This window comes from Streptomyces sp. GESEQ-4 (assembly GCF_017948455.1).
In the GTDB taxonomy this organism is placed as follows: Bacteria; Actinomycetota; Actinomycetes; order Streptomycetales; family Streptomycetaceae; genus Streptomyces.
This window is the reverse complement of sequence record NZ_JAFFSU010000009.1, coordinates 1-55,534: the sequence shown is the minus strand read 5'-3', so window position 1 is coordinate 55,534 and position 55,534 is coordinate 1. Positions and strand designations below refer to the sequence as shown.

The 55,534-nt window shown below is 70.4% G+C and carries 58 protein-coding genes (1 of these 58 cut by a window edge); 32 read left to right on the top strand and 26 right to left on the bottom strand.

The window, feature by feature from the left end; genetic code table 11:
- The 3 genes from KCH48_RS19035 to KCH48_RS19025 form a co-directional block, all read left to right on the top strand.
- Positions 1 to 507 carry the 3' portion of a class II aldolase/adducin family protein gene (locus KCH48_RS19035; RefSeq protein ID WP_210575606.1) on the top strand. 225 nt of this gene lie to the left of the window's left edge, so only the last 507 of its 732 coding nucleotides appear in the window; its start codon lies beyond the left edge, outside the window; its stop codon occupies positions 505 to 507.
- 82 nt (positions 508 to 589) lie between these two features.
- The gene (locus tag KCH48_RS19030) at positions 590 to 1,717 is read left to right on the top strand and encodes an alpha/beta hydrolase (RefSeq protein WP_210575605.1); all 1,128 of its coding nucleotides are present in this window, start codon (positions 590 to 592) and stop codon (positions 1,715 to 1,717) included.
- A 179-nt stretch (positions 1,718 to 1,896) separates the two neighbouring features.
- A complete protein-coding gene (locus KCH48_RS19025; RefSeq protein WP_210575603.1) occupies positions 1,897 to 3,288 on the top strand; it encodes a hypothetical protein in 1,392 nt (463 codons plus the stop codon).
- 94 nt (positions 3,289 to 3,382) lie between these two features.
- Here the strand turns inward: KCH48_RS19025 and KCH48_RS19020 are convergent, their stop codons facing one another.
- The gene (locus KCH48_RS19020; protein ID WP_210575602.1) at positions 3,383 to 3,796 is read right to left on the bottom strand and encodes a VOC family protein; all 414 of its coding nucleotides are present in this window, start codon (positions 3,794 to 3,796) and stop codon (positions 3,383 to 3,385) included.
- A 290-nt stretch (positions 3,797 to 4,086) separates the two neighbouring features.
- Between KCH48_RS19020 and KCH48_RS19015 the strand changes: the two genes are divergently transcribed.
- From KCH48_RS19015 to KCH48_RS19005, 3 genes are all read left to right on the top strand, one after another.
- On the top strand, positions 4,087 to 5,685 hold the full coding sequence (locus KCH48_RS19015; RefSeq protein ID WP_210575601.1) for an ABC-F family ATP-binding cassette domain-containing protein: 1,599 nt from the start codon (positions 4,087 to 4,089) through the stop codon (positions 5,683 to 5,685).
- A gap of 346 nt (positions 5,686 to 6,031) precedes the next feature.
- On the top strand, positions 6,032 to 6,253 hold the full coding sequence (locus KCH48_RS19010) for a helix-turn-helix domain-containing protein (protein ID WP_004002281.1): 222 nt from the start codon (positions 6,032 to 6,034) through the stop codon (positions 6,251 to 6,253).
- Positions 6,254 to 6,390: 137 nt separating this feature from the next.
- On the top strand, positions 6,391 to 7,203 hold the full coding sequence (locus KCH48_RS19005; RefSeq protein WP_210575600.1) for an enoyl-CoA hydratase/isomerase family protein: 813 nt from the start codon (positions 6,391 to 6,393) through the stop codon (positions 7,201 to 7,203).
- Between the two features lie 4 nt (positions 7,204 to 7,207).
- On the opposite strand, the gene KCH48_RS19000 is transcribed toward KCH48_RS19005, so the two are convergent.
- Complete coding sequence (locus KCH48_RS19000; protein ID WP_210575599.1) at positions 7,208 to 7,921, bottom strand: nucleopolyhedrovirus P10 family protein; 714 nt, start codon at positions 7,919 to 7,921, stop codon at positions 7,208 to 7,210.
- 87 nt (positions 7,922 to 8,008) lie between these two features.
- Between KCH48_RS19000 and KCH48_RS18995 the strand changes: the two genes are divergently transcribed.
- Genes KCH48_RS18995 through amaP form a run of 5 tightly spaced genes read left to right on the top strand, consistent with a single transcriptional unit; the run spans position 8,009 to position 10,333 of the window.
- Positions 8,009 to 8,494 (top strand): Asp23/Gls24 family envelope stress response protein, encoded by a 486-nt coding sequence (locus KCH48_RS18995; protein ID WP_210575597.1) that lies wholly within the window; start codon positions 8,009 to 8,011, stop codon positions 8,492 to 8,494.
- Positions 8,495 to 8,527: 33 nt separating this feature from the next.
- A complete protein-coding gene (locus tag KCH48_RS18990) occupies positions 8,528 to 8,713 on the top strand; it encodes a hypothetical protein (protein ID WP_210575595.1) in 186 nt (61 codons plus the stop codon).
- 5 nt (positions 8,714 to 8,718) lie between these two features.
- A complete protein-coding gene (locus tag KCH48_RS18985; protein ID WP_210575593.1) occupies positions 8,719 to 9,093 on the top strand; it encodes an Asp23/Gls24 family envelope stress response protein in 375 nt (124 codons plus the stop codon).
- Positions 9,090 to 9,749: a DUF6286 domain-containing protein gene (locus KCH48_RS18980; protein WP_210575592.1), complete on the top strand. Its 660-nt coding sequence runs from the start codon at positions 9,090 to 9,092 to the stop codon at positions 9,747 to 9,749. Before KCH48_RS18985 ends, KCH48_RS18980 begins: the two co-directional genes overlap by 4 nt.
- A gap of 5 nt (positions 9,750 to 9,754) precedes the next feature.
- Positions 9,755 to 10,333, top strand: a complete 579-nt coding sequence (gene amaP / locus KCH48_RS18975; RefSeq protein WP_210575590.1) for an alkaline shock response membrane anchor protein AmaP — start codon at positions 9,755 to 9,757, stop codon at positions 10,331 to 10,333.
- Positions 10,334 to 10,414: 81 nt separating this feature from the next.
- On the opposite strand, the gene KCH48_RS18970 is transcribed toward amaP, so the two are convergent.
- From KCH48_RS18970 to KCH48_RS18950, 5 genes are all read right to left on the bottom strand, one after another.
- Complete coding sequence (locus tag KCH48_RS18970) at positions 10,415 to 11,170, bottom strand: SDR family oxidoreductase (RefSeq protein WP_210575588.1); 756 nt, start codon at positions 11,168 to 11,170, stop codon at positions 10,415 to 10,417.
- Between the two features lie 5 nt (positions 11,171 to 11,175).
- The gene (locus KCH48_RS18965; protein WP_210575586.1) at positions 11,176 to 12,963 is read right to left on the bottom strand and encodes a glycoside hydrolase family 15 protein; all 1,788 of its coding nucleotides are present in this window, start codon (positions 12,961 to 12,963) and stop codon (positions 11,176 to 11,178) included.
- Positions 12,964 to 13,054: 91 nt separating this feature from the next.
- Positions 13,055 to 13,852 carry an SURF1 family protein gene (locus tag KCH48_RS18960; RefSeq protein WP_210575584.1) on the bottom strand — a complete coding sequence of 266 codons (798 nt, stop codon included), beginning with the start codon at positions 13,850 to 13,852 and terminating at the stop codon, positions 13,055 to 13,057.
- A gap of 80 nt (positions 13,853 to 13,932) precedes the next feature.
- Positions 13,933 to 14,166 carry a hypothetical protein gene (locus KCH48_RS18955; RefSeq protein WP_210575583.1) on the bottom strand — a complete coding sequence of 78 codons (234 nt, stop codon included), beginning with the start codon at positions 14,164 to 14,166 and terminating at the stop codon, positions 13,933 to 13,935.
- 79 nt (positions 14,167 to 14,245) lie between these two features.
- Positions 14,246 to 15,229 carry a DEDDh family exonuclease gene (locus KCH48_RS18950; protein WP_210575582.1) on the bottom strand — a complete coding sequence of 328 codons (984 nt, stop codon included), beginning with the start codon at positions 15,227 to 15,229 and terminating at the stop codon, positions 14,246 to 14,248.
- Positions 15,230 to 15,417: 188 nt separating this feature from the next.
- On the opposite strand from KCH48_RS18950, the gene KCH48_RS18945 reads away from it, so the two are divergent.
- Entirely contained in the window at positions 15,418 to 16,287 is an 870-nt protein-coding gene (locus tag KCH48_RS18945; protein WP_210575581.1) for a sterol desaturase family protein, read from the top strand.
- Positions 16,284 to 16,952, top strand: a complete 669-nt coding sequence (locus tag KCH48_RS18940; RefSeq protein WP_210575580.1) for a lysoplasmalogenase — start codon at positions 16,284 to 16,286, stop codon at positions 16,950 to 16,952. Before KCH48_RS18945 ends, KCH48_RS18940 begins: the two co-directional genes overlap by 4 nt.
- Positions 16,953 to 16,991: 39 nt before the next feature.
- Here the strand turns inward: KCH48_RS18940 and KCH48_RS18935 are convergent, their stop codons facing one another.
- The 4 genes from KCH48_RS18935 to KCH48_RS18920 form a co-directional block, all read right to left on the bottom strand.
- On the bottom strand, positions 16,992 to 17,990 hold the full coding sequence (locus tag KCH48_RS18935; RefSeq protein WP_210575579.1) for a CopD family protein: 999 nt from the start codon (positions 17,988 to 17,990) through the stop codon (positions 16,992 to 16,994).
- Between the two features lie 280 nt (positions 17,991 to 18,270).
- Positions 18,271 to 19,728: a CoA transferase gene (locus tag KCH48_RS18930; RefSeq protein WP_210575577.1), complete on the bottom strand. Its 1,458-nt coding sequence runs from the start codon at positions 19,726 to 19,728 to the stop codon at positions 18,271 to 18,273.
- A gap of 91 nt (positions 19,729 to 19,819) precedes the next feature.
- The gene (locus KCH48_RS18925) at positions 19,820 to 21,337 is read right to left on the bottom strand and encodes a S8 family serine peptidase (protein ID WP_210575575.1); all 1,518 of its coding nucleotides are present in this window, start codon (positions 21,335 to 21,337) and stop codon (positions 19,820 to 19,822) included.
- An 87-nt stretch (positions 21,338 to 21,424) separates the two neighbouring features.
- Positions 21,425 to 22,954 (bottom strand): S8 family serine peptidase, encoded by a 1,530-nt coding sequence (locus KCH48_RS18920; RefSeq protein ID WP_210575573.1) that lies wholly within the window; start codon positions 22,952 to 22,954, stop codon positions 21,425 to 21,427.
- Positions 22,955 to 23,202: 248 nt separating this feature from the next.
- On the opposite strand from KCH48_RS18920, the gene KCH48_RS18915 reads away from it, so the two are divergent.
- The 3 genes from KCH48_RS18915 (at position 23,203) to moaA (ending at position 26,313) form a co-directional block, all read left to right on the top strand.
- The gene (locus tag KCH48_RS18915; RefSeq protein WP_210575572.1) at positions 23,203 to 23,559 is read left to right on the top strand and encodes a DUF485 domain-containing protein; all 357 of its coding nucleotides are present in this window, start codon (positions 23,203 to 23,205) and stop codon (positions 23,557 to 23,559) included.
- Entirely contained in the window at positions 23,556 to 25,175 is a 1,620-nt protein-coding gene (locus KCH48_RS18910; protein WP_210575570.1) for a cation acetate symporter, read from the top strand. The genes KCH48_RS18915 and KCH48_RS18910 overlap by 4 nt, the downstream gene beginning before the upstream one ends.
- Positions 25,176 to 25,323: 148 nt before the next feature.
- Positions 25,324 to 26,313, top strand: a complete 990-nt coding sequence (gene moaA, locus KCH48_RS18905; RefSeq protein ID WP_307840902.1) for a GTP 3',8-cyclase MoaA — start codon at positions 25,324 to 25,326, stop codon at positions 26,311 to 26,313.
- A gap of 6 nt (positions 26,314 to 26,319) precedes the next feature.
- On the opposite strand, the gene KCH48_RS18900 is transcribed toward moaA, so the two are convergent.
- The gene (locus tag KCH48_RS18900) at positions 26,320 to 26,559 is read right to left on the bottom strand and encodes a hypothetical protein (RefSeq protein ID WP_210575569.1); all 240 of its coding nucleotides are present in this window, start codon (positions 26,557 to 26,559) and stop codon (positions 26,320 to 26,322) included.
- Positions 26,560 to 26,766: 207 nt separating this feature from the next.
- Positions 26,767 to 27,165, bottom strand: coding sequence for a DUF3099 domain-containing protein (locus KCH48_RS18895; protein WP_210575990.1), 399 nt, complete (start codon positions 27,163 to 27,165; stop codon positions 26,767 to 26,769).
- 244 nt (positions 27,166 to 27,409) lie between these two features.
- On the opposite strand from KCH48_RS18895, the gene KCH48_RS18890 reads away from it, so the two are divergent.
- On the top strand, positions 27,410 to 27,688 hold the full coding sequence (locus KCH48_RS18890) for a GlsB/YeaQ/YmgE family stress response membrane protein (protein WP_210575568.1): 279 nt from the start codon (positions 27,410 to 27,412) through the stop codon (positions 27,686 to 27,688).
- A gap of 87 nt (positions 27,689 to 27,775) precedes the next feature.
- Here the strand turns inward: KCH48_RS18890 and tyrS are convergent, their stop codons facing one another.
- Genes tyrS through KCH48_RS18875 form a run of 3 tightly spaced genes read right to left on the bottom strand, consistent with a single transcriptional unit; the run spans position 27,776 to position 32,018 of the window.
- Positions 27,776 to 29,044, bottom strand: coding sequence for a tyrosine--tRNA ligase (gene tyrS / locus KCH48_RS18885; RefSeq protein WP_210575567.1), 1,269 nt, complete (start codon positions 29,042 to 29,044; stop codon positions 27,776 to 27,778).
- A 59-nt stretch (positions 29,045 to 29,103) separates the two neighbouring features.
- Positions 29,104 to 30,498 (bottom strand): metallopeptidase TldD-related protein, encoded by a 1,395-nt coding sequence (locus KCH48_RS18880; RefSeq protein WP_210575565.1) that lies wholly within the window; start codon positions 30,496 to 30,498, stop codon positions 29,104 to 29,106.
- Positions 30,495 to 32,018, bottom strand: coding sequence for a TldD/PmbA family protein (locus KCH48_RS18875; RefSeq protein WP_210575563.1), 1,524 nt, complete (start codon positions 32,016 to 32,018; stop codon positions 30,495 to 30,497). Before KCH48_RS18875 ends, KCH48_RS18880 begins: the two co-directional genes overlap by 4 nt.
- A gap of 238 nt (positions 32,019 to 32,256) precedes the next feature.
- On the opposite strand from KCH48_RS18875, the gene fabG reads away from it, so the two are divergent.
- The 3 genes from fabG (at position 32,257) to KCH48_RS18860 (ending at position 34,253) form a co-directional block, all read left to right on the top strand.
- Positions 32,257 to 32,961 (top strand): 3-oxoacyl-[acyl-carrier-protein] reductase, encoded by a 705-nt coding sequence (fabG, locus tag KCH48_RS18870; protein ID WP_210575561.1) that lies wholly within the window; start codon positions 32,257 to 32,259, stop codon positions 32,959 to 32,961.
- Positions 32,962 to 32,966: 5 nt separating this feature from the next.
- Positions 32,967 to 33,734, top strand: a complete 768-nt coding sequence (gene fabI / locus KCH48_RS18865; protein ID WP_210575560.1) for an enoyl-ACP reductase FabI — start codon at positions 32,967 to 32,969, stop codon at positions 33,732 to 33,734.
- 165 nt (positions 33,735 to 33,899) lie between these two features.
- Positions 33,900 to 34,253 (top strand): hypothetical protein, encoded by a 354-nt coding sequence (locus KCH48_RS18860; RefSeq protein WP_210575559.1) that lies wholly within the window; start codon positions 33,900 to 33,902, stop codon positions 34,251 to 34,253.
- On the opposite strand, the gene KCH48_RS18855 is transcribed toward KCH48_RS18860, so the two are convergent.
- Entirely contained in the window at positions 34,228 to 34,923 is a 696-nt protein-coding gene (locus KCH48_RS18855) for a FadR/GntR family transcriptional regulator (RefSeq protein WP_210575558.1), read from the bottom strand. The genes KCH48_RS18860 and KCH48_RS18855 overlap by 26 nt on opposite strands.
- 70 nt (positions 34,924 to 34,993) lie before the next feature.
- Between KCH48_RS18855 and KCH48_RS18850 the strand changes: the two genes are divergently transcribed.
- From KCH48_RS18850 to KCH48_RS18840, 4 genes are all read left to right on the top strand, one after another.
- Entirely contained in the window at positions 34,994 to 36,307 is a 1,314-nt protein-coding gene (locus tag KCH48_RS18850; protein WP_210575557.1) for a CynX/NimT family MFS transporter, read from the top strand.
- A 49-nt stretch (positions 36,308 to 36,356) separates the two neighbouring features.
- Entirely contained in the window at positions 36,357 to 36,476 is a 120-nt protein-coding gene (locus tag KCH48_RS42930; protein WP_260859621.1) for an SGM_5486 family transporter-associated protein, read from the top strand.
- Between the two features lie 182 nt (positions 36,477 to 36,658).
- A complete protein-coding gene (locus KCH48_RS18845) occupies positions 36,659 to 36,865 on the top strand; it encodes a hypothetical protein (RefSeq protein WP_210575555.1) in 207 nt (68 codons plus the stop codon).
- A 65-nt stretch (positions 36,866 to 36,930) separates the two neighbouring features.
- Positions 36,931 to 37,449: a histidine phosphatase family protein gene (locus KCH48_RS18840; RefSeq protein ID WP_210575554.1), complete on the top strand. Its 519-nt coding sequence runs from the start codon at positions 36,931 to 36,933 to the stop codon at positions 37,447 to 37,449.
- 152 nt (positions 37,450 to 37,601) lie between these two features.
- On the opposite strand, the gene serB is transcribed toward KCH48_RS18840, so the two are convergent.
- Positions 37,602 to 38,810 (bottom strand): phosphoserine phosphatase SerB, encoded by a 1,209-nt coding sequence (gene serB, locus KCH48_RS18835; RefSeq protein ID WP_210575553.1) that lies wholly within the window; start codon positions 38,808 to 38,810, stop codon positions 37,602 to 37,604.
- A 181-nt stretch (positions 38,811 to 38,991) separates the two neighbouring features.
- Positions 38,992 to 40,845 carry a streptophobe family protein gene (locus KCH48_RS18830; protein ID WP_210575552.1) on the bottom strand — a complete coding sequence of 618 codons (1,854 nt, stop codon included), beginning with the start codon at positions 40,843 to 40,845 and terminating at the stop codon, positions 38,992 to 38,994.
- A gap of 241 nt (positions 40,846 to 41,086) precedes the next feature.
- On the opposite strand from KCH48_RS18830, the gene KCH48_RS18825 reads away from it, so the two are divergent.
- Complete coding sequence (locus tag KCH48_RS18825; protein WP_210575551.1) at positions 41,087 to 43,594, top strand: FHA domain-containing protein; 2,508 nt, start codon at positions 41,087 to 41,089, stop codon at positions 43,592 to 43,594.
- Between the two features lie 100 nt (positions 43,595 to 43,694).
- Here KCH48_RS18825 and KCH48_RS18820 read toward each other — a convergent pair whose 3' ends face one another.
- The 3 genes from KCH48_RS18820 to KCH48_RS18810 form a co-directional block, all read right to left on the bottom strand.
- Positions 43,695 to 44,453 carry a transglycosylase SLT domain-containing protein gene (locus tag KCH48_RS18820; RefSeq protein WP_210575549.1) on the bottom strand — a complete coding sequence of 253 codons (759 nt, stop codon included), beginning with the start codon at positions 44,451 to 44,453 and terminating at the stop codon, positions 43,695 to 43,697.
- 300 nt (positions 44,454 to 44,753) lie between these two features.
- The gene (locus tag KCH48_RS18815; protein WP_210575548.1) at positions 44,754 to 45,830 is read right to left on the bottom strand and encodes an S-adenosylmethionine:tRNA ribosyltransferase-isomerase; all 1,077 of its coding nucleotides are present in this window, start codon (positions 45,828 to 45,830) and stop codon (positions 44,754 to 44,756) included.
- Complete coding sequence (locus KCH48_RS18810) at positions 45,827 to 46,522, bottom strand: SDR family oxidoreductase (protein ID WP_210575547.1); 696 nt, start codon at positions 46,520 to 46,522, stop codon at positions 45,827 to 45,829. Before KCH48_RS18810 ends, KCH48_RS18815 begins: the two co-directional genes overlap by 4 nt.
- 199 nt (positions 46,523 to 46,721) lie before the next feature.
- On the opposite strand from KCH48_RS18810, the gene KCH48_RS18805 reads away from it, so the two are divergent.
- The 3 genes from KCH48_RS18805 to chpE all read left to right on the top strand — a co-directional run bounded on the left by KCH48_RS18805 (position 46,722) and on the right by chpE (position 48,903).
- On the top strand, positions 46,722 to 47,867 hold the full coding sequence (locus KCH48_RS18805) for a GAF domain-containing sensor histidine kinase (protein WP_210575546.1): 1,146 nt from the start codon (positions 46,722 to 46,724) through the stop codon (positions 47,865 to 47,867).
- The gene (locus tag KCH48_RS18800; protein WP_210575545.1) at positions 47,860 to 48,501 is read left to right on the top strand and encodes a response regulator transcription factor; all 642 of its coding nucleotides are present in this window, start codon (positions 47,860 to 47,862) and stop codon (positions 48,499 to 48,501) included. The genes KCH48_RS18805 and KCH48_RS18800 overlap by 8 nt, the downstream gene beginning before the upstream one ends.
- 156 nt (positions 48,502 to 48,657) lie before the next feature.
- Positions 48,658 to 48,903 (top strand): chaplin ChpE, encoded by a 246-nt coding sequence (gene chpE, locus KCH48_RS18795; protein ID WP_210575544.1) that lies wholly within the window; start codon positions 48,658 to 48,660, stop codon positions 48,901 to 48,903.
- A 90-nt stretch (positions 48,904 to 48,993) separates the two neighbouring features.
- On the opposite strand, the gene KCH48_RS18790 is transcribed toward chpE, so the two are convergent.
- Complete coding sequence (locus tag KCH48_RS18790; RefSeq protein WP_210575542.1) at positions 48,994 to 49,782, bottom strand: hypothetical protein; 789 nt, start codon at positions 49,780 to 49,782, stop codon at positions 48,994 to 48,996.
- Between the two features lie 139 nt (positions 49,783 to 49,921).
- On the opposite strand from KCH48_RS18790, the gene KCH48_RS18785 reads away from it, so the two are divergent.
- From KCH48_RS18785 to KCH48_RS18775, 3 genes are all read left to right on the top strand, one after another.
- Entirely contained in the window at positions 49,922 to 50,713 is a 792-nt protein-coding gene (locus tag KCH48_RS18785; protein ID WP_210575540.1) for an ABC transporter ATP-binding protein, read from the top strand.
- A gap of 84 nt (positions 50,714 to 50,797) precedes the next feature.
- Entirely contained in the window at positions 50,798 to 51,229 is a 432-nt protein-coding gene (locus tag KCH48_RS18780; RefSeq protein ID WP_210575538.1) for an NfeD family protein, read from the top strand.
- A 157-nt stretch (positions 51,230 to 51,386) separates the two neighbouring features.
- Positions 51,387 to 52,337, top strand: a complete 951-nt coding sequence (locus KCH48_RS18775) for an SPFH domain-containing protein (protein WP_210575536.1) — start codon at positions 51,387 to 51,389, stop codon at positions 52,335 to 52,337.
- A gap of 119 nt (positions 52,338 to 52,456) precedes the next feature.
- Here the strand turns inward: KCH48_RS18775 and KCH48_RS18770 are convergent, their stop codons facing one another.
- The 3 genes from KCH48_RS18770 to KCH48_RS18760 form a co-directional block, all read right to left on the bottom strand.
- Positions 52,457 to 52,963 carry an HNH endonuclease gene (locus KCH48_RS18770; RefSeq protein ID WP_210575534.1) on the bottom strand — a complete coding sequence of 169 codons (507 nt, stop codon included), beginning with the start codon at positions 52,961 to 52,963 and terminating at the stop codon, positions 52,457 to 52,459.
- Positions 52,964 to 53,151: 188 nt separating this feature from the next.
- A complete protein-coding gene (locus KCH48_RS18765) occupies positions 53,152 to 53,691 on the bottom strand; it encodes a YbhB/YbcL family Raf kinase inhibitor-like protein (RefSeq protein WP_210575532.1) in 540 nt (179 codons plus the stop codon).
- A 41-nt stretch (positions 53,692 to 53,732) separates the two neighbouring features.
- On the bottom strand, positions 53,733 to 54,518 hold the full coding sequence (locus KCH48_RS18760; RefSeq protein WP_210575530.1) for a sporulation protein: 786 nt from the start codon (positions 54,516 to 54,518) through the stop codon (positions 53,733 to 53,735).
- 140 nt (positions 54,519 to 54,658) lie between these two features.
- Between KCH48_RS18760 and KCH48_RS18755 the strand changes: the two genes are divergently transcribed.
- A complete protein-coding gene (locus tag KCH48_RS18755) occupies positions 54,659 to 55,309 on the top strand; it encodes a DNA-3-methyladenine glycosylase (RefSeq protein ID WP_210575528.1) in 651 nt (216 codons plus the stop codon).
- Positions 55,310 to 55,534: the final 225 nt, after the last annotated feature.

Here is a 55,534-nt window from a genome sequence, read left to right as displayed (position 1 = left end):
CCCTACGACCGCCTCACGCCGGACGACGTGACCGGCGTCGACCTCGACGGCCGGCAGGTGCTCGGCACCCTCGTCCCGACCAGCGAGCTGCCCATGCATCTCGCCGTCCACCGCACGACCGACGCCCGGGCCGTCGTCCACACCCACGCCGTCCACGCCACGGCCGTCTCCACCCTCGTCACCGAGCTCCCGGCGATCCATTACATGACCGAGGCGCTCGGCGGGCCCGTCCGAGTCGCCCCCTATGCGACGTACGGCAGCGACGAGCTGGCCGAGAACATGCTCCAGGCCCTGAGCGACCGCTCCGCCTGCCTCCTCCAGAACCACGGCACGATGGCCTACGGCGCCACCCTCGACCAGGCCTACGACCGCACCGCCCAACTCGAGTGGATGTGCCGCCTCTGGCTCACGGCCTCCTCGGTACCGGGCCTGTCCCCGAGCCTGCTGTCGGCGGAACAGCTGCGGGAGGTGGGGGAGAAGCTGCGGGGGTACGGGCAGCGGGGGTGAGAGGGGCACCGGTCGCCGATCGCTCCGCCGCAACCATGTCCCCCGGCTGGCCGACAGCCGGGTCCGCCAGGACACTGAACCCGTGCGCACTGTCAAAACGGCGGCCGCGGCCGTCACCGTAGCCCTGGCGGCCGGGGTGGCCGGCGTCGCCGCCGGACGGTTCGCCAGCGACGCCGCGCTGAAGGTGCCACCGGGACGGCCCCTGCCCGGCGAACCCCGGCTCACTGTGCATGCGACGGCGGCGGGCCAGATCGCGCTCACCCGGGCCCTGGCCTCCCTGCGCCCCGGCACCTACGGCCTCGCCGGCGACGCCTCGCACGCCGTCGTCGGCCCCGTCCTCGACACGGCGAACCACTCCGCCGACACCGTCGTACGCCGTCTGGAACGCGTCACCCACGGCACCCTCGAGCCCGGCGACAAGGTGTGGCTCACCCCGAACGTGTACGTCGGCAACCCCGGCGACGCCCTCGGCCTGGACCACGCCGACGTCGACATACCCGGCGAACTCGGCTCCCTGCCCGCCTGGTTCGTGCCCGGCGTACGGGACATCTGGGTCATCGCGGTGCACGGCCTCGGCACCACCCGCGAGCACGCCATGAACCTCATGGAGTTCCTGGGCCGCCGCGGCTTCCCGGTGCTCGCCCTCGCCTACCGCGGCGACCTGGGCGCTCCCCGCTCCCCGGACGGCCTGAACCACCTCGGCGAGACCGAGTGGCGCGACCTGGACGCGGCGATCCGCTACGCCGTGCGCTACGGCGCCAAGCAGGTCGTCCTGCACGGCTGGTCCACCGGCGCCACCATGGCGCTGCGCGCCGCCGCGCACTCGGGGATGCGCGAGCGCGTCTCCGGGCTCGTCCTGGACTCCCCGGTGCTCAGCTGGGAGACCACGCTGCGCGCCCTGGCCTCGGCCCGGCGGACCCCGGGTGCCCTGCTGCCGCTGGCGGTCCGCGCCGCACAGGGCCGCACCGGGCTGCACGGCGACCGCATCACCGACGCCGCCGACCCCGGCCGGCTCTCGGTGCCGACGCTGATCTTCCATGGCCCCGACGACACGGTGGCCCCCTGGGCCCTCTCCCGCCGCCTCGCCGACAGCCGCACCGACCTGATCTCCCTCCACACGGTCCGGCGCGCCCCGCACGCAGCCATGTGGAACGCCGACCCCCAGTCCTACGAAGAGACGCTGCGCCGCTTCCTGACCCCGCTGATGTGACCTCCCGTCGGCCCCGACACCACCCGGTCCCACCCGGTCCCACAGATTCCGTTTAACGCCGTATCACTGGCCTGTTCTCGGCCCTCCACCGCCCGCGGGACCCCGTGCGTTGGCCCTCCCCGTCGCCCGCCGTGACATTCCGTTTGGGTTTTCGGACCGTCAACCGGAAGACTGCACCCGTGACGTCCCGTATCCCGCGCGACTCCAGGCTTCGACTCGTCCGCCCGCGACCCCTGGCCGCCGCCCCCCGAGCGATGAACCAGCGGCGCTCAAGCCGCCCCGCCCCGCGCCCGCCGGAAGGCACTCCGGCCCGGGCGGAGCTGGCCAGAATGGCTCGCTCCGGTCTGGCCTCCGCGGCCCGCGTCGCCCACTGGGCCGACGCCGCGCTGCACCCCGGCCGTTACGGTGCGAGCCCCGACGGCAAGGGCACCCTCTCCGACGCGACCGCCGAACTGGCGGCGAGGGACCTGGGCCTGACCCCGGCTCAGGTCCGCGCCGACTGGGACACCGCCCGCCTCGCCGGCCTCGTCGAGGTGCACGGCGACAGCGCCCGCCCCGGCTGGCGGCTGCGCGCCTGGGACCGCGACGACAGTGCCGTACTGCGCGGCTGGGTCGCCCTCTTCGACGCCTGGTCGCTCGCCCATCCGGAACCCGCGGACCACGAGCCCGCCGCCGTCGCCGAGGTCGTCTCGGCCATGCCCCAGGTGCTCTCCTTCCTCCAGCTCTCCGCCGGTCCCGTCCCGGTCGAGCAGCTCCTCGACCTCCTGCAGCAGCGGGTCACCGAACTGCGCACCGAGCGCTGCGAGATCCCCTACGGTCCGCAGCCCGAGCCGGCCGCGGAGCCCGCCGACACCCCCCTCGACCCGCTCCTCGACTGGGCCCTGCACGCCCTCGCCTCCGTCGGCGCCCTCACCTGTGGCGACGGACAGGCCACGCTGACCCCGCTCGGCAGCTGGGCGGTCTGGGTCAAGCTGGAGCAGATCTGCGTCGCCGCGCAGAGCCCCGCCGGGAACATCGAGGTCGCCGCCGAGGAGATGCTGCGCGGCTGCGCCCAGCTCCGCCCGAAGGCAGCCCGCGACGAGTACCGCGCCTGGCTCGCCGCCCGCCCCGTCGGCAGCGCCGTCACCGAGCTGCTCGACGCCGCGCGCGGCGATGACGCCCTGCTGCGCGGCCTCGCTTTCGAGGCACTGCGCGTCGTCGGCGCCCCCGCCGAGCCCGACGTACGTGCCGTGGCCGACGAGCCGACGCTCAGGCCGTACGCGCTGCTGTGGCTCGCCGAGTACGACGGGTTCGACCCGGAGGACGCGCATGAGGTCCTCACCCGGGAAGAGGCCACGTGGCTGTGGGTCGACTCGGCCGCGGCCGTCGCCGACCACGGCGAGGCCCCGATGCTCGTGCGGCACCTGGAGTCCGCTGTGCAGCCGACGGTTCCCATGCTGCTCGACGAGGTGCGTGCGGTCGGGCACCCTCGCACCGTGCAGGTCCTGGTCGCCCTCGCGGCGGCGCACCCCGACCCCGCGCTGGCCAAGGCCGTGCGCCGTGCGGCCTTCCAGGTGCATACCGGCGGGTGAGTGGTCCGCTGGTGGTGCCGGGCGGGTCGTCTTTCGTCTGCGGCGCCGTCGTGGCTGGTCGCGCAGTTCCCCGCGCCCCTTCGGGGCGCTTCGATCAGCCGCCTATTTCCGGGGCGTACGTGCCGAAGCTCCAGATGTTGCCCTCGATGTCCCGGGCCATGTAGTCACGCGAGCCGTAGTCCTGGTCCGTCGGGGGCATCAGGATTTCCGCGCCGTGGTCCACGGCACGCTGGTGGTGGGCGTCGACGTCGTCCACCACGACATACACCCCGGCGGGACCCGCGCCCTTCATCAGCTCGTCGAAACGGCCGCCGCGGCCCTTCGAGCCGAGCATCACCGCGCCGTTGCCCTGCACCAGTTCCGCGTGTGCCACCATGCCGTTCTCGCCCTCGTACACCGACAGCTCGGTGAAGCCGAAGGCCTCCGTGAGCTGCCGGATCGCCGCCTTCGCGTCCGCGTACAGCACCGTCGGGTAGATGCTCGGACTCGCGCCGCCCGTGCCCGCCATGACGATCACTCCCTTGTGCTGGAAATCACCGGAATCCTGCTACCTGTTGCCAGTCTCACACCGACCACTGACAACGCCCTCCCGACCGCGGCGCGGCCTTCAGCCGTCCACGACCTGGGCCGTATCACTTCGCACCGCGGCCGCGGCGGGCGGTCCGAACACCGGAACGCCAAAAAGTGGGTTGCACCGCCCCGTTAGAATTGCCGCTATGGCCATTCTCCTCGCGCATTAGACGGCGGGAACGTCCTCAGCCGCCCACCTGCCAACCCCCTCCGCCCTGGAGTCTGACCGTGATCTCCGCCTCCGGTATCGAGCTGCGCGCCGGTGCCCGCGTCCTCATCGAGTCCGCCACCTTCCGAGTCGCCAAGGGCGACCGCATCGGCCTGGTCGGCCGCAACGGCGCCGGCAAGACCACCCTCACCAAGTGCCTGGCCGGTGAGGGCACCCCCGCCGGCGGCACCATCACCCGCTCCGGCGAGGTCGGCTACCTCCCGCAGGACCCCCGCACCGGCGACCTCGACATCCTCGCCCGCGACCGCATCCTCTCCGCGCGCGGCCTCGACGTCCTGATCCAGAAGATGCGCGACAACGAACAGCGCATCGCGGGCGGCCAGGGCGCCACCCGGGAGAAGGCCCTCAGGCAGTACGAGCGCCAGGAGACCGAGTTCCTCACCAAGGGCGGGTACTCCGCCGAAGCCGAGGCCGCCACCATCGCCGCCGCGCTCAATCTGCCCGACCGCGTGCTCGGCCAGCCCCTGCACACGCTCTCCGGCGGTCAGCGCCGCCGTATCGAGCTGGCCCGGATCCTGTTCTCCGACGCGGACACCCTGCTGCTCGACGAGCCGACGAACCACCTCGACGCCGACTCGATCGTCTGGCTGCGCGACTACCTGAAGACCTACCGCGGCGGCTTCATCGTGATCTCCCACGATGTCGACCTGGTCGAGACGGTCGTCAACAAGGTCTTCTACCTGGACGCCAACCGGGCCCAGATCGACGTCTACAACATGGGCTGGAGGCTCTACCAGCAGCAGCGCGAGGCCGACGAGAAGCGCCGCAAGCGCGAGCGGCAGAACGCCGAGAAGAAGGCCGCCGCACTGCATTCGCAGGCCGACAAGATGCGAGCCAAGGCCACCAAGACGGTCGCCGCGCAGAACATGGCCAAGCGGGCCGACCGGCTGCTCGCCGGACTCGAGGCGGTGCGCGCCTCCGACAAGGTCGCCAAGCTCCGCTTCCCCGAGCCCGCGCCCTGCGGCAAGACCCCGCTGATGGCCGAGGGCCTGTCGAAGTCGTACGGCTCGCTGGAGATCTTCACGGACGTCGACCTGGCCATCGACAAGGGCTCCCGAGTCGTCATCCTCGGCCTCAACGGCGCCGGCAAGACGACCCTGCTGCGCCTCCTCGGCGGTGTCGAGAAGCCCGACACCGGCGAGGTCGTCGAGGGCCACGGCCTCAAGCTCGGCTACTACGCACAGGAGCACGAGACCCTCGACCCCGAGCGCACGGTCCTGGAGAACATGCGCTCCGCCAACCCCGACCTCGACCTGGTCGAGGTCCGCAAGACGCTCGGCTCGTTCCTGTTCTCCGGCGACGACGTCGACAAGCCGGCCGGAGTCCTCTCCGGCGGCGAGAAGACCCGCCTCGCCCTGGCCACCCTCGTGGTGTCGTCGGCCAACGTCCTGCTCCTCGACGAGCCGACCAACAACCTCGACCCGGCCAGCCGCGAGGAGATCCTCGGCGCACTGCGCACCTACAAGGGCGCGGTCGTCCTAGTCACCCACGACGAGGGCGCGGTCGAGGCGCTCCAGCCGGAGCGGATCATTCTGCTTCCGGACGGAGTCGAGGACCTGTGGGGTGCCGACTACGCGGATCTCGTCGCCCTGGCTTGATCGAAAGCCTGATCCACGCGTGATCCACAGCGTATGGATCATTCGGCTCATCCTTGATCCATCATCTGTGTGAGATCTCCTCGTACCGAGGTGTGTCCTACATCGATTTCACGGCCGAGTCCTTTATCGACAAGGGCTCGGCCGTCGCACGTCGCTGACCAGGCACTTCGCGGAACAACCCGTTCGGCCGTACGGACAGCTCTGAGCTGAATTACGGATTCCGCATGTGGGGATGCGCTCCTGTCGTCAAAACCCTGTCTTACGGACCTTGCCGAATGGGTGGCCATCAGGGCCCGGAGGGGTGATCATGAGGGGACCAGAGCGCACTTCCCATGAGGAGGCACGGGTGGCCGAGACTCTGAAGAAGGGCAGCCGGGTAACCGGCGCCGCGCGCGACAAGCTCGCGGCAGACCTGAAGAAGAAGTACGACTCCGGTGCGAGCATCCGGGCACTGGCCGAGGAAACCGGCCGCTCGTATGGCTTCGTACACCGGATGCTCAGCGAGTCGGGCGTCACGCTGCGTGGGCGCGGCGGGGCGACTCGGGGCAAGAAGGCCGCATCGTCCTGAGTCCGGGCGGTCCCTCGCTTTCGATGGTGGCCACCCGGTCGGTCTTCTGAGCGGCCGGGTGGTTACTGTGCAGTCACTTAAGGATGCCCGCCGTGTGGTACGGCATCCAGGACGACCGCACACATCGGAGGCGCCCCATGGCTTCGCCCGACCAGGACGTTGTGTCCCGAGGTCCCGTACTCGACAAGGACGGCGTACGGCTCACCGTCGACGACGCGATCGCCACGGTGACGCTGACCAATCCGGCCAAGCGCAACGCGCAGAGCCCCGCTATGTGGCGTGCGCTGGGCGAGGCCGGGCGGTTGCTGCCGGGCAGTGTGCGGGTCGTCGTGCTGTGCGGGGAGGGCCGGTCCTTCTCCGCCGGTCTCGACCGGCAGATGTTCACGCCCGAAGGCATCGAGGGCGAGCCGTCGTTCATCGACCTCGCACGCGGCAGCGACGCCGAACTGGACGCGGCCATCGCCGGGTTCCAGGAGGGCTTCACCTGGTGGCGGCAGAGCGACATCGTGTCCATCGCCGCGGTCCAGGGGCATGCCATCGGGGCCGGGTTCCAGCTTGCCCTCGCGTGTGATCTGCGCGTCGTCGCCGACGACGTGCAATTCGCCATGCGCGAGACCGGCCTCGGACTGGTGCCGGACCTGACCGGCACGCATCCGCTGGTCGGGCTCGTCGGATATGCGCGGGCGCTGGAGATCTGCGTGACCGGGCGCTTCGTCCTGGCCGAGGAAGCGGTGAGTACGGGGCTGGCGAATCTCGCCGTGCCGGGTGAGCAGCTGGACGCGACCGTGGCGGACCTGGCGTCCGCGATCCTGGCCGCGCCCCGGGATGCCGTGATCGAGACCAAGGCGTTGCTGCGCGGGGCCGGTGAGCGGACCTACGAGGAGCAGCGCGCTGCGGAGCGGGCCGCGCAGGCCCGGCGGCTCAGGGAGCTGGCAGGGCTGGGCGAATGAGCGGTCAGCCGACCGCGGTGACCAGCACCGCCACCGTCGGGCTGTCCTGAAGCGCGCTCGACACCGCGACGCGGACCTCCCGGGCCACCTGCACGGCCCGGCGGTCCGCGTCCGTCGCCAGTTCCAGGCGGATGTGACGGTGCGGCAGCGCGGTGTCGTCGACCCGCCGTTCCTCGATGTGGACCGCCCGCCCCAGCGTGCCCGTCAGGGCGGTCACGCCCGAAACGCCGAGAGCCGCCTCCGCCGCGCGGGCTTCGTCACCGTCCCGGACCTCCGAAGCCTGCCTCGGCTCAGGCGGTCGTACGGGCTCGGCCTCCGTGTCCTCCTCCAGCAGGGCCGTCACCCGTAGGTCGACCTCCGTGACCGTCAGGCCGAGCCGTTCCGCGGCCGCCGTTGCCAGGACCCCGCGCAGACGGGACGCCGTCGACGGCAGCGGAGCCGACGGCGTTGCCCCGAAGTCCGCCGTGAGGCGGAGCGGGCCGGGTGGCAGCGCGCTCGGCGGAGGCGGTACGGCGGGCTCGTGGGCGTCGTCCGGATCGGTGAGCGCGATCCGCAGTGCGCCGAGGCGCACCCCGCGCACCGTCTCCGCCGCGCGCCGCAGCACCGCTTCGGCCGCCGCCTCCGTGATCCACGCGCCGTCGTGCGGGCCGCCCAGCGGGACGAGCCTGCCCAGCCCCAGCTGCTGTCGTACTGTCTGCGCCAACCGGTCGGACGTCATTGCTCCAGCCTGCCCCATCCCCGACGCGCGGGAGCGGAACCGCGCTTACCGTGGTCATAGGACGACGACCGAAAGGGACGTGCGGCGATGACCGATATGACGGAGCGGAACCGGACGCAGACCCCGGAGGGCGAGAACGAGCCGCCGGTGCAGACCCGTAAGGCAACCAAACGCGGGGGCGGGGAACCGGCGAGCCGGGGGCGGACCACCATCGCCGACGGGGTAGTGGAGAAGATCGCCGGGCTGGCCGCCCGGGATGTCCTGGGCGTGCACGCCATGGGGAGCGGGCTGTCGCGGACCTTCGGAGCCGTACGGGAACGGGTGCCCGGCGCGGCGAAGTCCGTGACACGGGGCGTGAAGGCCGAGGTCGGAGAGGTGCAGACCGCGCTCGATCTGGAGATCGTCGTCGACTACGGCGTGTCGATCGCCGATGTGGCTCGGGATGTGCGCGAGAACGTGATCGCGGCCGTCGAGCGGATGACGGGGCTCGAGGTCGTCGAGGTCAATATCGCGGTGAGTGATGTGAAGCTGCCGGAGGAAGAAGAAGAGGAGCAGGAATCCCGACTTCAATGACCCGTCGGCGACCGAACCGCCAAGGAGCGCACCATGAGCATGGCTGTGATCGGCATGATCGCCGGAATGGCCCTGGGCTTCGCCGGGTATTTCGGCGGGTTCGGCGCCTTCCTGCTGGTGGCGGCGCTGGGTGCCGTCGGTTTCGTGGTCGGCCGGTTCCTGGAGGGAGACCTGGACATCGGCGACTTCTTCCGCACGCGTGACGACCGACGGCGGTGAAGTCCGTGAGCGAAGGGGCCGCCGAGCTCCCCAGACCTGGGATCGCCGTACCGCCGGGCGAGCGCGGTGCCACGCGGATCGCCGACCGGGTGGTGGCGAAGATCGCCTCACAGGCGGCGCGTGAGGCGCTGGGCGCACTGCCGTCGGACGCCTCACCGCCGCACGCCTCGGTCGTCGTCCACCACGACACCGCCCGCGTCCGCGTCAGCCTCGACCTCGGCTACCCCTCCGACGTCGGCCGCCAGTGCGCCTCGGTGCGTCGGCAGGTCACCCAGCGGGTAAGCGCTCTCGTGGGGATGGAGGTGCACGAAGTGGCCCTCCACGTGGAGCGGCTGCATCCGATCGCGGTACCCGGCGTGGCACAGGGGAGGACGCAATGAGCGAGTCCCAGGGGGCCGAGAGCACCCAGCGGCTGCCCGTCCTGGAGAAGGCCGACGAGGGCGGACACAGCCAGTCCGCCTCCGCGGCGGACTACGAACCCGTCGGCGGTGAGAGCGGCGGCCGCTTCTGGTCGGCCCGCCGTGTCCCGGCCACGCTCGTTGCGCTGCTCCTGCTGCTGACCGCCGGTGCCTTCCTCTACGACATCGCCGCCGTGCGCGCCGACCGGCCCGCCATGGCCTGGCGCCGCGAACTCGCCACGCAACTCGCCGAACGCCCCCTCGACGACATCTGGGTGCTGGTCGGCGCGGGCATCGCCGCGGCCCTCGGCCTCTGGCTGATCCTGCTCGCCGCCACGCCCGGCCTGCGCGCCGTACTGCCCATGCGGCGCACCCACCCCGACGTACGTGCCGGCCTCCACCGGGACGCGGCCGCCCTCGTGTTGCGCGACCGGGCCATGGAGGTGTCCGGCGTGCAGTCGGTACGGGTCCGGATGGGCCGCGCCCGGGCCGACGTCCGCGCGATCTCCCACTTCCGCGAACTGGACGACGTACGCGCCGACTTGGACACCGCACTCGCCGATGCGATCAAGGGCCTGGGGCTCGCCCGGCCCCCCGCCCTGTCGGTGCATGTCCGGCGCCCCGGACGGAAGGGGTGAGCGCGGTGCTCAGGATCGTCAATCGCGTGCTGCTCGGCATCGTCGGCCTGCTGCTGATCCTGATCGGCGGTTCCGTGCTCGCCGTAGGCCTCGGTCTGAACCCGCCCTCCTGGTGGATCCACGACGGCCGGCACGACGTACTGCTCAGCGACGCCGAACGCACCCGCTGGCGGGACGACGGCTGGTGGTGGCCGACCGTCATCGCCGCACTCGCCGTCCTCCTCCTGCTCGCCCTGTGGTGGCTCACCGCCGAACTGCGCCGACGCCGCCTCGCCGAGGTCCTGGTCGACACCGGCGACGGCGAGGGCGCCCTGCTCCGCGGCCGGGCCCTGGAGGGCGTACTCGCCGCAGACGCGAGCCAACTCGACGGCGTAGCCCGAGCCCACGCGGAACTCACCGGCCGCCGCAGCACCCCCGAGGCCCGAGTCCGCCTCCTCCTGGAACCCCACGTCGACCCGGCCGACGCCCTCAACCACCTCACCACCCAGTCCCTGACCCACGCGAGGGACTCAGCGGGCCTCACGTCACTCCCGGCGGAGGTAAGACTGAGGGCGGTCAAGCACCGGGCGGAGAGGGTCACTTGAAGCCAACGCAAGGGGAGCCAACCTAGGGGCGCGGGGAACTGCGCGACCAGCCCCCACAAACCCGCACCCGACAACGGCGCACTAGAACCCGTGCCGAGCCCCACCATCCACAGGCAACATGACCCCCGTCAGATAAGACGCAGCCGGAGACAGCACAAACGCCGCCACCCGCCCGAACTCCTCCGGCGTCCCATACCGCCGCAACGGAATCCGCGACTCATGCGCCGCCCGAGTAGCCTCCGGATCCGCCGACATCCCATCCAGCTCGCGCACGCGATCCGTATCGATCCGGGACGGCAGCAACCCCACCACCCGAATCCCCCGCGGCCCCAACTCGTCCGACAGCGACTTCGCGAACCCCGCAAGCCCCGGCCGCAACCCATTGGAGATCGTCAGCCCAGGAATCGGCTCGTGCACAGACGCGGACAGTACGAACCCGATGACCCCGCCCGCTTCCAACCCCCCGGCCGCCGCGCGAGCGAACCGCACCGCACCGAGGAACACCGACTCGAACGCCGCCTGCCACTGCTCATCCGTGTTGTCCGCGGCGAACCCCGGCGCGGGCCCGCCCACGCTCACCAGCATCCCGTCGAACCCCCCGAAGTGCTCGCGCGCGGCCGCGATGAGCCGCGCCGGCGCCTGAGGATCGGCGTTGTCCGCGCCGACGCCGACGGCGTTGCCACCCAGCCCGCCCGCGGCCTCCATCGCGGCCTTGCCGTCCCGCCCCGTGATGATCACCTTCGCCCCGTCGGCGACGAGCTGGCGCGCGGCCGCGTTGCCCAGCCCACGGGTCGCTCCGGTGACGACGTACACCCGGTCCTTCAGTCCAAGATCCATGGGTCCTATCCTGCCGTGCCGCCCCCGAACAGGGCGAGGGCGGTGTTCACCAGACCGACGTGGCTGAACGCCTGCGGGAAGTTGCCGAGCTGATGGCCGGTGACCGGGTCGTACTCCTCGGACAGCAGCCCCACGTCGTTGGTGAGCCCGAGCAGCCGTTCGAACAGCTCGCGCGCCTCTTCGGTGCGGCCGGTCATGTGCAGCGCGTCCGCGAGCCAGAAGGAGCACACCAGGAAGGTGCCCTCACCGCCCGGCAGCCCGTCGACGACCGTCTCCTCGGCGCTGTAGCGGCGCATGAAACCGCCGTGGCCCAGCTCCGCGTGGATCGCGTCGACGGTGCCGATCACGCGCGGGTCGTCCGCGGGCAGGAAGCCGACACGCGGGATCAGCAGCAGGGAGGCGTCGAGTTCGCGTGAGCCGTAGTACTGGGTGAAGGTGTTCCGCTCGGCGTCATAGCCCTTCTCGCACACCTCCTTGTGCACCTCGTCGCGCCAGGTGCGCCAGCCGTCGAGGTCGCCGCCCAGCTTCGGCTTCTCCTCGAGCGTGCGCACGGCCCGGTCCGCGGCCACCCACACCATCACCTTCGAGTGCACGAACTGGCGGCGCCCGCCGCGCACTTCCCACAGCCCCTCGTCCGGCTGCTGCCAGTTCTCGCGCAGCCACTCCAGCAGCTCCTGCTGCAGGGCCCACATGTGCGGCTTGGCGGCCATGCCCGCGCGCCGGGCCAGCGCCAGCGAGTCCATCACCTCGCCGTACACGTCCAACTGCAGCTGATTCACGGCCTTGTTGCCGATCCGCACGGGCGACGTCCCGGCGAATCCGGACAGCCACGGCAGGTCGTACTCCGGCAGCCGCCGCTCGCCCGCGAGGCCGTACATGATCTGCAGGTCCGCCGGGTCGCCGGCGACCGCGCGCAGCAGCCAGTCGCGCCAGGCCTCGGCCTCCTCCCGGTAACCGGCCGCCACCAGCGCGCCCAGGGTGAGGGTGGAGTCGCGCAGCCAGCAGTAGCGGTAGTCCCAGTTGCGGATGCCGCCGAGTTCCTCCGGCAGCGAGGTGGTGGGGGCGGCGACGATGCCGCCGGTCGGCTGGTAGGTGAGGGCCTTGAGGGTGATCAGGGAGCGGACGACCGTGTCCCGGTGCGGGCCGTCGTAGCGGCAGCGTTCGGCCCAGGTCTGCCAGCCCTCGACGCTCGCGTCCAGTGCCTCGTACGGGTCGACCAGCGGCGGACGCGGCTCGTGCGAGGGGTGCCAGGTCAGGACGAAGGCGACCCTCTCGCCCTCCTCGACCGTGAACTCCGCGTGCGTGGCGAGGCCTTCGCCCCAGGTGTGCACTTCGGGCTCGCTGCGCAGCCACACCGAGTCCGGGCCCGCGACGGCCACACGGTGGCCGTCGGAGCGGCGCATCCACGGCACGATGGAGCCGTAGTCGAAGCGGAGCCGGAGTGTGCTGTGGACGGTGACCCGGCCGCCGGTGCCCTCCACGACGCGTACGAGATCGGGGGCGCGGTCGCGCTGCGGCATCAGGTCGGTGACGCGGACCGAGCCCTCGTCGGTGTCCCACTCGGTGTCCAGGACGAGGGTGTTCGGACGGTAGGCGCGGCGCGTGCACGGGCCGTTCGCGTCCTTGGGGGCGATCCGCCAGTGACCGTTCTCCTCGTCGCCGAGCAGCCTGGCGAAGCACGAGGCCGAGTCGAAGCGGGGAAGGCACAGCCAGTCGACCGAGCCGTCCCGGCCGACCAGGGCCGCGGTCTGTTCGTCGCCGATGAGGGCGTAGTCCTCGATACGGGGATGCACGGGGTTCCGGGTTCCCGGCAGGGGTGAGGGGCAATCCCGTGCGGGGCCGGGAGAGTGACGGGCGGGGAGCGCGGCGGACCGCGGGGCCGGTCTACACCGTCGCGGGTTCGGCCGGCGTGGTGTCGTCCGCTGCGTCCTGCTCCTTCGTCCGCTCGCGCGTCTCGCGGCGGACCAGGATGACCCAGCCGACGGGGACGGCCGCGGCGAACAGCCACCACTGGATGGCGTACGCGTAGTTCAGCGCCGCGTCCTCGTTGCCGGGATTGCCGAGCAGCTCCGGGGTGTCGCCCTTCGGCTCGGGTGCCGTCTGGGCGATGTAGCCGCCGAGCACCTGGGCATCGAGGCGCCGCGCCTCCTGCTCGCTGTTGATCAGCATGATCTGCCGGTCCGGCAGGCCCTCGAGGTTCTTGATGCCGCTCGCCTCGGTCGTCTCGTCGGGCATCAGCCGTCCGGTGACGGTGACCTCGCCGCGGGGCGGTGCGGGGATCTTGGGGAACGTGGTCTGGCTGGGGCTGTCCGCGGGGATCCAGCCGCGGTTGACGAGCAGGACCTTGCCGTCGTCGAGGACGAACGGGGTCAGGACGTGGTAGCCGACCTCGTCGTCGGAGTTGGTGCGGCGGCGGACGACGACCTCGTCGTCGGTGTCGAAGCGGCCCTTCGCGGTCACCCGGTGGTAGCGCTCGTCGTCGGTGACGGTGTGTCCGGGGGCGGTCAGCTTCTCCACGGGGACCGGCTTCGCGGCCAGCGCGTCGGCGACGAGCTGGTTCCGGGCGGTGCGCGTCTCGTAGCGGTCCATCTGCCAGATGCCCAGCCTGATCATCGTGGGGATGAGGAGGAGAGCGACCAGCGTGAGGATCACCCACTGCCGGGACAACAGGAAGCGGTACACCCCACGACCGTACAACTCGGTCGTGGGGTGTGTTCAGGCGGGTATGGGTCGGGTGCGGGGCCGGCGCGGGGCCCGGGGGCTCACACCTTGTCGACGATCCCCACCTTCCCCTCCGCGCGGGCGCAGTGGGCCCCGCAGAACCAGTGGCCCTCGACCTCGACGCCCTGCCCGATGATCTGGACGCGGCAGTGCTCGCAGATGGGTGCCATGCGGTGGATCGCACAGGAGAAGCAGTCGAAGACGTGCACAGCGCCCTGTGCGTGGATCTCGAAGGTCATTCCGTAGTGATTGCCGCAAACTTCACATGTTGCCATGCGCCACAGGGTGGGCCGTCGCCGTGGCCGGGGCGAGACGGCGCCGGGCGAGTCGTACGGCAATCACCCGTCCGTACGGTCATCCCTGCGACGCCGCTTCCACATCCCCGAGGAGCTGCCCGAACGCCGCCTCGTCGACCACCGGCGTGCCGTACTGCCGGGCCCTGACCACCTTGGACGTGCCCGAGTCCGGGTCGTTCGTGACGAGCAGGCTGGTCAGCCGGGAGATGCTGGTGGCGACATGCAGCCCGGCCTCGATCGCCCGGTCCTCCAGGAGGTCGCGCTCGATGGAGGTGTCTCCGGAGAACGCGACCCGCATGCCCTGCTTGAGCGGTTTGCCGTCTTCGTAACGGCCCGGGTTGGGATAGGGGCAGGCGGGCCTTCTGCGCGCCGGGCGCCAACTGCTGGGCTGGTACGCGCCGTAGCTCGACTGCTGCCGGGGCACGGCTCGGTCCGTCCACTCGGTCAGCGGCCGGCACTCGTGCAGCGGCAGCCGTACGCCGCCCTGTGCTGCGGCGTGCAGGCTCGGCCGGAACGCCTCCGCCAGCACGCGCGCGTCGTCCAGCGCGTGGTGTGCCCGCTGCTGTACGACGCCGAAATGCGCGGCGAGCGACTCCAGCTTGTGGTTGGGCAGCGGCAGCTCCAGCTCCTTCGACAGGGCGATGGTGCACAGCCGCTGCCGCACCGGCGGCTCGCTCCGCGCGCGTGCATACTCCCGGGCGATCATCTGCCAGTCGAAGACGGCGTTGTGCGCGACGAGCACCCGGCCCTCCAGCCGGGTCGCGAACTCCTCGGCGATGTCCTCGAAGAGGGGCGCACCCTCGAGCACGTCGCTCGTCAGACCGTGGATCCACACCGGGCCCGGGTCCCGCTCCGGGTTGACCAGCGTGTACCAGTGGTCCTCGACCTCACCGCGCGCGTCCAGCCGGTACACGGCCGCGGAGATGATCCGGTCGTCCCGGGCCAGGCCCGTGGTCTCCACGTCAACGACCGCGTATCCCTGGGGATACGCGGCCGGCCACACCGTGGGGGAGGACACTGCGGTCGTCAGGTCTTCGAGCATGGTCACCGAGGATACGGGCCGGGTCCGACAGTCCGGTCCGTCAGGTGCCGTCTCACGGCCGGGTGTTCGAGCGGGGCGAATGTCCGTCCGACTTGGCGGAGATCGCCAAGAAGCAAGCGCGTACCCCAGGTAATACTTGTGGGTAACAACGTCTAGCCGCGGACGACCAGCGGTTCTACCGTGCCCTCATGCCGAACCTGCCCGATGTCGTGCTGTGGTCGATACCCGCCTTCGTGCTGCTCACCGTGATCGAGATGATCAGCGTCCGTATCCATCCGGACGACGACGCGGCGGGATATGAGGCGAAGGACGCCGCGACGAGCGTCACCATGGGCCTCGGCAGTCTCGTCTTCGACCTGCTCTGGAAGATCCCGATCGTCGCCATCTACACGGCGATCTACGAACTCACCCCGCTCCGCGTGCCCGTTCTGTGGTGGACCGTCCCGCTGATGCTCCTCGCACAGGACTTCTTCTACTACTGGTCGCACCGCGGTCACCACGTCATCCGCATCCTGTGGGCCTGCCACGTCGTCCACCACTCCAGCCGGAAGTTCAACCTCACCACCGCGCTGCGCCAGCCCTGGACCTCCCTGACCGTCTGGCCGTTCTACGTCCCCCTGATCGCGTGCGGGGTGCACCCGGCCGCGCTCGCGTTCTGCTCCTCGGCGAACCTCGTCTACCAGTTCTGGATCCACACCGAGCGCATCGACAAGATGCCCCGCTGGTTTGAGTTCGTCCTCAACACCCCGTCGCACCACCGGGTGCACCACGCCTCGCAGGGCGGCTATCTGGACCGCAACTTCGGAGGAATCCTCATCGTCTGGGACCGCCTCTTCGGCTCCTTCGTCGCCGAGACCGAGCGGCCTGTCTACGGGCTGACCAAGAACATCGACACCTACAACCCGCTCAAGGTCGCCACGCACGAATACGCCGCCATCGCCAAGGACCTGAAGGCGGCGGGCAGTTGGCGCGAGCGTGCCGGGCGGCTGTTCCGGGGGCCGGGCTGGCAGCCCGCTCCGCCCGCCGCGGCGCCCGTCGAGGAGACGACGGCCGCGTGAGACCGTCCCGCGTTCTGCTCGGCGCCTTCGCCCTGGCCGCCGTCGCCGACCTGGCCTGCCTCGCCGTCGGCTCCGACGCCGGGCACGCCGTCACCAAGCCCCTCCTGATGCCTCTCCTCGCCGGTTACGCGTACGTCCGCGGCGCCCCCCGACTCCTCCTCGCCGCGCTCCTCTTCGGCTGGGGCGGCGATGTCCTGCTGCTGTCCGACGCCGAGCCCGCCTTCCTCGCCGGGATGGCCTCCTTCGCGGCCGGGCATGTCTGCTACCTCATGCTCTTCAAGAGGTACGGCACCGGAAACGCGGCCCCACGCGCGCGTGCCGCACTTCTGGCGCTCGCCTACGTCACCGCCCTCATCACCACCGTCGCCCTCCTGTGGCCCGACCTCCCCACCGACCTCCGCGTCCCCGTCGCCGGCTACAGCGCCCTGCTCACGGCCATGGCATACGGAGCCGTCACCCGGTTCGGACTCCTCGCCGGGCTCGGCGGTGCCCTCTTCATGCTCTCCGACACCCTCATCGCGACCGGCGTCGCGGAGTGGCCGCAGCTGCCACGACCCGACTTCTGGATCATGCTGACCTATGCGGCTGCCCAACTCCTGCTGGTCAGGGGAACACCGGTGGCTGTCCAATCGCCAACGGTGCCGAAGGCGCTGCTCGCCAACTGAAGCGCCGACCGAGGCACCAGCTCAGGCACCAACTCGGGCTCACCATCTGATCGGCACCGGCAACGCCGTCAGCAGCCCGGACACCGCGACCACCAGCCCCAGCACCACGACCTCCGCCCGCGCGGGGGAGCAGGCGGTCAGCGGATCCGCCGCGCGGCGCAGCCGGATACGGGCCCACAGGGCGAGCACGGCGACCGCGGCCACGAGGAGCGCCTTGGCGAGCAGGACGCGTCCGTACGCGGTCGTCGTCAACTGCTCAAGGACGGTGCCCGGAGGCATACGGCGCAGCGAACTCCACACCCCGGTCGCGGTGATGGCGGCGAGCAGAACGGCGGCCACGCGCGCGTAGAGCCCCAGCAACGCCGCTCCCGTCGGCGTGTCGCTCCGCAGCCTGCGCAGCACGTGCAGCAGTCCGCCCGCCCACAGTGCCGCGCAGGCCAGATGAACGAGCGTCAGCCCGGAGCCGATCAGCGGGTCGTGCTCGGTCGTGGGATGCGCGCGCAGCGCCTCCGCCACGACCACCGCGGCCAACGGCCAGACGACGGTCGCCGGTCGCCGTGAGAGCGGGCAGAGGCCCGCCGCGAGGAACGCGTTGACCTCCACCAGCGCCAGCTTGCCGTCTCGCGAGGCGTAGAGGCCGCCGACGTCGATCTCGGCGGGGCTGCTCGGCACCAGGTTGCCGGTGGCCACGACCGAGGCGAGCCCCAGCGCGGCGACGAAACCCACGCCGGCCGCGTGGGGCGCCCAACTGCGCGGCGCCTGCGCGGGATCGCCGGGCACGGCCCGGGCCAGCCGGTTCACGAACAGCTCGCCCACCGGGACGCACAGCGCTGCGAACAGGACCGCCCGCAGCAGGGCGATGCCACCCGTGCCGGGTGCGGCTGCCTCCCCGGTCTCGTGCAGCGCGGCGGACGGACCGAGCAGCGGGATCAGTGCCGCCAGCGCCCCGAGAACCAGAACGACGACGGCCCGGCCGGCACCGGGGCGCCGTACGGCCCCCTTATCGGCCACCCCGGAGGTGGGTCTTGTCAAGGTCACCCCAAGATAGTCACCAACCACCGCAAAACGGGCAAGCACCGGGCAGCCGGCCATACGACATTCCACCCATGGGCACGTTTTCAGGCACACCGGCGCTCAGGCGGGTCGTGTCCCTCGGGCCCATCGCGCAGGGTCGTGTCCTTGAGATCCATCGCGCCAGGATGTGCCCCCAGACCGATCGCGCCGGGTGGCGCCCCTCAGGCTCACCGCGCGGGGCCGTGGCGCTCAGGCCTATCGCGCCGGGGTGTGGTGCTCAGGCCCACCGCACCGCACCGGACCCTCAAGCCCACCGCGCCGCATCGGACCCCCAGACCCCCGGCGCCCGCCCCCAGTCGACCGGACCGCCCGCGAAGGACACCGGTGGCAGCGCGTACCGCAGCCGTCCGAGCGCACTGTCGGTCTCGGCCAGCCACCCTTCCGGCCCCTCGTACGCGTCGTTCCCTGCGTCTGCACTGCGCCCCTCGTACGCGTCGTCCCCTGCGCCCGCGCCGCGCCCCTCGTACACGTCGCCCCCCGCGCCAGCCCCGCCGACCCCGCTCATCAGCCACGCCGCCGTCCGCGCCAGTGCCAGCCGTACGAACCTGCTGCCGCCCTCGTACGACTGCTCGGTGAGGGCGCGCAGCACCCCCGCTGCCAGCAGGTAGCCCGTGCCGTGGTCCAGCGCCTGCGCGGGCAGTGTGCCGGGACGTTCCGGCGAGCCCTCGGCGGTGGCGATGCCGGTCGCGACCTGCACCAGGCTGTCGAATCCACGCTGCTCCCGCCACGGCCCGTACGCACCCCACGCCGAAAGCTGCGCCACGACCACCCCGGGCCGCCGCTCGGCCAGTGTCTCCGGCGACAGTCCGAACCGGTCCAGGGCGCCCGGCCGGTACCCCGTGACGACCACGTCCGCCGTCGCGAGCAGCTCCTCGAAGGCGCGTCGGTCGGCTCTCAGGTCCAGCCGCGTCGACCGTTTCCCGAAGCCCGTGTCGGCGTGCTGGTCGGGCAGTTCGGGCAGCTGGGGCGCGTCCACGCGCAGCACGTCGGCGCCCAGCAGGGCGAGGGTGCGGGTGGCGACGGGCCCGGCGATCACCCGGGTCAGGTCCAGCACCCGCAGCCCGGCGGCGGGCAGCAGGGGACCGCCGTCGACCGGCGTGAGCACACGCGCGTGCGTGGCGTCCAGCCGCCCGCGCTCGACCAGCGGACGTGCGGCGACCGCGACGCCCTGCGGATGTCCGGCCCACTCCTTTGGCGTGCGCAGCGCTACCGCCAGGCCGCCGGCGGCGTACACCGCCTCCTCGACCTCCAGGGCGGAGCGCTCGGCGAGCACCGACTCGACGACGGACACGCGGTCGTTGGACAGCCCCAGCGCGGCGAGCAACCGCGCCCGGTGATGCGGATAGTTCGCATGCGTCCGCACCCACCCGTCCGCCGAACGCCAGAACCGCGACAACGGAGCGAAGGTGACCGGCGCCCGCCCGGAGATGAGCAGATGGCGCTCACTGACGAACGCCGTCGCCACGGCGCCGTCGTCCACCCGCACCCCGGGCACCTCGCGCAGCCCGCCCCGCCGCGCCCCCAGCTCGGCGGCGGCCAGCGCACACGCGCCCACGCACGCCCGCGCCAACTCCCGTACCGGAAGCCGTGCTTCGAGCGCCCCCTTGCGGGCGGTCACCGAGATCCGCGGGACCAGGACGGGGTCGCCGCCCAGCGCGGACCAGACGTACCCAATATCCTCGATGTCCTCGTTGTCGGTCATGCGCAGCACTATGCGGCGTTGACCCGATCAACACGACAGCAGGGGCCGGACGGAAGAACCCGCCCGGCCCCCACAGGCCGTACTACCCGTACTACTTCGTCACCGCGTCCAGCGCGTCCGCGGTGCCCCAGCCGTAGAAGCCGTTGCGGTTCTTCGTGCCCTCGCACACCGCGTCGACCTTGCCGTCACCGTCGATGTCGTACGGATCCGTGCACGGCGTGGCGTCGGCCTCGGCGTACAGGAGGGCCTTCACCAGGGCCGGAGGAGCGTAGGGATACGTCGACTTGATGAGGGCGGCGACGCCCGCGACATGCGGCGACGCCATCGACGTACCGGCCATGTAGCCCCACTTGCCGCCGGGCAGCGTGCCCAGGATCAGGCCGCTGGTGGCGGGCGGGGCCGGCGTCTGGAAGCGGGTCGAGTCGCCACCGGGGGCGGCGATGTCGATGACGCCCAGACCGTGGTTGGAGAAGGACGACTTGATGCCCTTCGCGCCGGTCGACGCGACCGTCACGACACCCGGGAGCTGGGTCGGGATGTCGAGGCACTCGGACGGGTCGACGACCCGCTCGGTGGGCGTGGCGTCGTTCGGGGAGACCGGGTCGGTGATCTCGTCGGCCGCGAGGTCGTAGTTCTCGTTGCCGGCCGCCGCGACGTTGACCGCGCCCTTGCGCTCCGCGTACCGCGAGGCCCGGGAGACGGCGTCCACGAGCGCCTTCTGGTCCGGGTCGTCCTTGCAGTTGAAGTACCAGGGGTCGGTGTAATAGCTGTTGTTGGTCACGTCGACGCCGTGTGTGGCCGCCCACATGAAGCCGCAGACCACGGCCTCCGTGTAGAAGTAGCCGGCGGTGGTGGACACCTTGATGCCGGACACCTTCACGCCGGGCGCCACGCCCGTCATGCCGACGCCGTTCTTGGCGGCCGCGATCTCACCGGCGACATGCGTGCCGTGCGGGCTCTCCGTCGCGCCCGGCCGCCACGCCCCGTCGGTCGTGTCGGGCTTGCCCGTCACGCAGTTGACGGACGCCTCGCGGTCGAAGTTCGGCGCGATGTCGGGGTGCGTGTCGTCGACGCCGGTGTCGATGACGGCGACGGTCACCTTGGAGCTGCCCAGCGTCTTCTCGTGCGCCTTGTCCGCCTTGATGGCGGGCAGGTCCCACTGCAGCGGCTCGAGCGGATCCTGCCCGTCCGCGGCCTCGGCGGCGCCGGCCTCCGCCGCGCTCAGCACCTTCGGCGTGCCGACGTCGTTCGTCGACTGCGCGGGCAGCGGCGCGTTACGGGTGTTGCCGGCCGAGTCCACCCCGCGCACCGTGCGCAGAATCTTGGCGAAGTCGGGGTTCGCCGAGTGGACGACGATCACCCCAATCTTGTCGTACGACGTCACGATCGTGCCGCCGGCCTCGGCTATCGCCTTCTTCACCTGTCCGGGAACCCCGTGCCCGGGGCGGACGTTGACGACATAGCTGAGCGAGGTGGCGTCGGCCTCGGCCGTGACGGGCGCGTCGGCAGCGGACGCGGTGACGTTCGGCAGAAAGGCGAGTGCCGTCGCCATGGCCATCCCGACCGGGATCGCCATCGCTCTGCGGTAGCGCGAGTGAGGCGCTGTCATGGTCTCTCCAGTTCGTTCGTGGTACGGGCGGACCGTGCGGGAAGTCCGGGCGGCGCGGCCCGCCTCGGGCCGCGCCACGCGTGGGAACTACTTCACCGCGTCCAGGGCGTCGACGATGCCGAAACCGTAGAAGCCGTTGACCCGCTTCGGTCCCTCACACACCGCGTCCTGCGTGCCGTTCCCGTCCTGGTCGTACGAGTCGGGGCAACCGGGGTTGTCGGCCTGCGCCTTGAGCAGCGCCCGCAGTTGCGCCGGAGACGCCTTCGGGTGCGTCGACTTCAGCAGCGCGGCGACACCCGCGGCATGCGGCGAGGCCATCGAGGTGCCCTGCAGGAAGCCGTACGCGTTGTTCGGCATCGTGGACAGGATGCGGCCGTTCTTCGAGGGCGTGTCCGGGGTCTGGTACCGCCCGTCGCCGCCCGGTGCCGCCACATCGACGACTCCCTTGCCGTACGTGGAGAAGTACGACTTGAGGTTGTTCACGCCGACCGAGCTGACCGTGACGACGCCCGGCAGCATCGTCGGCACGTCGAAGCACTCGTGCGGGTCGATGGTGCGCTCGACCGGGGTGGAGTCGTCGGGGCTGGAGTCGTCGACGAGGGAGTCCGCGTTCAGGTCGTGGTTGGAGTTGCCCGCCGCGGCGACGTTCAGGGTGCCCTTGCCCTGCGCGTACAGCTGGGCCCGGTTGACCGCGTCGACGATGGCCTTCTGGTCGGGGTCGTCCAGGCAGTTGTACAGCCACGGGTCCACGTAGTAGCTGTTGTTCGTGATCTCCACGCCGTGGTCGGCGGCGAACACGAACGCGCACACGACGCTCTCCGGGTAGAAGAGGCCGTTGGCGGGGTCGGTCACCTGGATGCCGGCGACCTTGACGCCCGGCGCGACACCGGCGACACCGATGCCGTTGCGGGCCGCGGCTATCTCACCGGCCACATGCGTGCCGTGGTAGTCCTGCGCGGTGTACGGCCGCCAGGAGCCCTCGCTGGTGTCGGCCTTGCCGCCCACACAACTCGCCGACTGCGAGCGGGAGAAGTTGGGGGCTATGTCGGGGTGGGTGTCGTCGACGCCGGTGTCGATGACGGCGACGGTGACCTTCCTGCTGCCCGGGTTGATCTGCGCGGCCTTGTCGGCGCCGATCGCCCGCAGGTCCCACTGGTCGGCTTCGAGAGGCTCGCTCGCGCCCGTGGCGGCGGAGGCCTTGGCGACCTTCGCGGCCTGCTCCTTCGTCAGGAGCTGCGCGGCGCCCTCGTCCGTGGTGCCGGCGGCGGTCAGCGGCGCGGTGCGTGTGGCACCCGCCGACTGCACCCCGCGCACGGCGCGGATCTGCGCGCCGAAGTCCGGGTTCGCCGAGTGCACGACGATCACGCCGATCTTCGGGTACGTCTCGACGACGGTGCCGCCCTTCGCGACGATCGCCTTCTGCACGGCCGCGATGGTGCGACGGTCCGTCTTCGTGTTGACGACATACGCCAATACGGGTGCGTCCGCGGCCTGCGCGGCCGACTCCGCCTGCGGGGCGGCCGAGGCGGCCGCCGGCAGGAAACCGAGCGAGGCGGTCAGTGACAGAACGACGGGCACGGCGAGAGCGAGCCGACGTCTGGAACGCAGATGAGGCATGGGATCTCCACATCATCCGGAAACGAAACCGGCCCGAGACACAGATGATGCCCGGGCAGGTACATGACGGGTGGGACAGGGCGAAACTATCCCCCGATTGCGCTGGCCAGCAATGACTTCCCCGATGTTGGTTCGGAAAGAAGTACCGAGGGTTGAACCGGTCCTCGCGTGGCGCCGTGACCTTGGGCAGGAGACCCGAGCACGATCGAGGCTCTCTGACAACAGCACCCGCAACGCGAGGAGACTCCGTGGCTACCGACGCACCGCCCCCCTCGAAAGAAGAACACCAACTCCCTTCCACAGAGGAGTTCGTCGAGGTGCAGGAGAGCGCGGAGTTCGGTGAACTGCGCCGCTCCTACCGCTCCTTCGCCTTTCCCCTGACCGTCGGCTTCATCGTCTGGTACCTGCTGTACGTCCTGCTGTCCAACTACGCGGGCGACTTCATGGGCACCAAGGTGGTCGGCAACATCAACATCGCCTTCGTCTTCGGCCTTGCCCAGTTCCTCACCACGTTCCTCATCGCCTGGTGGTACTCGCGGCACGCCGCCGCGAAGCTCGACCCCAAGGCAGAAGCGATCAAGTCCCGGATGGAGGGCGGCGCATGAGCCCCGCGATGACGCTTGCGGCCAACGAGGCCAGCGAGCACCGACCACTGATCATCACCCTGTTCGCGCTCTTCGTGGTCGCGACCCTGTTCATCACCGTCTGGGCGGGCCGCCAGACCAAGGACGCCGCCGACTTCTACGCGGGCGGCCGTTCGTTCAGCGCCTTCCAGAACGGCCTCGCGGTCTCCGGCGACTACATGTCGGCCGCGTCCTTCCTGGGCATCGCGGGCGCCATCGCCCTCTTCGGCTACGACGGCTTCCTGTACTCCATCGGCTTCCTGGTCGCCTGGCTGGTGGCCCTGCTCCTGGTGGCCGAGCCGCTCAGGAACTCCGGCCGCTACACGATGGGCGACGTCCTCGCGTACCGCATGCGCCAGCGCCCCGTGCGCACGGCCGCCGGCACCTCCACGATCGTCGTCTCGATCTTCTACCTGCTGGCCCAGATGGCGGGCGCGGGCGTCCTGGTCTCCCTGCTGCTCGGGATCACCTCCGACGCGGGCAAGATCCTGATCGTCGCCCTCGTCGGTGTCCTGATGATCGTGTACGTCTCCATCGGCGGTATGAAGGGCACCACCTGGGTCCAGATGGTCAAGGCCGTGCTGCTCATCAGCGGCACCATCCTGATCACCTTCCTGGTGCTGCTGAAGTTCAACTTCAACATCTCCGACCTGCTCGGCACCGCCGCCGAGAACAGCGGCAAGGGCGCCGCCTTCCTGGAGCCCGGCCTCCAGTACGGCGCGACCGGCACCACCAAGCTGGACTTCATCTCGCTCGGCATCGCCCTGGTGCTCGGCACCGCCGGCCTGCCGCACATCCTGATCCGCTTCTACACGGTGCCCAACTCCCAGGCCGCCCGGAAGTCCGTCAACTGGGCGATCGGCATCATCGGCGGCTTCTACCTGATGACCATCGCGCTCGGCTTCGGAGCGGCGGCGCTGATCTCGCAGGAAGAGATCATCGCGTCCAACAAGTCCGGCAACACGGCCGCGCCTCTGCTCGCCCTGCACCTGGGCGGCGTCGACTCCGCGTGGGGCGCGATCCTGCTCGCCACGATCTCGGCGGTGGCCTTCGCGACGATCCTCGCCGTGGTCGCCGGCCTCACCCTGGCCTCGTCGTCCTCCTTCGCGCACGACATCTACGCCAACGTCATCCGCAAGGGGAAGGCCACCGAGAAGGAGGAGGTCAAGGCCGCCCGTCTGGCGACCATCGGCATCGGCGCCGTCTCCATCCTCCTGGGCTCCCTCGCCCGCGACCTGAACGTGGCCGGCCTCGTCGCCCTCGCCTTCGCGGTCGCCGCCTCCGCCAACCTGCCGACGATCCTCTACAGCCTGTTCTGGAAGCGGTTCACCACCCAGGGCGCCCTGTGGTCGATCTACGGCGGTCTGACCGTGGCCGTCGGCCTGGTGCTGTTCTCGCCCGTCGTCTCCGGCGACCCCACGGCGATGTTCCCCGACGTCGACTTCTCCTGGTTCCCGCTGAAGAACCCGGGCATCATCTCGATCCCGTTCGGCTTCCTGATGGGCATCGTCGGCACCTACCTGTCCAAGGAGGAGCCGGACACCGGCAAGTACGCCGAGCTGGAGGTCCGCTCCCTCACGGGCACCGGCGCGCACTGAGCCCACCCCGCCCCGCGGCCGCGTCGTAGATCCCTACGACGCGGCCGCGTCGTGCCTGGTAGTAAAAGCCCCCTGCTTGTTGTCAGCGGCGTCGCGTAGGCTCGCAGGTGTCGGAAAAGATGGATCCGCTGCGAGGGAGGGGGCCCACGTGCTCATCGACACCTACGGCCGAGTGGCCACCGACCTGAGGGTCTCGCTCACCGACCGCTGCAATCTGCGCTGTACGTACTGCATGCCCGAGGAGGGCCTGCAGTGGCTGGCAAAGCCCGACCTGCTCACGGACGACGAGATCGTCCGCCTGATCGACATAGCCGTCACCTCCCTGGGCATCACGGAGGTCCGCTTCACCGGCGGCGAGCCGCTGCTGCGCCCCGGCCTGGTCGGCATCGTCAAGCGCGTCGCCGCGCTGGAGCCGCGCCCCCAGATGTCCCTGACCACGAACGGCATCGGCCTCAAGCGCACCGCGAGCGCCCTGAAGGCGGCGGGCCTGGACCGGGTCAACGTCTCGCTGGACACGCTGCGCCCGGACGTCTTCAAGACCCTCACCCGCCGGGACCGCCACAAGGACGTCATCGAGGGCCTGCACGCCGCCCGCGAGGCGGGCCTGACCCCGGTCAAGGTCAACTCGGTCCTGATGCCGGGGCTGAACGACGACGAGGCCCCCGACCTCCTGGCCTGGGCCGTCGAGCACGACTACGAGCTGCGGTTCATCGAGCAGATGCCGCTGGACGCCCAGCACGGCTGGAAGCGCGACGGCATGATCACGGCAGGCGACATCCTGACCTCCCTGCGCACGCGCTTCGAGCTGACCGAGGAAGGCTCGGAGAAGCGCGGCTCGGCCCCCGCGGAACGCTGGCTGGTGGACGGCGGCCCGCACGTGGTCGGCGTCATCGCCTCGGTCACCCGCCCGTTCTGCTCGGCCTGCGACCGCACCCGCCTCACCGCAGACGGCCAGGTACGCACCTGCCTGTTCGCCCGCGAGGAGACCGACCTTCGCGCCGCCCTGCGCTCCGACGCCCCCGACGAGGAAATAGCCCGCATCTGGCGCCTGGCCATGTGGGGCAAGAAGGCGGGCGCCGGCCTGGACGACCCGACGTTCGTGCAGCCGGACAGGCCGATGTCGGCGATCGGGGGCTAAACAGGACTAGGCCTGGTCGGGGGACTCCCACTCCTCCAGCAGGACCACGTCCTTCAAGAACCCCCGCACCCCGAGGAACTGCGAGAGATGCTCCCGGTGCTCCTCGCACGCCAGCCAGGTCTTGCGCCGCTCCGGCGTGTGCAGCTTCGGATTGTTCCAGGCGAGCACCCACACGGCGGCGGCACGGCAGCCCTTGGCGGAGCAGATGGGAGAGGCCGGATCGTTGCCGGGGACGTTCAGAATCACGTCCCGACCCTAACCCCACGAAAGGCGACGCCGAGCAGCCACGGGGGGAGCTGCCCGGCGTCGGTCTGTCGCTCCGACGGGGGATGCGGAGCGCTTGGAAAGTATGTCACGGGTCAGTACTCGCTCGGCACCGGAACAACATGATTGATCTGAGCTTTTCCTGAGCTTGGCACGGAGCCGACCTCCGGCTGGAGAGCCTCCGCAAGCTCACATCCGGTCGCTTCGCTCGCCTCTCGCGCCGGGCTCCGGTTCGGCCGCCGCTTCTTCCGTCGCCGGTTCCGCGAAGCCGTCGTCGCCTGGCGGCGGAGCGATCATCGGCGGCGTCGGCGCGGTCACGAACGTCGACGGAAGCGACGCCGCGTTCTCCCGCCCGGCGTTGGCGATCACCACCGAGATATAGGGCAGCACCACCCCGAGCACCAACGCCACGATGGCGACGTGCCGTTCGACGTTCCAGAGTGTGGCCGCGAGAACCACGGACACCGTACGGACCGACATCGAAATGACGTAGCGCCGCTGCCGCCCGCGTACATCGTCCTGAAGGCTCGCCCGGGCCCCAGTGATCCGGAATACCTGGGCGTTGCCGCCACCATGCTGCTTCCGCATCACATTCCACCATCCGCCCGCATCGGACTCTTCCCGGCCCGTACCCGCTCCGCCCAGGCGGAGAAGCCGAGCCCGGACAGCCTCCACGTTACGCCGCACCTGCGTCTCCTACGAGACCGGGGCACCTCCGACCAGGGCGAGTGGACTGCGCCGTAGCGCGTAGCGCCGTACCCGACATGCGCCGTAGCGCGAACGGGCCGACACTGGGCGTAATGCTCACGTCGAGCCGTACAAGGAGGCAGCCATGGGCTGGTTGTGGGCGATCATCGTGGGATTCGTGCTGGGGCTGATCGCCAAGGCGATCCTGCCCGGCAAGCAGCACAGCCCCCTCTGGCTGACGACCATCTTCGGCATGCTCGGCGCCATCGTCGGCAACTCCATCGCCCGAGGAGTGGGCGTGGACGAAACCGCCGGCATCGACTGGAGCCGCCACGCCTTCCAGCTGGTCGCAGCACTGGTCATCGTGGGCGTAGGCGACATGCTGTACATGGCAACGCTGGGGAAAAGAAAACAACGCACGTGAGGTGAAGCGCCCCTTCAGGGGCGCGGGGAACTGCGCGACAAGCCACAACGAACCCGCAGCCAGCCAGCTCCCCACACCCCCACGGCGCTACCCGCCCACAACCTCCACAGCCGCAAGATTCTTCTTCCCACGCCGCAGCACCAGCCACCGCCCGTGCAGCAGATCCCCTACCACCGGGACGAAGTCCTCCGCCGCGACCTTCACGTTGTTCACGTACGCCCCGCCCTCCTTCACCGTGCGCCGCGCAGCCGACTTACTCGCCACCAGCCCGACCTCGGCGAACAGATCGACGACCGGCCCGAGCTCGGCAACCCGCACATGCGGCACCTCGGACAGCGCCGCGGCCAGCGTCCGGTCGTCCAGCTCCGCCAGCTCGCCCTGCCCGAAGAGCGCACGGGACGCGGCGATCACCGCCGCCGTCTGCTCCGCACCGTGCACCAGCGTCGTCAGCTCCTCGGCGAGCGCGCGCTGCGCGGCCCGGGCCTGCGGCCGCTCCTCCGTCTGCTTCTCCAACTCCTCCAGTTCCGCACGGGACTTGAAGGACAGGATGCGCATGTACGTCGAGACGTCCCGGTCGTCCACGTTCAGCCAGAACTGGTAGAACGCGTACGGCGTCGTCATCTCCGGGTCGAGCCAGATCGCCCCGCCCTCGGTCTTGCCGAACTTGGTGCCGTCCGCCTTGGTCATCAGCGGAGTGGCGATCGCGTGCACGCCCGCGTGCGGCTCCAGCTTGTGGATCAGGTCGAGCCCGGCCGTGAGGTTGCCCCACTGGTCGCTGCCGCCCTGCTGGAGCGTGCAGCCGTACCGCCGGTACAGCTCCAGGAAGTCCATGCCCTGGAGCAGCTGGTAGCTGAACTCCGTGTAGCTGATGCCTTCCTCGGACTGCAGTCGCCGCGCGACCGAGTCCTTGGTCAGCATCTTGTTGACGCGGAAGTGCTTGCCGATGTCGCGCAGGAACTCGATGGCGGACATGCCGGCCGTCCAGTCCAGGTTGTTCACCATCACCGCTGCGTTCTCACCCTCGAAGGTGAGGAACGGCTCGATCTGCGAGCGCAGCCGGTCGACCCAGGCGGCGACCGTCTCCGGGTCGTTCAGCGTGCGCTCCGCGGTCGGGCGGGGGTCGCCGATCTGACCGGTCGCGCCGCCCACGAGGGCGAGCGGGCGCAGTCCCGCCTGCTGGAGCCGGCGCATGGTGAGGACCTGGACCAGGTGGCCGACGTGGAGACTGGCCGCCGTCGGGTCGAAACCGCAATAGAACGTGACGGGACCGTCCGCGAGCGCCTTGCGCAATGCGTCCTCGTCAGTGGACAGGGCGAACAGCCCTCGCCACTTCAGCTCGTCGACGATGTCCGTCACGGTTCTCGTATCTCCCTGAAGCGATCTTGTCGGCCGTCGAGCGACAGCCGACTACGAGGTTATACGCCCTGACTGACAGAGCTCATATTGAAGTCCGGCACCCTCAGCGCGGGCATGGCGGCCCTGGTGAACCAGTCGCTCCATTCCCTCGGCAGCGTCTTTTCCGTGCGCCCGGCCTCGGCCGCACGCCCCAGCAGGTCCACCGGCGACTCGTTGAACCGGAAGTTGTTGACCTCGCCGGTCACCTCGCCGTTCTCGACGAGGTAGACGCCGTCCCGGGTCAGGCCGGTGAGCAGCAGCGTGGCCGGGTCGACCTCGCGGATGTACCAGAGGCAGGTCAGCAGCAGCCCGCGCTCGGTGCTCGCGACCATGTCCTCCAGGGACCGGTCCGTGCCGCCGTCCAGGACGATGTTGTCGATCGCGGGCGCCACCGGCAGTCCGGTCAGCCCCGCGCTGTGCCGGCTGGTCAACAGGTGCCCCAGCTCACCGGCGCGCACCCACTCGGTCGGCGTCAGCGGCAGCCCGTTGTCGAACACCGACTGGTCGTCGCCGGAGGAGTGCGCGATCACGAAGGGCGCGGACTCCAGGCCCGGCTCGTTCGGGTCGCTGCGCAGGGTCAGCGGCAGCTCGGTGAGCCTGTCGCCGACGCGGGTGCCGCCGCCGGGCTTGGAGAACACCGTGCGGCCCTCGGTGGCGTCCCGGCCCGACGCCGACCACATCTGGTAGATCAGCAGGTCCGCGACGGCGGTCGGCGGCAGCAGCGTCTCGTACCGGCCCGCGGGCAGCTCGATCCGCCGCTCCGCCCAGCCGAGCCGTACAGCCAGCTCGGCGTCCAGCGCCGCCGGGTCGACGTCCTTGAAGTCCCGGGTCGACCGCCCCGCCCACGCCGAGCGCGTACGGTCGGGCGACTTGGCGTTCAGCTCCAGCGTCCCGTTGGGCTGGTCATGACGGAGCCGCAGACCGGTGGACGTACCCATGTACGTCGACACCAGCTCGTGGTTGGCGAAGCCGTACAGCTCGCGGCCACCGGCACGCGCGCGTGCGAACGCCTCACCGAGCGCCGGGGCGAAGTCGGCGAACACGGTGGACGACGTCTCGGCCGGGGCGTCCGTGAAGTCCTCGGACGCCGGTACGCCCGTGACCAGCGGCTGCGCGTCCTCGGCGGGCCCGGCGCCGCGTGCGGCGGCCTCGGCGGCGCGCACCAGCGGCTCCAGCTCGTCGATGGTCACCGCGGAGCGTGAGACGACGCCGGAAGCGGTGCCCTCCTTGCCGTCGACGGTGGCGATGACCGTGAGCGTGCGCCCGCGCGTGACCCCGTTCGTGGTGAGCGCGTTGCCCGCCCAGCGCAGATTGGCGGTCGACTGCTCATCGGCGATCACGACGCAGCCGTCGGCCCGGGACAGCTCCAGCGCCCGCTCGACAACCTCGTGCGGCTTGCTTGTACGCGCGCTCATCGACCGGCCTCCTGCGTGGTGTTCAGAATGTTGACGCCCTTGAAGAGGGCCGACGGGCAGCCGTGCGAGACCGCGGCCACCTGACCCGGCTGGGCCTTGCCGCAGTTGAAGGCGCCGCCCAGGACATAGGTCTGCGGACCGCCGACGGCCGCCATGGAGCCCCAGAAGTCGGTGGTCGTCGCCTGGTAGGCCACGTCCCGCAGCTGACCGGTCAGCCGCCCGTTCTCGATCCTGAAGAACCGCTGGCCGGTGAACTGGAAGTTGTAGCGCTGCATGTCGATCGACCAGGACCGGTCGCCGACCACATAGATGCCGCGGTCCACACCCCCGATCAGGTCCTCCGTGGACAGCCCGGCGGGATCGGGCTGCAGCGACACGTTGGCCATGCGCTGCACAGGAACATGGCCGGGGGAGTCGGCGAACGCGCACCCGTTGGACCGCTCGAACCCGGTCAGCTTCGCGATCCGCCGGTCCAGCTGGTAGCCGACGAGCGTGCCGTCCTTCACCAGGTCCCAGGACTGTCCCTCGACGCCTTCGTCGTCGTATCCGATGGTCGCGAGGCCGTGCTCGGCGGTGCGGTCACCGGTGACGTTCATCAGCTCGGAGCCGTACTTGAGCTTGCCGAGCTGGTCGAAGGTGGCGAAGGAGGTGCCGGCGTAGGCGGCCTCGTAGCCGAGGGCGCGGTCCAGCTCGGTGGCGTGGCCGATGGACTCGTGGATGGTCAGCCACAGGTTGGAGGGGTCGACGACGAGGTCGTACGGCCCCGGCTCGACACTCGGGGCGCGCATCTTCTCGGCGAGCAGCTCGGGGATCCGGGCGAGTTCGTCGTCCCAGTCCCAGCCGGTGCCCGTCGCGTACTCCCAGCCACGGCCGACGGGCGGCGCGATGGTGCGCATCGAGTCGAACTCGCCGCTCGACGCGTCCACCGACACCGCCGTCAGCTGCGGATGCAGCCGCACCCGCTGCTGCGTGGTCACGGTCCCGGCGGTGTCGGCGTAGAACTTGTTCTCGTGGACGGTGAGCAGCGACGCGTCGACGTGATCGACCCCGTTCGCCGCCAGCAGCCGGCCGCTCCAGTCCGCCAGCAGCGCGGTCTTCTCCTCGTCGGGCACGGTGAACGGATCGATCGCGTACGACGAGATCCACGTCTTCTCGGCGTGCACGGGCTCGTCGGCGAGCTCGACCCGCTCGTCCGACCCGGCCGCCCGGATCACCTGCGCGGACAGCTTGGCCATCGCCACCGCCTGCGAGGCGACCTTGGCGGCGGCGTCGAGCGTCAGATCCACGCCGGACGCGAATCCCCACGTCCCGCCGTGCACGACCCGCACCGCGTACCCGAGGTCGGTGGTGTCCGACGATCCGGCGGGCTTGCCGTCCCGCAGGCGCCAGGACGCGCTGCGCACCCGCTCGCACCGGAAGTCCGCGTGCTCCGCCCCCAGCGCACGCGCGCGTGCCAGCGCGGCGTCGGCCAGGGCGCGTAGCGGAAGCGCCGTGAAGGCTTCGTCGATCGTATGAGGCACGGAGGTCTCCCTGCTGTCGTGGCCTGTCGGCTCCGATCATGTCGCCCATCCCGGCGAGGGACCACAGGTTTCCGGCTGACGTGCGCCTCTTTCTGTAGGGACCCCACAGTGAGTGCCGTTCGCCGCTGTCGGTGCCCGATTCTCCGCAGAAGGGAGCGGAACGATAGGTTTTCGATGAAGCCGCCTGTCATCCAGGTGTTCGGGCGGGGGAACCAACCGCTAGTGAAAGGGTGATCCGTTGAGCCGCTCGGTTCTCGTCACCGGAGGCAACCGGGGCATCGGCCTCGCCATCGCCCGCGCATTCGTCGACGCCGGCGACAAGGTCGCCATCACCTACCGTTCCGGTGAGCCGCCCGCCGGCTTCCTCGCCGTCAAGTGCGACATCACCGACCCCGAGCAGGTGGAGCAGGCCTACAAGGAGATCGAGGACGCGCACGGGCCCGTCGAGGTCCTCATCGCCAACGCCGGCATCACCAAGGACCAGCTCCTGATGCGGATGTCCGAGGAGGACTTCACCTCGGTCATCGACACCAACCTCACCGGCACCTTCCGGGTCGTCAAGCGCGCCAACCGCGGCATGCTGCGCGCCAAGAAGGGCCGTGTCGTCCTCATCTCCTCGGTGGTCGGGCTGTACGGCGGCCCGGGTCAGTCGAACTACGCCGCCTCCAAGGCCGCCCTGGTCGGGTTCGCGCGTTCCCTCGCTCGTGAGCTGGGCTCACGCAACATCACCTTCAACGTCGTCGCGCCCGGCTTCGTCGACACCGACATGACGAAGGCGCTCACCGACGAGCAGCGGGCCACGATCATGTCGCAGGTGCCGCTCGGCCGGTACGCGCAGCCGGACGAGGTCGCCGCGGCGGTGCGTTTCCTCGCCTCGGACGACGCCTCGTACATCACTGGAGCCGTCATTCCCGTTGACGGCGGACTGGGAATGGGTCACTGATCACCATGAGCGGAATTCTCGAGGGCAAGCGCGTCCTGATCACCGGTGTGCTGATGGAGTCCTCCATCGCCTTCCACGCCGCCAAGCTGGCCCAGGAGCAGGGCGCCGAGATCATCCTGACCGCGTTCCCGCGGCCCACGCTGACCGAGCGCATCGCCAGGAAGCTCCCCAAGCCCACCAAGGTCATCGAGCTCGACGTCACCAACGACGAACACCTTGGGCGCCTGGCCGACATCGTCGGCGAGGAGCTCGGCGGCCTCGACGGCGTCGTCCACTCCATCGGCTTCGCCCCGCAGGACGCGCTCGGCGGCAACTTCCTCAACACGCCGTTCGAGTCGGTCGCCACGGCCATGCACGTCTCGGCGTACTCCCTGAAGTCGCTGACCATGGCCTGCCTGCCGCTGATGCAGAACGGCGGCTCGGTCGTCGGCCTCACCTTCGACGCGCAGTACGCCTGGCCGCAGTACGACTGGATGGGCCCGGCCAAGGCCGCTCTGGAGGCCACCAGCCGCTACATGGCGCGTGACCTGGGCAAGCAGAACATCCGCTGCAACCTCATCTCCGCGGGCCCCATCGGCTCGATGGCGGCCAAGTCCATCCCGGGCTTCTCGGAGCTCGCCTCCGTGTGGGACACCCGTGCCCCGCTGGAGTGGGACCTCAAGGACCCGGACCCGGCCGGCCGCGGCATCGTCGCCCTGCTCAGCGACTGGTTCCCGAAGACCACCGGCGAGATCATCCACGTCGACGGGGGTCTGCACGCCATCGGCGCGTGACGCACGACCGACTGCCGGAGGGCCCGCGTTCCCATCAAGGGCGCGGGCCCTTGGCGTGTCACCCGTTCGGCCCACCCGCCGGGCGCGGGAGGGCCACCACCGCACACCCTGAAGTACGCGTTCACCACACGCTTCCCTCCCCAGCACGGCCGAGGAGGTCCCGTTGTGCGCATCTCCCGCAGCCTGGCCTCAGTGACCGTCGCCATCGCTCTCGTACTCTCCCTGTCGTACGAGGCGATGCCCCACGCGCGCGTGAAGGTACGGCAGGCCGCCGCACCGGAGCCGTTCGGTGCCGCGTGCCGCAGCAAGGTCATCGGCTCCTACGTGACCGCGTTCTGCCACAACCCGTATCCGCGAACGGACAGCGTCCGTCTGCACATCGAGTGCGACCGCTGGTGGGACGTCGACAGCGACGGCGCCGCGGTCGACGCGGGGCCCGCGCAGACCGTGCGGCTGACCGGCCGCTGCTGGAAAGAGGTCCGTTCGGTGTGGGTCAGTCACCGGAAGCGGGCGCTGTGAACCGGCCGGGACGGCACAGGAACGGATAGCTCGCGGCCTCCGCTGCCGCTGCCGCCGTGTCGCCCGTCCGGATCGCGTCGACGAGCGGTGTGTGGTCCATGTACGTCTCCGGGGTCAGCTCCGGGCCGACGTCCTCGCGCAGCCAGTCCCGCAGCACCTCGCTCAGGTCCGCGTACATGGCCGTCATCGCGTCGTTGTGGGAGGCGGCCACCACCGCCAGGTGGAAGGTCGCGTCCGCCGCCACAAAGGCCTCCGCGTCGCCCGACGCCCACGCCTCCTCGCGCCGCACCAGCAGCGCGTCGAGCTGCTTGAGGTCCTTCTCGGTGCGCCGCTCGGCGGCGAGCCTCGCGGCGCCGGACTCCAGGGTGGAGCGCAGCTCGGCGATGTGCCGCGGATCGGCGTCGGCGAAGCGGCGGTGCATCACGCCCGCCAGCTCACTGGTCGCGACCACGTAGGTGCCGGAGCCCTGGCGGATGTCCAGCAGGCCGTTGTGCGCGAGGGCGCGGACGGCCTCACGCACCGTGTTGCGGGCGACGCCGAGCTGCTCGACCAGCTCGGGCTCCGTCGGGATGCGCGAGCCGACCGGCCACTCGCCCGAGGTGATCTGGTTCCGCAGCGCGGCGATGACCTGCTCGGACAGCGCCGACCTGCGGGGGTGGCTCAGGGGCATGGCTCACCTTCGCACGGGACGGTCGGCCGCAGGTGGCGGGAGGGTGGACAACCAATCATCCCATGATTCTATGATGGGCCTCATGGCACGCGAGGAAACCCGCACGACAAAGCCCCCGACGATACGCAGCTCGGCACCCGTGACAGACGCATCCCCGACCTCCACGCGCGCGTGGACGACCCGACTGGTCGTCCTCGGCATCGTGCTCGCCGCCGTCAACCTCCGTCCCGCCATCACCAGTCTCGGTGCCCTCCTGGAAGAGGTCCGCGACGGGCTCGGTATGAGCGGCAGCGTGGCCGGCCTGCTCACCTCGGTGCCCCCGCTCTGCTTCGCCGTGTTCGGCGTCATGGCCCCGCGGCTCGCCCGCCGCTTCGGGCCGGGCGCGGTCGTCTGCGCCGGCATGGCCGCCATCACCGCGGGCCTGCTGATCCGGCCGTACGCCGGAAGCGTGCCCGGATTCCTGGCCGCCAGCGCCCTCGCCCTCATGGGCATCGCGGTCAGCAACGTGCTCATGCCGGTCATCGTCAAGCGCTGGTTCCCGGACCGGGTCGGCTCCATGACCGGCCTGTACTCGATGGCCCTCGCCCTCGGCACCGCCGCGGCGGCGGCGGTGACCGTGCCCATGGCCGACGCCCTGGGCGGCAGTTGGCAGTCCGGGCTCGCGGTGTGGGCGGGGCTCGCGGCGGTGGCCGTACTGCCGTGGATCGCGCTCGTACGGCAGCGGGGGGCGCAGCCGCCTGCCGAGGTGCACCCGCCCGCGGAGCCCGGCAATGAAGCGCACGCGCGCGTGCAGCCCGCTCTGCGCATCACCCGCAGCCGTACCGCCTGGGCGCTCGCCGTCTTCTTCGGGCTCCAGGCCACCGCCGCCTACATCACGATGGGCTGGATGGCGCAGATCTTCCGCGACGCCGGCGTGCCCGCCGGCACGGCCGGGCTGCTCCTGGCCGTCACGATGGTGATGGGCGTGCCGCTCGCCTTCGTCATCCCGCGCGTGGCCACCCGACTGCCCCATCAGGGCCCGATCGTGATCGCGCTCGGCGTCTGCGGTCTCGCCGGATACGCCGGCCTGTACGCCGCGCCGGCCGGCGGCGCCTGGGCCTGGGCGCTGCTGCTCGGCGTCTCCAACTGTGCGTTCCCGCTGGCCCTCACCTTGGTCGGGATGCGGGCCAGGACCGGCGCGGGCGTCGCCCAGCTGTCGGCGTTCGCGCAGAGCGCGGGGTATCTGATCTCCATCCCCGGACCGCTCCTGGTGGGCGTCCTCTACCAGCACAGCGGCGGCTGGGGCCTGCCGATCGCGCTCATGACCGGCTTGATGATCCCCCAGATGATCGTGGGCGTCCTGGCGGGCCGCGACCGCACGGTGGAGGACGAGGCGGCCCGCTGATCCCCACCCCCGCAGGCCGGGCCTGCCCGGCGGGTGCGACACTGGGCGCATGTCGCCAGTGCTCGACCCGAACCCGCAGAACGGCCAGAAGAAGATGCTCCTCGTCTTCGGCTCGTTCTTCGCCATCTTCGTGATCATCGCCATCATCGCGACCATTGCTTCGCCGTGACGATCGCCTCTCCGTGACCGCCCGCGGGGCCGATGGTGGGGCTAGCACCACCATCCCCTAGGGGGCGAGTGTCAGGGTCAACTGGGTGGATCACCGGATGGGTTGAGGGCTCGGGAGTCCGTAACTTCGAGGTGTGGCCGCGAGCGGCGGGCACGGATCACCCGAAGACTCACGGAGGCGTCATGTCGGCCCCTACGCAGACCCGGCTCCACCCGGCGCGCTCGGGCCGCCCGGACATCAGGCTGCCCTGGTGGGCCCTGGCTCTCCCCGCGCTCGCGTTCGTCACCCTGCTCCTGGTGATACTCAACCCGTCCGACGCGCACGCGGCCACCACTAACCCGGCGATCACCCGGCTCGTCGAGCACATTCTGCAGCTGATATCGCGCTGAACACCTGCTGAGCCGCCCGTCAACTCCCTGCGCCCGTTGGCGTGTTTCATGCGAAGCTGGGACGCATGAGCGTCGCAGAACCCCGCAGGATCGTCCTCTTCCGGCATGCGAAAGCCGACTGGCCACAGGTGACCGACCACGAGCGGCCGCTCGCTGAGCGGGGCCGCATGGACGCCGCAGTCGCCGGACGCAAGCTCGCCGACACCCATATCCCCTTCGATCTGGCCCTGTGCTCCACTTCGGCCCGGACCCGGGAAACCTGGAAGCTCGCCGTCCAGGAATTCCCCCACCGGCCGAAAACCGTCTATGAGGAGCGGGTCTACGAGGCCTCGCCCGGCGAACTGATCGCCGTGCTCAACGAAACCCCCGACGACGCGCAGAACGTCCTGATGATCGGCCACAACCCGGGCATCCAGGGCCTCGCCGAGATCCTCGCGGGCTCGGCCGAGGGTGACGCCCTGGAGCGGCTGAGCCGCCGCGGCTTCCCCGCCGCCGCCTTCGCGGTCCTGACCTTCGAGGGCTCCTGGAAGTCCCTGGAACCGGGCACGGCCACGCTGCGCGACTACTGGGCACCCTCCGAATAACCCACGCGACCCGGCGAGGGGCCCGGCACCGCACCGGTGCGGGCCCCTCGTACCTCTCTACGGCCTCGTACCTCTCTACGGCCTCGTACCTCTCTACGGCCTCGCCTGCTCATGCCTGCTGCCCCGTCTGAACAGGGCGGCGGCCCGTCCGCTCAGCCCTCGTCGTGAGTGTCCGCGGCCTCGACCTCTTCGCGGGTGACGCCCAGCAGATACAGCACCGTGTCGAGGAACGGGAAGTTCACCGCGGTGTGCGCGGCCTCGCGGACGACCGGCTTGGCGTTGAAGGCCACTCCCAGTCCGGCCGCGTTCAGCATGTCGAGATCGTTGGCACCGTCACCGATCGCCACGGTCTGCGCCAGCGGCACGCCCGCCTCGGCGGCGAACCGGCGCAGCAGCCGCGCCTTCCCCGCCCGGTCCACGATCTCGCCGGTGACCCTGCCGGTCAGCTTCCCGTCGACGATCTCCAGCGTGTTGGCCTGCGCGAAGTCCAGGCCGAGACGTTCCTTCAGATCATCCGTGACCTGAGTGAACCCACCCGACACGACGCCCACTTGGTAGCCGAGCCGCTTCAGCGTACGGATCAGCGTGCGCGCGCCCGGCGTCAGCCGCACCTCGCTGCGCACCTTGTCCACCACCGAGACGTCGAGCCCCTTCAGCAACGCCACGCGCGCGTGCAGCGACTGCTCGAAGTCGAGCTCCCCGCGCATCGCCGCCGCCGTCACCTCGGCGACCTCCGCCTCGCAGCCCGCGTGCGCGGCGAAGAGCTCGATCACCTCGTCCTGGATGAGCGTCGAGTCCACGTCCATGACGACCAGACGCTGCGCGCGCCGGTGCAGTCCCGCGGCCACGACCGCCACATCGACACCCAGTGCCGCCGCGTCGGTCACCAGGGCGGTGCGCAGCGGCTCGGTCTCCACGCCGGACACCGCGAACTCGACCGCCGTCACCGGGTACTTGGCGAGCCGGAAGATACGGTCGATGTTGCCGCCGGTGCGCGTGATACGGGCCGCGACCGCGGCGGTCGCCTCCGCGGTGAGCGGATGCCCGAGCACGGTCACCAGCGAACGGCCGAGGCCGCGGGGCCGGTTGTCGCCCGTGCCGGAGATGATCTCCGCCTGCATCTTCATCGACTCCGCCCAGCTGTGGACGGTGGCGCGCAGGTCCCCTTCGAGCCCTCGCGGCGGCTCGGTCACCAGCACGCACAGAACCATCCGGCCACGCGTGACGACCTGCTCGATGTCGACCACGTCGACCGAGTAGGCAGCGAGGGTGTCGAAGAGGCCGGCCGTGATGCCCGGCCTGTCCTTCCCGAAGATCTTGACGAGAAGGGTGGGGAAGTCTGAGGTCTGCGAAGCGCTCATGGTGCTCCCACCGTATCCGGCACCCTGTGCCCACCGCCCCGCAGGTCCGCCCAGCGGACGCGGAACTCTGGATGTCGCTCGGGTGACAGCCGACTGACAGGCAGCTCACAGAAGGGCGGCCGCCACCGACGGACACGGCACGGCCACCGGCCCGTCGGTTCGGCGCCCCTTCAGTGCCCCCTCAGTGCCCCTTCGGCGCCCTCGGAGGTGGCGGCGGAGGCGGAGGTGGCGGCGGCGGTTGCCGCCGCTGGCCCGGCGGGGCCTGTTCCGCGTCTTCGCGGCGCGACTCGGCGGACCGTCGTGGCCACCGCGGCGGCGGCCCCATCGGCCGGGCCACCGTCGGCGCGCCGTACACGTCGCCGCCGGGCGGTGCCGCGCTCGCCGGCCGGGCTTCGGGGGAGGGCGGCGCGTCCGACCTTTCCTGCCCGGGCGGCTTCGCCGCTCCCCGTTCCGGCTCCGGCCGCGCATCCTCCGGCTCCCGCAACTCGTCCGGCATCCGCAGATACGGGTTGGTGGCCGGGTTCGGCGGCCGATACGGCGCACCGGGCACGTACGGCCCCGACCGCCCCGCATGCTGCGGAAGCGTCCCGCCCTCGGCCCCCGCCCCCGCGGCACCGCGTGCCAGCGGCGACGCCGCCCGCCCTGCCGCTCCGGTCGCCCGCGCCAGCAGCGCCCCGGCGGCCCCCGCCCCCGCACCCCAGGCGGCACCCAGCAGCAACGCCATGCCGAGATGCCCGTGCAACTCGATCCCCGCCCCGAACGCGTCCACGCCCAGCACCGACAGCGAGGCATCCACCGACACCTCCGCGAGCCACGCGAGCAGCGGCAGCGCCAGCGCGGTCACGACCCCGAGCCGCAGCGCACACCGCCCGGCGAAACCGAGGGCGCCTGGATCTCGTACAGCCACGGGATCTCGTACGCCCCCCGCCACAGGCGTCCGCACCGCATGCAGCACCCCCGCCAGCAGCATCATCATCGCGGCGGCGACTCCGAGCAGCCACACCCGCCCGTCCAGCTCGGCCAGCCGGCTCAGGGAGACGGACTGGTCGACCTCGGAGCTCAGCAGATCGTCCAGGGGATCCGGCAGGAGGGCGGTCAAGGGGCCGGACGCGCGGCCGTCCCATGGCACGAACAGGCCGATGGGGATGCCCAGCCAGACGCCGTTCGGGGCGCCGAGCAGGGCCGCGCCGGCGATCCGCTTGGGGTTGTCGTCGCCGATCGCCGCGTACGCGGCCGCCGCGAGCCCCGCCGCGACCGCCACCAGCAGCACCGTGACGAGGGCGGACACGGCCGGCCGTACCACTCGGTGGACGATCTCCCAGCCGTGCGGCAGGGGAGTGCGGCGGGAGGCCAGCAGGGCGATCAGCAGGACCCCCGCCGACCAGAACAGCCCGCCGAGCAGGGTCGGCACCGTGTCGACGGTGAAGCCGACCGCCGCCTCGGCGTCGACGAGGTCGCCGACCTGATCGGGCAGCAGCCCGCCGATGTCCCCGATGTCACCGACGCCGGGAATCTCGACGCCGCCGTCACCGCCACCGCCGGGCAGATCGTCGAGGCCGAGCGCGCCTCCGTCGATCGTGATCACGTCGTGCCCCGCCCAGGCCAGCCCGCCCAGCGTCGCCACGAAGAGGGCGATCACCGAGCCCGCGCGCGCGAGGAGTTCGGACCGGGAGATCACAACCCCGGCCGCACGCAAGGACCGTAGAAAGAACCATGACAGCAGCAGGGCGCCGACCAGGCTCACTCCCAATGGCGTGATCTCGATGGCAGTGTTCGCCTCCGCGCCGGTCAGCCCGAATGCGGACACATCGCCCGACGGCGTGACCGAACCACCCGCCCCGAGTGCCACCACCGCCGCGGTCATCGGCCCGAGCGAGGCCGTCGAGTCCGCCTCCAGCAGATGCAGGCCGAGTGCGGCCGTACCCGCCATGCCTATCAACGCCCAGCTGACGGCGGCGATCGCGGACAGCAGGACGTCGCCCCAGGGCACCTTCGTGTCGTAGGTCGCGCTCCTGACGCTCAAGGCCGGTTTCATGGCAGACCCCCCGATCCGCAGCGCGGCGCTACCGCCGCGTGTGTCCCCCTCGCGTGGGATTACCACTCTCCGGGCCGGTTTCAACCCCGTCAACGGAACCAGTCGAAGCGTGTGTGCGTGGTCCTCACAAGGCCCGGCTTTCAGTCAGGGGGCGGAGCCTGAAATAGTTCCCGACGATGTTCGACATCCCTAGACTCCCTGTGATGGGGGTAACTCGGGGGACTACTCAGTGGGGCATGGAGTGCCGGAACTCGTACTGGAATTGAACGGACGGACCTGGACGCTCGATCCGTCCAGGCCATACACCCTCGGACGTGATCCGCAGGGGGACATCGTGCTCGATGACGCCAGGGTGTCCTGGCGTCACGCCACGATCAGCTGGGGGGGCCGCAGTTGGGTCATCGAGGACCACGGCAGCACCAACGGCACATTCGTGCAGGGCCAGCGGATCCACCAGATGGAGATCGGCCCCGGCTCGGCCGTGTACCTGGGCAACGCGACCGACGGCCCGTGCCTGAACGCGTCCGGTACCGCGGCCGTTGTGGCCCAGCCCCAGCCCCAGCAGCAGCCGCAGCCGTACGCCGCGCAGAGCGCGAGCCCCGGCTGGGCGCAGCAGGCGCCGCCGCAGCAGGTTCCGCAACAGCAGGGCTGGCAGCAGGCCGCGCCGCACATCCCGCAGCAGCAGGGCCCCGGTGGTGGCGCGGGGGCGCCGCCGGTCTACGGCGACCGCAGTCCGACCACGTTCCACCAGTTCTCGATCGGCCGCGTCATGCGCATCGGGCGTGCCCTGGAGAACGACCTGGTCGTCTCCGACCTGCAGGTCTCGCGCAACCACGCCGAGTTCCACTCGATGCCCGACGGCCGCATGGAGATCCGCGACCTGGGCTCGCACAACGGCACGTACGTCAACGGCCAGCCGATCGCCAAGGGCGGCTCGCAGATGTTGGGCCCCGCCGACATCGTGGGCGTCGGCCACTCGACGTTCCGGATCGTCGGCGACCGCCTGGAAGAGTTCGTCGACACCGGTGAAGTCTCCTTCTCCGCACGCCACTTGACGGTCACCGTCGACGGTGGGAAGCAGATCCTCAAGGACGTGTCCTTCGGCGTCCCGGAGAAGTCGCTGATCGCGGTCATCGGACCGTCCGGCTCCGGCAAGTCGACGCTGCTCAAGGCGCTCACCGGCTACCGGCCCGCCAACGAGGGCGACGTCCTCTACGACAACCGGAACCTGTACAAGCAGTTCGCCGAGCTGCGTCAGCGCATCGGTCTGGTCCCGCAGGACGACATCCTGCACAAGGAGCTGACCGTCAAGAAGGCCCTCAAGTACGCGGCCAAGCTCCGCTTCCCGGCCGACACCACCGCGCGCGAGCGCGATCAGCGCATCGACGAGGTGCTGCGCGAGCTGAAGCTGGACGTCCACAAGGAGAAGAAGGTCACCTCCCTCTCCGGCGGCCAGCGCAAGCGCGTCTCGGTGGCTCTGGAACTGCTCACCAAGCCGTCGCTGATCTTCCTCGACGAGCCTACGTCCGGTCTCGACCCGGGCATGGACCGCGATGTCATGCAGCTCCTGCGCGGCCTCGCCGACGACGGCCGTACGGTCCTCGTCGTCACGCACTCGGTGGCCGAGCTGGCGATCTGCGACAAGCTCCTGGTGATGGCGCCGGGCGGCGCAGTCGCCTACTTCGGCCCGCCCGAGGAGGCGCTGAACTTCTTCGGCTACGACACCTGGGCCGACGTCTTCTCCGCCTTCGAGAACTACCGCGACTACGACTGGGCCGGACGCTGGAAGGGCTCGCAGCACTACCAGATCTACGCAGCGGACATCGACGCGATAGCGGCACAGTCCGTACAGATGCCGCCGATGCAGGCGATGCGGCCGCCGAAACCGCAGGGCTGGATGTCCCAGTTCACCACGTTGGTGCGCCGCTATGTCTCCGTCATCGCCTCGGACAAGGGCTTCCTGGCCCTGACGGTGATCCTGCCGCTCGTCCTCGGCTCGGTGAGCCTGCTCATCGACCAGGGCAAGGACCTCCTGGTCAACACGGAGATCAACCCGAACACCGGCCAGCCCGTCGCGAACGGCACGGCCCTGACCGTCCTGCTGATCCTCGCGGTCGGCGCGTGCTTCGCCGGCGCCGCCAACTCCGTCCGTGAACTGATCAAGGAACGGGTCATCTACGAGCGGGAGCGCGCGACCGGCCTGTCCCGGTCCGCGTACCTGATGTCCAAGGTGTTCGTGCTCGGCTGCATCACGGTGTTGCAGGGTCTGATGGTCGGCGTCATCGGCTTCTCCAGCCGCACCCTCCCCGACGAGGGCCTGATCCTCCGCAGCCAGATCCTCCTGGAACTCTGCATCCCGATCATGGCGCTGGGCTTCAGCGCGATGATGTTCGGCCTGATCATCTCGGCCCTGGTGAAGACCGCAGAGAAGACCATGCCGCTGCTGGTCATGTTCGCGATCGTCCAGGTCGTCTTCACGGGCTGCCTGTTCCCCCTGGCCGGATCGGTCGGCGTCAACGAGCTCTCGTATCTGATGCCGTCGCGCTGGGCGGTCGCCGCCGCGGGCGCCACGCTCGACTTCAACCGGATCAGCCCGCCCGCCAAGGGCGAGAGCAACGACCCGCTGTGGGAGAACACGGTCGCCGTCTGGGGCATGGACATGGCCGCCCTGATCGCCATCGGCGTGATCTGCGGCTTCTTCGTGGCCCGCTTCCTGCGCCGCCACGAGCCGGAGGTCATGCGGAAGTAACCGCTCTCGTACGACATCGCTCTCGTACGACGCCGAAGCGCGGCACCCCGGCAGGGGCGCCGCGCTTCGGCGTTACGCGAGGCTGAGGTCCGCGCCGACCTCAGTACGCGCTGTTGACGTTGTCGATCGAGCCGTACTTGTCGGCCGCGTAGTTGGCGGCGGCGACGATGTTGGCGACCGGGTCGTACTGGCTCTTGGCCGTGCCCGCGACGTGGTAGGCGTCGAAGGTCGGCTTGATGACCTGCAGCAGACCGATCGAGGGGACACCGTTGATGGCGTTGATGTCCCAGTTGTTGATGGCGTTCGGGTTGCCCGAGGACTCCCGCATGATGTTGCGGTACAGACCGTTGTAGCTACCGGGGATGCCCTTGTCGTCCATGATGTCGAGGGCGTGGTTGATCCAGCCGTTGAGGTTGTTGGAGTACGTCTTCGCGGCGACGGGCTTGACCGCGGCGCGCTTGGCGGACCGGCTCGCGGCCTCCTTCGCCTTGCGCGCGGCCTCGGCCTTCTTCTTGGCCGCGGCTGCGGCGGCAGCCTTCTTCTTCGCGGCGGCCTCGACGGCGGCCTTCTTCTTCGCCTCGGCCGCTGCGGCGGCGTGCTTCTTGGCGGCGATCTGCTCGGCCTTCAGGCTGGCGCCGGCGAGCTGGTCGGTGACGCTGGCCTTGACATCCTTGATCTGTTCGGAGCTGTACGCCACCTTGCCCGCGGGGGCAGCCTCGGCCGTGGTCGACTGCGCGCTGCTCGGCACCGCGGAGATCGCGACCGCGGCGGCGCCGAGCGTGGCGACACCGGCGATGGCGATCTTGTGGGTGCGCGTCAGGGCGCGAATGTGACCAGGCTTCTTGGTGTTCTTGGGCATGGCAGATGGACCTCTTCGAATAGCGCGGAGGTCGCTCGCTGTCCGGCAGGGGACACGGGTGCTTCCGGCACAAACGCCGCGGGGCGATACCCGCGGCGCTGAGCGACGGGAGCCATTGTTAGCGGCCGCAAAAATGCCATGCAAAGGTGTGACGTACGATCCCCGATAGTGGATCAGGGAAGGGCAAAACGGGACAGACCGGAGCGTCTGTCCCGCTCATGCGGGGCGCGTTTGTCTCCTATTGCCCCTAGTACGTGATCTGCGCCCTATGTGCGGCCTCACATCGGCCGGGAAAAGCTCTCACCAACTGTTGCTGGAGCAATGCTCTGTGTGAGCGTTCTCCGTCGGCAGGACGAGATGCACATCCCCGAACTCGTGCCACAGGTAGCGCTCGCGCAGCGCCTCCTCATATCCCCGGTCGACCGCCTCGCGCCCCGCGATCGCCTCCAGCATCAGCAGATGCGAGGCCTGCGGCTCATGCAGCCCGGTCAGCAGCCCGTCCACCACCCGCACCCTGCGCTCCGGGGTGACGACGAGGTCTGTCCATCCCGCACGCGCGCGTACGACCCCGTCGGGCCCGACCGCCGACTCCACCGCCCGCACGGCCGTGGTACCGACCGCGATCACTCGTCCATCCCCGGCCGCCACCGCATTGATCAGCCGCGCCGACGCCTCAGACACCGCGAACCGCTCCGGATACGGCGGCTCGTGCACCTCGACCGAGGCCACCCCGGTGTGCAGCGTCACCGGAGCGAACTGCACCCCCCGGCTCACCAGCTCCGCCACCAGCCGGGCCGTGAAGGGCCGGGCGGCACTGGGCATCTCCGCGCTGCCCAGGCCGTCGGCGGTGGGGAGGGCGAAGACCGTCTGGTACACGGACAAGGGCTGGTCCCTCTCCGTGTACGAGTAGCGAATCGGCCGCCCGTGCTCCCGGAGCATGCCGAGCACCTCCGCTCCGGCCACCCGCGCCCACCACAGCCGCTCGCTCAGCGCCTCCTCCAGGACCAGCCGCACACCCCCGGGCAACCGCACCTCCGTCCCCGCAGGACCTCCCGCACGCGCGCGTGTGGCCCCCTTCCCGTCCGGCTCCCGCAGTTCGACGGCCCACCGTCCGTCGTCCCCGAGGGTGGAGAAGTGCACGACCACGCGCGCGTGCCCGATCCGCCCGTCCACGGCGGCGGCGAGCGTCGGTGACGTATTGACGACGAGCAGGTCTCCCGCCCGCAGCAGCCGCGGCAGCTCCGTGAAGGTGTGATGTGACACAGCACGGCCACGCGACACCAGCAGCCGTACGGAATCCCGGTCGAGCCCGGGCCCCCGCTGCTCGACCGGCACGCGCGCGGACAACTCCTCCGGAACCTGCAGTGCCAGCGTCATCGCCCCTCCACCAGGGAGGGCGCGCTGTACCGGCCACTGGCCGGACGCTCGTCCAGCAACCGCAGGAAGGCGGGCACCACACTCGCCGGCGCCGGCCGCGGATCATCGTCGTCCGGTACGGCTGCCGCATACAGGTCCGTGGCCATGTCGCCGGGATCCACCGCCCACACCCGCAGCCCGGGCTCCTCCGCGCCGAGCACCGCCGCGAGGTGGTCCAGGGCCGCCTTCGAGGCCCCGTAGCCGCCCCAGGTCTCGTACGCCTCGGCAGCCGCGTCCGAGCTGACCGTGATCACCGCGCCCGTCCCCGACGCCCGCAGCAGCGGCAGCGCCTCCTGTACGAGGCCCAGCGCGGCCACCACGTTCACCTCCAGCGCCCGCCGCAGCCCCTCCAGGGGCAGCGCGTCCAGCTGTACGAGCGGCTCGACGCCCAGCGCGCTCGCGTTGTTCACCACCAGATCGACCCCGCCGAGCTGCCAGGCCGCCGCGACCAGCTGGGCCCGGTGCGCGGCGTCCGTGACGTCGCCCGGCAGCGCCGTCACGCGCGTGCCGTACGCGGACACGGCCGCCGACGTCTCGTCCAGCACCTTCGCCCCTCTGGCGTCCAGCACCAGATCCCAGCCCCGCGCGGCCAGTGCCTCGGCGAGCGCCCGCCCCAGCCCCTTCGACGCCCCTGTGATGATCGCTACCGGCATGACACACGTCTCCTTTGATCGGCTCGCCCTCAACGTAGGAAGGGGCCCGCGGTCGCCGCCTCGGACGGGGGCCGCAAAGCGGTGGGTCCTTTCGCCCTAAGCCGCGCCTCCGGGGACCTGCGGCCTAGGCCCACAGCCCTAGGCGGTGGCCGCCAACGGTCCGATCCGCGTTGTCCGACCCCGCCGGTACCGTGAGGACATGAGTCAAGGCCCCCGGTCCGGCCTCGCCGCGGTGAGTTCCGCGCTGCTGGCCATGAGCAGGCACCTCGAGGTGCGCGACGTCCTCAAGACGATCGTCGCCTCGGCCCGCGAGCTGCTCGACGCGCAGTACGCCGCACTGGGCGTCCCGGACGACCACGGAGGCTTCGCCCAGTTCGTGGTCGACGGCGTCAGCGACCAGCAGTGGAAGGCCATCGGCCCGCTGCCGCGACAGCACGGAATCCTCGCCTCGATGCTTCAGGAGGCCAAGGTCGAGCGCCTCGCCGACGTCCGCAGGGACCCCCGTTTCGAGGGCTGGCCGTCGGCACACCCCGACCTGGTCGACTTCCTGGGCCTGCCGATCCGCGACGGCGACGAGGTCATCGGCGCACTGTTCCTGGCCAACAAGAACTGCCCGAAACCGGAAGGAAGTTGCGGCTTCACCGAGGAGGACGAGGAACTCCTGGGAATCCTCGCCCAGCACGCGGCGATCGCCCTCACCAACGCCCGTCTCTACGAGCGCAGCCGCGAGCTGACCATCGCCGAGGAACGCTCCCGCCTCGCCCATGAACTGCACGACGCGGTCAGCCAGAAGCTCTTCTCCCTGCGCCTGACGGCCCAGGCCGCCGCCGCCCTCGTCGACCGCGACCCGTCCCGCGCCAAGGGCGAACTGCACCAGGTGGCCCTGCTCGCCGCCGAGGCGGCCGACGAACTGCGCGCCGCCGTCGTCGAGTTGCGCCCCGCCGCCCTCGACGAGGACGGGCTCGTCAACACCCTGCGCACCCAGGTCCAGGTCCTCGACCGCGCCCACGCCGCGCGCGTGACCTTCGCCGGGCGCGGGACACGGGCCCTGCCCGCCGCCCAGGAGGAGGCCGTGCTCCGCGTCGCCCAGGAGGCCCTGCACAACGCGCTGCGGCACTCGGGCGCCGAGCATGTCGACGTGACCCTGGACCGGCACGGCAGCGGAGCCGTCCTGCGCGTCACCGACGACGGCAACGGCTTCGACCCGCAGTCGATACGCCGCGCGGGCCGCCATCTCGGCCTGGTCTCCATGCGGGACCGGGCGAGCGGGGTCGGCGGCAGCCTGACGGTGGAATCGGCGCCCGGCAAGGGCACCACGATCGAGATGGAGGTCCCCGGTGGCTGACGCAATCAGGGTGCTGCTCGTCGACGACCACCAGGTGGTCCGCCGTGGCCTGCGCACCTTCCTCGAAGTGCAGGACGACATCGAGGTCGTGGGCGAGGCCGCGGACGGCGCCGAAGGAGTCGCGTGCACCGAGGAGTTGAAGCCCGACGTCGTCCTGATGGACGTCAAGATGCCGGGCATGGACGGCGTCGACGCGCTGAGCAGACTCCGAGAACTGAACAACCCCGCGCGCGTGCTCATCGTCACCAGCTTCACCGAACAGCGCACGGTGGTCCCGGCCCTGCGCGCCGGCGCCGCCGGCTATGTCTACAAGGACATCGACCCCGACGCCCTCGCCGGCGCCATCCGCTCCGTGCACGCCGGTCACATCCTGCTCCAGCCCGAGGTCGCCGGCGCCCTGCTGTCCCAGGAGGAGGCCAACTCGGGCCAGGGCAGAGCCGGTTCGCTCACGGAACGAGAGCGCGAAGTGCTGAGCCTGATAGCCGACGGCCGCTCCAACCGGGAGATCGCCCGCGCCCTGGTCCTCTCCGAGAAGACGGTGAAGACCCATGTGTCGAACATCCTGATGAAGCTCGACCTGGCGGACCGAACCCAGGCCGCACTGTGGGCAGTACGCCATGGTGTGGCCGGATAAGGCTCGTTCCGAGCGGCAATACGGAGGGTTCCACTCCGGGCTGAGATTCATACCGTCGTGGGAATGTCCCCCAGATGGCGCATCCTCCGTGGATCTCCGCCGTTCTCCAGTGCGTGCTGCGGCGACTGCCGCGGCGATCGCAAGGAGGGCTTAGAAGTGAAGAACCTGAAGAAGGTAGCGGCCGTGACGATGGTGGCCGGCGGGCTGGTCGCCGCGGGTGCCGGTATGGCCTCCGCCACCGACGGCGCCGCGGCCAACGGCAAGGCCGTGGGTTCGCCGGGCATCGTCTCGGGCAATGTCGTCCAGGCCCCGGTGCACATCCCCGTGAACGCGGTCGGCAACAGCGTGAACGTCGTCGGTGTACTGAACCCCGCCTTCGGCAACCTGGGCATCAACCGCTGACCTCCCTAGCGGAGCAGCAGTGACCTCCGGCCTCCCGGGCACCCACCCCCGGGAGGCCGGTCAGCGTCCCGCCAGCCGCAGCGCAGCCCCTTACCGCGCCCCTCGCTCCCGCTCCTCCACCACCGCGTTGTACGCCGCGACCTGCGCCCGCCGCGCCGTCCGCTCCACCGGCCGCAGCGCGGCCCCCCGAGCCGCCATCTCGCCCGCGCTCACCGCACCCCCGTGCCCGTTCTCGTACGCCACCGAGATCAGCATCCCCACGCGCTGTGCCAGCTCCAGCACCCGCACCGCCCGCGGCGGATACCCCGGCGCCAGCACTTCCCGCCCACGCTCGGCCCGCGCCCGATACGCCTCGATCGCCGCCTCGGCCACCGGCCCGGACCCGGCGACATCCAGCCGCGAGAGCACCTCCGTCGCGTCCCGCAACGCCTCCGCCAGCTCACGCTCGGCCTCACCCAGCGACGGCACATCCGCCGGCGGCGCCTCCCGTACCGCCAGGCAGTGCCATACGACCTCGACATGCACATCGCCGTCGGGGCCGGCCTCGTACACCTCAGGCACCAACCCGAAGGCGGCGCCGTAACAGATCACCGCCTCCTCGGCCTCCAGCGCCCGGGCGTTGAACTCCGGCGGTCCGCTCAGCCCCAGCGGATGCCCGGGCTGGGGCAGCGCGACCTGCAGTCCGCTCACCCCGAGCGCCCGCAGCCTTCCCAACGCGAGCGTGAGTCCGACCGGCGCGGCCTCGCCCGGCAGCCCCTCCACCCGATGCACCGCGTCCTCGCCGACGATGGCGAGAACGGCGTCATCCGGAGAGACAAGTCCGGCCAAAAGGGCATTTCCCCAAGCGGCAAGGCGTCCTGAACGCGGTTCCGAAAGCATGCGTCCACCCTAAGGACCGGACCGATGGAATGGAGCGGGCGGCCGGTGGCGTAGATTTCGTTGAGGGCTGCGCCCAACGGCGCACGCGAGAAGCCGAGACGCCGAGACCGGTCACACTGCAAGGGGAGACAACGCGCTCATGAGCGATGTTCTGGAGCTTCAGGACGTATCTGTGGTCCGGGAGGGCCGGGCTCTCGTGGACCAGGTGTCCTGGTCGGTGAAGGAGGGCGAGCGCTGGGTCATCCTCGGCCCCAACGGCGCCGGCAAGACCACCCTCCTCAATGTCGCGTCCAGCTACCTCTTCCCCAGCAGCGGCACCGCCACCATCCTCGGCGACACCCTCGGGAAGGTCGACGTCTTCGAGCTGCGCCCGCGCATCGGCGTGGCCGGCATCGCCATGGCCGACAAGCTCCCCAAGCGCCAGACCGTCCTGCAGACCGTGCTGACCGCCGCCTACGGCATGACCGCCGGCTGGCACGAGGACTACGAGGACATCGACGAACAGCGCGCCCGCGCCTTCCTCGACCGCCTCGGCATGAGCGACTTCCTGGAGCGCAAGTTCGGCACGCTCTCCGAGGGCGAGCGCAAGCGCACCCTCATCGCCCGCGCCCTGATGACCGACCCCGAACTGCTCCTTCTCGACGAGCCCGCCGCCGGCCTCGACCTCGGCGGCCGCGAGGACCTCGTACGCCGTCTCGGCCGCCTCGCCCGCGACCCGATCGCCCCCTCGATGCTCATGGTCACCCACCACGTCGAGGAGATCGCCCCCGGCTTCACCCACGTCCTGATGATCCGCCAGGGCAAGGTCCTCGCCGCCGGCCCCCTGGAACTCGAACTCACCTCCCGCAACCTCTCCCTCTGCTTCGGACTGCCCCTCGTCGTCGAACAGGTCGGCGAGCGCTGGACCGCACAGGGCCTCCCGCTGTCCTGAACTCCCGGACCCACAAGGTAAGAAGCGTGTGCCGACCTGATCTGCGCCCTGTCCGCGCGCGATCCCCGGTCCTACCATGACCTTGTGGAAATCGACCCGTGGGTGTGGTGGCTGATCGGCGCGGCAGTGCTCGGTGTCGGGCTTGTGATCACCACGATGCCCGAACTCGGCATGCTGGCGGTGGGCGCGATCGCGGCGGCGGTGGCCGCAGGCGCCTTCGGCGGTGACGCCGTCGTCCAAGTCGTGGTCTTCGCCGTCGTATCGACCGCACTCATCGCCGTCGTACGGCCCATCGCGGCCCGACATCGAGCGCAGCGACCCCAACTCGCCACAGGCGTAGAGGCGTTGAAGGGCAAGCAGGCCGTCGTACTGGAACGCGTCGACGGCTCGGGCGGCCGGATCAAGCTCGCCGGGGAGGTCTGGTCGGCACGCTCCCTCGACACCGGCCGCGCCTACGAAGTGGGCCAGGAAGTCGATGTCGTGGACATCGAGGGTGCCACGGCGATCGTCATGTGACCTCGTCAATCGGCGTATCCCGCAACTGAACCGAAGAACCCACGAGTTACGCGGCGGTCTGTCACACTCGACCAGCAAGATCTTCAACAACAAGATCTTCAACAGGCATAAGATCTCCCGAAGGTGCCGAGGCGGAGAAGGGTACGGGGAAGCAACGATGGAACCGGTCATCATCGTCCTGATCATTCTGGTGGTGTTGGTCTTCATCGCCCTGATCAAGACGATCCAAGTCATCCCACAGGCCAGCGCGGCCATCGTCGAGCGCTTCGGCCGCTACACGCGGACGCTGAACGCGGGCCTCAACATCGTCGTCCCGTTCATCGACACCATCCGCAACCGCATCGACCTGCGCGAACAGGTCGTCCCGTTCCCGCCGCAGCCGGTGATCACCCAGGACAACCTGGTCGTCAACATCGACACCGTCATCTATTACCAGGTGACCGACGCCCGGGCCGCCACGTACGAAGTCGCCAGCTACATCCAGGCGATCGAGCAGCTCACCGTCACCACGCTCCGCAACATCATCGGCGGCATGGACCTCGAGCGGACCCTGACCTCCCGCGAGGAGATCAACGCGGCCCTGCGTGGCGTCCTCGACGAGGCCACGGGCAAGTGGGGCATCCGCGTCAACCGCGTGGAACTCAAGGCCATCGAGCCCCCGACCTCCATCCAGGACTCGATGGAGAAGCAGATGCGCGCCGACCGTGACAAGCGCGCCGCGATCCTCCAGGCCGAGGGTGTCCGGCAGTCCGAGATCCTCCGAGCCGAAGGTGAGAAGCAGTCCCAGATCCTGCGCGCCGAAGGTGAGGCCAAGGCCGCCGCCCTGCGCGCCGAGGGCGAGGCCCAGGCGATCCGCACGGTCTTCGAATCCATCCACGCCGGCGACGCGGACCAGAAGCTCCTCGCCTACCAGTACCTCCAGATGCTCCCCAAGATCGCCGAGGGCGACGCCAACAAACTCTGGATCGTCCCCAGCGAAATCGGCGACGCCCTCAAGGGCCTGAGCGGCGCCATGGGCAACTTCGGCCCGATGGGCGGAGGCTCAGGCAACGGAGGCGCCACAGGCGGCCAGGGCACGGAACGCCGAGAAAAGCCGACGCTGGACTGAGAACGGGCGGAACCCCCCCGCGCCCCTGTCTTTTAGGGGCGCGGGGCTGTATCGATTTGCGGCTCCGCCGCGTGGGCGCGAGCAACCACAAACAACCCGCAGCCGCCGAAGCACCTCAATCAGGCAGCCGGCTGGGCGAGCCAATCCGGCAGCGCAGCAAAGTCGTCCTGCCCCAGAGCCAACAACATCGCATCCGCCGGCGTCGGCTCAAACGGCTCCCGAAGCAACGGCATCCCCGCCTCCGCCGGCGTCCGATTCGCCTTCCGGTGATTGTCCTCCGCACACGAGGCGACCGTATTCAGCCACGTGTCCTGCCCACCCTGCGACCGAGGCACAACATGGTCCACGGTCGTCGCCCGACGACCGCAGTACGCGCACCTGTGCCGGTCCCGCACCAGGACACCCCGCCGCGACCACGGAGCTTGTCTTCGGAACGGCACCCGCACATACCTGCACAACCTGATCACCCGGGGCGCCGGTATATCGACAGCGGCTCCGCGCATACGCAGTTCGGGGTGGGCCTGCTCGACGACGGCCTTGTCCTGCAGCACCAGAACGACGGCTCGGTTCAACGTCACCGTCGACAGCGGCTCAAAGCTCGCGTTGAGTACCAACGTGTCCCGCATACCAGCCCACCTCCCGTGTCGCACCCGCCCACCGCGTGGCGGGCTGGGATCAACTCTGGCCGGGCACGCCGAGATGGACAACGCAATATCTGCTGCTCCCACGGGGGGTGACCCCCGCGCCCCCGGCAACAAAAATGCCCGCCCCTGATCACTTCCAAGACCAGGGACGGGCAAACGTTCAATGAACGTCAGGCTTCGGCGGGCACCTCGTACTCACCGGTGAGCTGGGCGCGCGCCAGCGCGTGGAACCGCAGATTGAAGCCCACGAAGGCCGGGCTGGCGTCCGAATCCGGCCCCAGCTTCTCCTGGTCCACGGCGTACACCGTGAACACATAACGGTGCGGCCCGTCCCCGGCAGGCGGCGCGGCCCCGCCGAAGTCCTTCGTGCCGTAGTCGTTGCGCGCATGTACGGCACCCTCGGGCAGCCCCTCGAACTTGCCGCTGCCCGCGCCCTCCGGCAGCTCGGTCACCGAGACCGGGATATCGAAGACGACCCAGTGCCAGAACCCGCTGCCGGTAGGGGCGTCCGGGTCGTAGCACGTGACGGCGAAGCTCTTGGTCTCCGGCGGGAAGCCCTCCCACCGCAGCTGCGGCGACGTGTTGCCGGCCGCGTAGACCTGAGCGTCCTTGAGCGTCGCACCTTCCTCGACGTGCTCGCTCGTGACCGTGAACGACGGCACGGGCGGATGGAAGTCATGGGGGAGCGGCCGCCGCTTGAGCTCGGTCACCTCGGTACCTCCTGATCGGTTCCTACTCAGTGGTCCCGAGCCTAGAACCAGTTGCGCTTGCTGCCGACCTCGGACAGCCACTGGTTGAGGTACGCCACCCAGTCGGTGCCCTGGAAGTCGTGCAGCCCCACCTGGAAGGACCGGAAGGTGTCACTGCCCTCGCTGAACAGCCCCGGCTTCTTGTCCATTTCCAGGATGACGTCCATCGCGTTCGCATCCGCGACGAAGCTCAACTCGACCTGGTTCAGCCCCCGGTACTGCTGCGGCGGCAGGAATTCGATCTCCTGGTAGAACGGCAGCTTCTGACGCGTACCCCGGATGTGACCGCGCTCCATGTCTGCGCTCTTGAAACGGAAGCCCAGCTGGATGAACGCGTCGAGCAGCGCCTTCTGCGCCGGCAGCGGGTGCACGTTGATCGGGTCCAGGTCACCGGAGTCGACCGCGCGCGCGATCGCCAGCTCCGTGGTCACGCCGATGTTCATCCCACGCAGCGCCTGACCGTCGATCATGGTGATCGGGGTCTCCCACGGGATCTCCAGCCCGAACGGCACCGCGTGCACGGCATTGGCCTGCAGCTGGAAGGCCCCGCCGAGCGGCTGCTTCGTGAACTCGATGTTCTGCTTGTACTCCTGGTCGTCGTGGCCCTCGACCTCGACCTTGGCCTGCAGCCCGACCGACACCCCCTGGATCTCCTGATCGACGGACCCACCCTGGATCCGCACCTCACCCTGGACGACACCGCCCGGAACGACGTTGACCTCGGTCAGAACCGTCTCGACCGAAGCCCCGCCGGCCCCCAGACTCGCGAGCAGCTTCTTGAACGCCATGTCTCTTCCCTCTCGCGTGGATCCCTTGATCCCTACAAACGCACTACGGCCGTGGCCGGTTCCGCGCCCTTCACCCTGGCAAGGGGAAGGCCTTCTGACCACCCCGCCGCACCCACCGGCCTGCACTACCCTCGGACGGCATGATCGCGACCCCCGACCGTACGCCCCTCCCCAGAGACTTCTTCGACCGGCCCGTACTGGAAGTCGCCCCCGACCTCCTCGGCCGCATCCTGGTGCGTACGACCCCGGACGGTCCGATCTCCCTCCGCCTCACAGAGGTCGAGGCATACGACGGCCCGAACGACCCCGGCTCCCACGCCTATCGCGGCCGCACGCCCCGCAACGACGTGATGTTCGGTCCGCCCGGCCATGTGTACGTCTACTTCACCTACGGCATGTGGCACTGCATGAACCTGGTGTGCGGCCCGGACGGCGAGGCAAGCGCCGTCCTGCTCCGCGCCGGCGAGATCGTCGAGGGCACCGAACTGGCCCGCAAACGTCGACTATCGGCCCGAAGCGACAAGGAACTGGCCAAAGGCCCGGCCCGCCTCGCCACCGCCCTAGACGTGGACCGAGCCCTCGACGGCACGGACGCGTGCGCCTCCGGCGAGACACCCCTGAGCATGCTTGCCGGCACCGCCGTCCCCCCTGACCAGGTACGGAATGGTCCACGGACCGGCGTGGCCGGCGATGGCGGCAACGGAGACGTCCATCCCTGGCGCTACTGGATCGCCGACGACCCGACCGTGAGCCCGTACCGGGCTCACGTCCCCAGACGTCGCCGAAGTTGACGTGCCCGTGGAAGGTGCGTAACGTACTCCGAGCCGCTGAACCGGGTACGGCGAAAGCCAGCAGCCGGAGCGGCCAACCCACTACTTACGACTCCCTCCAGTGAGGGCGAATTCGGTATGTCCGCATGCCTGAATTCAGAACTCACGGACTCGATTATGAGCTTCCCAGGGAATCGGCTAACGTAGTGAATGCCGAAAGGCCCCGCCGACCGGGAATCAGTCCCA

Bases quoted from the DNA above. Each gene is read 5' to 3' on its own strand.
- KCH48_RS18855 (WP_210575558.1), bottom strand. From the start codon at position 34,923: ATGCCCCTGAGCCACCCCCGCAGGTCGGCGCTGTCCGAGCAGGTCATC.
- KCH48_RS18810 (WP_210575547.1), bottom strand. From the start codon at position 46,522: ATGCCGGTAGCGATCATCACAGGGGCGTCGAAGGGGCTGGGGCGGGCG.
- KCH48_RS18990 (WP_210575595.1), top strand. From the start codon at position 8,528: ATGAGCATGGCTGTGATCGGCATGATCGCCGGAATGGCCCTGGGCTTC.
- KCH48_RS18930 (WP_210575577.1), bottom strand. From the start codon at position 19,728: ATGACCGACAACGAGGACATCGAGGATATTGGGTACGTCTGGTCCGCG.
- KCH48_RS18910 (WP_210575570.1), top strand. From the start codon at position 23,556: ATGAGCCCCGCGATGACGCTTGCGGCCAACGAGGCCAGCGAGCACCGA.
- KCH48_RS18895 (WP_210575990.1), bottom strand. From the start codon at position 27,165: ATGCGGAAGCAGCATGGTGGCGGCAACGCCCAGGTATTCCGGATCACT.
- KCH48_RS18775 (WP_210575536.1), top strand. From the start codon at position 51,387: ATGGAACCGGTCATCATCGTCCTGATCATTCTGGTGGTGTTGGTCTTC.
- KCH48_RS18845 (WP_210575555.1), top strand. From the start codon at position 36,659: ATGTCGGCCCCTACGCAGACCCGGCTCCACCCGGCGCGCTCGGGCCGC.
- KCH48_RS19020 (WP_210575602.1), bottom strand. From the start codon at position 3,796: ATGGCGGGCACGGGCGGCGCGAGTCCGAGCATCTACCCGACGGTGCTG.
- KCH48_RS18770 (WP_210575534.1), bottom strand. From the start codon at position 52,963: ATGCGGGACACGTTGGTACTCAACGCGAGCTTTGAGCCGCTGTCGACG.
- KCH48_RS18790 (WP_210575542.1), bottom strand. From the start codon at position 49,782: ATGCTTTCGGAACCGCGTTCAGGACGCCTTGCCGCTTGGGGAAATGCC.
- KCH48_RS18950 (WP_210575582.1), bottom strand. From the start codon at position 15,229: ATGCTCGAAGACCTGACGACCGCAGTGTCCTCCCCCACGGTGTGGCCG.
- KCH48_RS18805 (WP_210575546.1), top strand. From the start codon at position 46,722: ATGAGTCAAGGCCCCCGGTCCGGCCTCGCCGCGGTGAGTTCCGCGCTG.
- KCH48_RS19005 (WP_210575600.1), top strand. From the start codon at position 6,391: ATGGCTTCGCCCGACCAGGACGTTGTGTCCCGAGGTCCCGTACTCGAC.
- KCH48_RS18995 (WP_210575597.1), top strand. From the start codon at position 8,009: ATGACCGATATGACGGAGCGGAACCGGACGCAGACCCCGGAGGGCGAG.
- KCH48_RS19000 (WP_210575599.1), bottom strand. From the start codon at position 7,921: ATGACGTCCGACCGGTTGGCGCAGACAGTACGACAGCAGCTGGGGCTG.
- KCH48_RS18920 (WP_210575573.1), bottom strand. From the start codon at position 22,954: ATGCCTCATCTGCGTTCCAGACGTCGGCTCGCTCTCGCCGTGCCCGTC.
- KCH48_RS18755 (WP_210575528.1), top strand. From the start codon at position 54,659: ATGATCGCGACCCCCGACCGTACGCCCCTCCCCAGAGACTTCTTCGAC.
- KCH48_RS42930 (WP_260859621.1), top strand. From the start codon at position 36,357: ATGTCGCCAGTGCTCGACCCGAACCCGCAGAACGGCCAGAAGAAGATG.
- KCH48_RS18980 (WP_210575592.1), top strand. From the start codon at position 9,090: ATGAGCGAGTCCCAGGGGGCCGAGAGCACCCAGCGGCTGCCCGTCCTG.
- KCH48_RS18955 (WP_210575583.1), bottom strand. From the start codon at position 14,166: ATGGCAACATGTGAAGTTTGCGGCAATCACTACGGAATGACCTTCGAG.
- KCH48_RS18830 (WP_210575552.1), bottom strand. From the start codon at position 40,845: ATGAAACCGGCCTTGAGCGTCAGGAGCGCGACCTACGACACGAAGGTG.
- KCH48_RS18760 (WP_210575530.1), bottom strand. From the start codon at position 54,518: ATGGCGTTCAAGAAGCTGCTCGCGAGTCTGGGGGCCGGCGGGGCTTCG.
- serB (WP_210575553.1), bottom strand. From the start codon at position 38,810: ATGAGCGCTTCGCAGACCTCAGACTTCCCCACCCTTCTCGTCAAGATC.
- KCH48_RS18815 (WP_210575548.1), bottom strand. From the start codon at position 45,830: ATGACGCTGGCACTGCAGGTTCCGGAGGAGTTGTCCGCGCGCGTGCCG.
- KCH48_RS18850 (WP_210575557.1), top strand. From the start codon at position 34,994: ATGATGGGCCTCATGGCACGCGAGGAAACCCGCACGACAAAGCCCCCG.
- KCH48_RS18945 (WP_210575581.1), top strand. From the start codon at position 15,418: ATGCCGAACCTGCCCGATGTCGTGCTGTGGTCGATACCCGCCTTCGTG.
- KCH48_RS18890 (WP_210575568.1), top strand. From the start codon at position 27,410: ATGGGCTGGTTGTGGGCGATCATCGTGGGATTCGTGCTGGGGCTGATC.
- KCH48_RS18840 (WP_210575554.1), top strand. From the start codon at position 36,931: ATGAGCGTCGCAGAACCCCGCAGGATCGTCCTCTTCCGGCATGCGAAA.
- fabI (WP_210575560.1), top strand. From the start codon at position 32,967: ATGAGCGGAATTCTCGAGGGCAAGCGCGTCCTGATCACCGGTGTGCTG.
- KCH48_RS18925 (WP_210575575.1), bottom strand. From the start codon at position 21,337: ATGACAGCGCCTCACTCGCGCTACCGCAGAGCGATGGCGATCCCGGTC.
- KCH48_RS18785 (WP_210575540.1), top strand. From the start codon at position 49,922: ATGAGCGATGTTCTGGAGCTTCAGGACGTATCTGTGGTCCGGGAGGGC.
- KCH48_RS18880 (WP_210575565.1), bottom strand. From the start codon at position 30,498: ATGAGCGCGCGTACAAGCAAGCCGCACGAGGTTGTCGAGCGGGCGCTG.
- KCH48_RS18820 (WP_210575549.1), bottom strand. From the start codon at position 44,453: ATGCCCAAGAACACCAAGAAGCCTGGTCACATTCGCGCCCTGACGCGC.
- KCH48_RS18970 (WP_210575588.1), bottom strand. From the start codon at position 11,170: ATGGATCTTGGACTGAAGGACCGGGTGTACGTCGTCACCGGAGCGACC.